Raw genomic sequence first — 55836 nt, forward strand, 5'->3', positions numbered from 1 at the left:
CGGGGTCGCTCTCGGTGAGCTTGCGCAGGCCGTTGTGGACGGAGTCGACCTCCTCGGCCTCGTAGAAGATGAAGGTCAGGTCGCGGTTGGGCTCGGCGAGGTCGGCGGCGACCTTGAGCATCACCGCGTCGCCGCCCTTCATGTCGCAGGTGCCCAGACCGTGCAGGACCCCGTCCTCGAGGCGCGAGGGCAGGTTGTCGTTGAGCGGCACGGTGTCGATGTGCCCGGCGAGCACGACGCGCTCGCCGCGCCCGAGGTCCGTACGCGCGACGATCGTGTGCCCTCGCCGGGTCACCTCGAGGTGCGGCAGCGTGCGCAGCGCCGCCTCGACCGCGTCGGCGATCTCCTGCTCCTCGTGGCTGACCGAGAAGATGTCGACGAGCTGCTGGGTGAGGGTGACGACGTCGGCGGAGAGATCGAGCTGCATGCCGTCCATACAACCAGTTGTCCCGGGAACAACCACGACGGCTCCACGGGCGTCATAGAGTCACCTGCGCGCCGGACCACCGGTGCTCATGACACGGGGGCACGACATGGCGCGACTCATCCGGCATCTCATCCTGCTCGTGACGACCGGCCTGGTGGGGGCGGCGCTCGTCGCACCCCCGGCCGGCGCGGCGCCGACCTGGCGGCCGCTGACCAACCTCTTCGCCGACCTGTCGGCGGCCGGCAGCTCGTCCTTCGCGCCCGCCATCGCTGCCGACTCCGCAGGCAACGCGACCGTGCTGTGGTCGCGCTGGAACGGCACGCAGTACGTCGTGCAGGCCTCCTACCGCCCGGTCGGCGGCACGTGGAGCGCTCCCGTCGACGTGGCCGGCGGGCGGCGCATCGTTGACCCCCAGGTCGTCGTCGACCAGGCGGGGAACGCCACTGCCGTCTGGCGGCGCATCGACACCGACCGCAGCGTCGTGCAGTCCGCGTCCCGGCCGCTGGGCGGCACGTGGAGCACCCCGGTCGATCTCTCCTTCGACCCGTCCTTCGACCCCAGCCAGCAACCCGACGTGCCGCAGCTCGCGGTCGACGCCGCCGGCACCGTCACGGTGACCTGGTCGCGCTTCGAGGCGCCCCCGGGCCAGCCGTGGCGGTTCACCGCCCAGTCGGCCACCCGAACGACGGACGGCACCTGGTCGACGCCGGTCGACCTGTCCCCCGCCGGCAGCCCCGCGAAGAGCACCGACGTCACCGTCGACCCGGCGGGCAACGCGACCGCCGTCTGGAGGTCCGCAGCGACGGTGCAGGCGGCCACCCGTCCCGCGGGCGGCACGTGGTCGGCGCCGATCGCGCTCACGACCACCGCCAGCGACCGCGCTCCGCGCGTCGTCGTCGACCCGTCCGGCACCGTGACCGCGGTCTGGCACAGCTTCGCCGGCGGTCAGTACGGCGTGCAGACAGCGACCCGTCCGCTCGGTGGAGCGTGGACCAGCCCGGTCGACCTCGCGCGCGGCGAGGTCTTCGACACCCCGGCGCTCGCCGTCGACCGCCAGGGGACCGTCACCGCGCTGTGGCAGCGGTACGACGCCGGGTGGATCGTCACCAGTGCGACCAGGAAGGCCGGCGGCGCGTGGAGCTCGCCGGTCTCGCTCTCCACGCCTGCGCGCGACTCGTGGGACCCGCAGATCGCGGTCGACCTGGCCGGCAACGCCACCGTGCTGTGGTCGCGCGCCGACGACGGCGGTCGCGTCGTCGAGGCCGCGAACCGTCCCGCCGGCGGTGAGTGGTCCGAGCCCGTCGACCTCTCCGCGCCCGGTGACGCCTGGAACCCCCAGGTCGCGGTCGACCCCGCCGGCAACGCCACCGCGGTGTGGGCGCGCAAGGACGGCGCCGGCTACGTCGTCCAGGCCCGCGGCCTCGACGCCGCCGGTCCGGTCGTCACCGAGATCACCGGCGAGACGCCCCGCACCGCCCGTGGCACCCGGGTCTACAGCGTGAAGGCCCACGACGTGTGGTCACGGGTTGCCTCCGCCCGCTGGACCTTCCCCGACGGCACCACCGAGACCGGCGCGTCGGTGTCGTACGCCGGCAGCCTCCCGGGTTCGGTCCGGGTGGTGCTCGCCGACAGCGTCGGCAACGCCACCGCCTGCACCTACACGGGCACCTTCACCTGCCGCCCGACCACCCGGATCGCCCCCGTCGTCGACCGAGTCCGCCTCAACACCAAGAAGATCCGTGCCGTCGGCTCGGACGCACGTGCGGCGACGAAGGCGAAAGCCACCATCAGGCTCGACACCGACGCTCGCGTGACGTTCACCTTCCGCAAGGCGGGCAGCAAGCCGGTGCGGTTGTCGAAGCGGCTCGACGCGGGTCGGAACGTGGTCGTCGTCCGCGCCCGGCTCCGCGCGGGCAAGGTGCTCGAGCCGGGTCGCTGGAAGGTCGTCGTCACTGCGAAGAACAAGGCTGGCACGAGCGCGAAGAAGAAATTGCGCCTGCGCGTCGTGCGCTGACCCGCTATCGCCGGAGGCGACCGGCGCCGGAACGCAGGGCCCCCAGCAGGTCGCGCTCGAGCGCGCCGTAGCCCGTACGGGTCCACGCGCCGAGGTCGAGACGGTAGTAGTGCACGGTGCGGTCGCCCTCGATGAAGTCGAGCACGTCGCGCGGCTCGCGGCCCTCGCGCACGTCCGCAGCGCACGCCGTGCAGGCAGGTACGTCGACCTGCCGCTCGTCGTCGCGCCAGACGACCTCACTGGTCGGGCCGTCGTGCAGCGGGTTGAACCAGCAGGACGGCTGCGGCGTCCACGCTGCCGGCTCCTTCCGCTCCGCCGTCGCGCGTGCGTCGTCACCGCGGCGGGCGAGCACCAGCGCACCGACGACGTCGGCCGGGGCTGCGGCCTGCTGGAGGATCGACCTCGCGGCGGCGTAGTGGTCGAGCGCCTGCTGCCAGGCGTCGAGGGAGCTCGCCGTGCCGCCGGGCTCGCCGCGGCCGATCGCCTCACCGAGGGCGAGGACCTTCGCATCGGCCTGCTGGCGCAACCGCCGGTCCTCCGCGCTGCGGATCGTGTGGAGCACGGTGGTCGGGAGGGTGAAGCCGGTCGGTCGGGCGCGGCGCCGGCGACGCGCGACCACGACCCCCGCGACCAGCGCGGCGAGCACGGCGACCACGCCGAGGCCGCCGAGCACCTCCGAGGCCTGCACGCCCTCGTCGGCGGTCCAGTAGTACTTCTCGTCGTCGGGGACCTCGTCCCACAGCCGGTCGGCGTTGCCGTCGTCGATGATCTCGGCGATCCGCACCACCTGGTCCGCGAGGTCGTCGGGCGCCTGGTGCGCGGCGACGTTGTCGACGTACGTCGTGTCGGGCTGGTCGCCGTAGGCGTCGACCTGGACCTCGGGCGCCCCGTACGCCTCCCAGCCGACGTAGGTCGCGTCACCGCCCCGGCCGTCGTGGATCCACGCGCTGAGGCTGCCGAAGCTGCCCTGAAAGCGCTCGTCGTCGGTGGACACCTCGACGAGGACGACGTTGAGGTCGGCCTGCTCCGTCTGGGCCACCGCCTCCTCGATGCGGGCCTCGTCGTCGGCGGAGATGCCCTGGCTCCGGGCGAACGCGGGGTCGATCCACACACCGTCGTCGTCGAGCTCCTGCTCGATCTCGGCGATCGTCTCGTCGGTGATCTCGTCGGTGCTCATCACTCAGGTGACCTTCCGTCGTCGGGATCCGACGTACCAGCGCAGCAGGGCGAACAGGGGCAGCACGACGAACGCGCCGACGAAGAGCAGCGCAGCCACGCCCCCGCCGGCACCCCAGTAGTCGTTCCTGCTCGGCTCGCGGGGCTCGCTGGGAAGCGGCTCGGCCCCCCAGGTCACCATCTCCTCGGCTACGCGCACCAGCGCCGGGCCGGGCCTTCCCTCGACGCGGGACTGCAGGTAGGGCGGCTCCAGCCCCACTGCCACGGTGTCTGCGAACCCGGTGTCCCAGAGCACCGTGTAGTGGCCCACCTCGCCGACGCCGGTGCTCCACTGCACGGGCGCACCGCTGTTGGTGTAGCCCTCGCGGGGGGTCCCGGGATAGGTGAGGTAGGCGATGCGGGCCGGTACGTCGGCGCCCTCGAGGATCGCCTCGGCGCGGCCCACGTCCTCCGTCGGCAGCCGGTCGGCCAGCAGCGGGTCGACGACGACCAGCGAGTCCTGCTCCAGCAGGGCGCGTACGGCGTCGCCCGGGGGCGGCACGACGTCGGTGCGTGCGAACTCCTCTGCGCGTCGCTCGATGTCGCGGGCCTCCCGGGACTCCTGCCAGCTCTGCGTCGAGATGCCGAGCAGCACCCCGACGACCACGCCGGCGACGGCTCCGACCAACCAGCCGGCACGACGGACGACGTGGCCGGGCCGGGCCTGGCCTTCGGCCGGGCGAGCGACCATCCGACTCTCGAGGCGACCCTTGAGTCGGCTCCCGCGGCCACGCCTGGGGTGGCCCTTGGGGCGACCCTTCGGGCGGCGCCCAGGACGGCGTGCCGCGCTCATCGCGCACGCTCCCGGTCCGCCAGCACGTCGCGGGCCAGGAAGTCCGTCGTGGCGCCGAAGCCCGTACGGGCCCACACGTCGCCGCGCTCCCAGTAGGGCTGGCTGTCGCGACCTGACGGGAGGCGGAGGTGGTCCGGGCTCCGGCCGCTGCGGACCGCGGTCGCGCACGCCTCGCAGCACGGCACCTCGACCTCGCCGTCCCCGAGCCGCCACCTCGCCTCGGCGCTCGCCTCGGGGTGTCGCGGGTCGAAGAAGCAGGTCCGCAGCGAGGTGCCGCGGCCCCGCGTGCCGCAGCTCAGGTCGCGCGAGCCGGCGCGCGCGACCACCTGGGCGCCCACCAGGTCCGCGACGTCGTCCGAGGCCAGCAACGGCTCGACCGCGTCGCGGGCGGTCAGCGCGCGACCGGCGGTGTCGCGGTCGTGCACCGCGGCCCAGTCCGTCGCGGCGAGGGCGGTGGTCAGGGCATCGACCTGCGCCCGCGCGATGCGTCGCTCGGCGTGCAGGTCCGGTGGCCGCGGGACCACCGGGGCAGCGACCTCCGGCGCCGGCTCGCGGCGTCGCGGCCAGCCGACCAGCGTCTGGCCGAGCAGCAGGGCGACCACGAGCCCCGACAGGCCGCCGACGAGGATCGAAGTCCCCGGGGAGGCGACGCGCACGTCGACGAACTCCTCGACCCGGGGGCGCCAGCTCGCAGCCGCGTCGAGCTCGACGGCGCGCTCGGCGAGCCGGTCGGCGTCGGACTGCTCCAGCGTCACGGGGCGCTCGCCGCTGGGCTCCTGCCGACCGACCTCGACGATTCCCTCAGCGGTGCGGACCGTGGCCTCGGCGAGGATCGTGGGGGGCAGGTAGACGTAGTCCTCGGTGTCGATCGGTCCGGCCAGGTCGGCCACCGTGTCCTCCAGCAGGTCGCCGTTGGCGTAGGCCGCGAGGCTGAGGCCGGCCGGGTCGGCGCCCAGCCCGTAGGACCACACGCGCTGGGAGCTGTCCGTGGTCTGGAGGACGTAGAGGCCGTCGCCGAGCCGCCGGTTGAGCAGCCCGGCCATCGCCTCGCTCGCGGCGGTCGCGTCGTCCGGCAACCCGTCGAGGTCCTCCACGAGGGCGACGTAGACCGGGAAGGGCGTCTCGCGCACGAGAGCGGCGATGCGGTCGTGGGCGTCCTGGGTCTCCCCGGTCCCCATCGCGCGCTCGATCACCACGCCGTCCTCGCGCAGCGCGTCCGCGAGCGCGTCGATGTCGCTGGGTGCATCCATGCCCGCGTGTCTCCCCGAGATCCCGTGGCGCGCGTCAGGCGCGGGTGACCTGCACGGCCACCTCGCTCGCCTCGGCGTAGGTCACGCTCGTCGCGAGGGTCTCCTCGGCGATCAGCGCCTCGTGCGTGCGCGCGGCCGCCAGCGTCTCCGCGGGTCCGGCGAGCGCGAGCGCGACGCGGTCGCTGACCTGGAGACCTGCGTCCTTGCGGGCCTGCTGCACCGCGCGCACCAGGTCGCGGGCGGTGCCCTCGGCCTCGAGCTCCGGTGTCACGGCGGTGTCGAGCACGACGAAGCCGCCCCGCGGCAGCATGCCGATCGCGGTGTCGTCGTCGGAGGTGCCGGCGACGGTCTCCAGGGCGTACTCCCCCTCGACGAGGACGAGCCCGCCGGCGGTGACGGTGCCGTCCTCGGCGACGGTCCAGTCGCCGGACTTGGAGCCCTTGATGGCGAGCTGGACGTCCTTGCCCAGGCGCGGGCCGGCGGCGCGCGCGTTGACGGTGAGGCGCTGCGAGACGCCGTACGACTCCGCCTCGGGCGCGTCGGCCGCGAGGAGCGTGACGGCCTTGAGGTTGAGCTCGTCGGCGACCAGTGACTCGAAGCCGGTGAGGTCGGCGTCGCTCACGACCGTCAGCCCGGACAGCGGCAGGCGGTTGCGGAGGTTGGCGGCCTTGCGCAGCGCCGAGCCCGCCGAGCAGACATCGCGGACGGCGTCCATGGAGGCGACGAGCGCGTCGTCGGCCGGCAGGTCGTCGGCGGACGGCCAGTCGGTGAGGTGCACCGAGCGCTCGCCGGTCAGGCCGCGCCAGACCTCCTCGGTCGTGAGCGGGAGCAGCGGGGCGGTGACGCGGCAGACCACCTCGAGCACGGTGTGGAGGGTGTCGAAGGCGTCGGCATCCTCGTCCCAGAAGCGCTCGCGCGAGCGCCGGATGTACCAGTTGGTCAGCACGTCGAGGAAGGTGCGCGTGGAGTCGCACGCGGCCGCGACCTCGTAGTTGTCGAGCTGGTCGGTCATGGCGGCGACGTGGTCGCGCAGCTTGGCCAGGATGTAGCGGTCCATCGGGTGGCTGCTGTCCGCGCGCCAGGTGGCGTCGTGGCCGGCGCCGCCCTTGGCCGCGTTGGCGTACAGGCTGAAGAAGGACCAGCTGTTCCACAGCGGGATCAGCACCTGCCGCACCGAGTCGCGGATGCCCTGCTCGGTGACGACGAGGTTGCCGCCGCGCAGGATCGGGCTCGACATGAGGAACCAGCGCATCGCGTCGGCACCGTCGCGGTCGAAGACCTCGCGCACGTCGGGGTAGTTGCGCAGCGACTTGGACATCTTCTGACCGTCGTTGCCCAGCACGATGCCGTGGCTCAGGCACGTCGAGAAGGCGGGACGGTCGAAGATCGCGCCGGCCAGGACGTGCATCGTGTAGAACCAGCCGCGCGTCTGGCCGATGTACTCGACGATGAAGTCGCCCGGGAAGTGGTGCTCGAACCAGTCCTTGTTCTCGAACGGGTAGTGCACCTGCGCGAAGCTCATCGAGCCTGAGTCGAACCACACGTCGAGGACGTCGGTGACGCGACGCATCGTGGACTTGCCAGTGGGGTCGTCGGGGTTGGGCCGGGTCAGCTCGTCGACGAACGGCCGGTGCAGGTCGGGGTTGCCGTCCTTGTCTCGCGGCAGCCGCCCGAAGTCGCGCTCGATCTCCTCGAACGAGCCGTAGACGTCGACGCGCGGGTAGTGCTCGTCGTCGGACTTCCACACCGGCACCGGGGAGCCCCAGAAGCGGTTGCGGGTGATCGACCAGTCGCGGGCGTTCTCCAGCCACTTGCCGAACTGGCCGTCCTTGATGTGGTCGGGGACCCAGCGGATCTCCTGGTTGAGCGCCATCAGGCGCTCCTTGACCTTGGTGACCTCGACGAACCAGGACGAGACGCCCTTGTAGATCAGCGGCTGCCGGCAGCGCCAGCAGTGGGGGTAGGAGTGGTCGTAGGTCTCGCGGCGCACGAGGACCGTGCCGGCGGTGACGCTTCCCGTCTCCCCCTCGCCGCGCGTGGCCGCCTTCAAGTGGTCGATGATCTGCAGGTTGGCGTCGAAGACCTGCATGCCCTCGTAGTCGGTGACCGGGAACGTGAAGCGCCCGTCCTTGCCGACCGGCATGACGGCCTCGATGCCCTCGCGGTCGGTGACGACCTTGTCGTCCTCACCGAAGGCGCCGGCGGTGTGCACGAGCCCGGTGCCGTCCGTGGTGGTCACGAACTCGGCGGGCACGAGGCGGAAGGCCCGCTCGTGGCCGGCGTAGTAGCTGAACGGCGGGGCGTACTCGAGGCCGACGAGGTCGGCGCCCTTTCCGCGCCAGGTGACCTCGGGGCTCTCGCCCAGCTCGCGGGCGTACGACGCCAGGCGGGCCTCGGCGACGAGGTAGCGCTCGGGGCTGCCGGTGGGGCCGTCGGAGGTGACCACGACGTAGTCGATGTCCTCGCCGACCATGACGGCGAGGTTGGAGGGCAGGGTCCAGGGCGTCGTCGTCCAGACGAGCACCTTGACGCCCTTGAACGGACCGTCGGTGGTCACGTCGTAGCCGACGGTGACGGCCGGGTCCTGGCGCATCTGGTAGACGTCGTCGTCCATGCGCAGCTCGTGGTTGGACAGCGGCGTCTCGTCCTGCCAGCAGTAGGGCAGCACGCGGAAGCCCTCGTACACCAGGCCCTTGTCGTGCAGCTGCTTGAAGGCCCAGATGACCGACTCCATGAACTCGGGGTTCATGGTGCGGTAGTCGTTGTCGAAGTCGACCCAGCGGGCCTGGCGGGTGACGTAGTCGCGCCACTCGCCGGTGTACTTCAGCACCGACTGGCGGCAGGCCTCGTTGAACTTCTCGATGCCGAGCTCGACGATCTCGTCGGTGGTCTTGATGCCGTTGAGGCGCATCGCCTCGAGCTCGGCGGGCAGGCCGTGGGTGTCCCAGCCGAAGCGACGCTCGACGCGCTTGCCGCGCATCGTCTGGTAGCGCGGGATGAGGTCCTTGACGTAGCCGGTGAGCAGGTGGCCGTAGTGCGGCAGGCCGTTGGCGAAGGGCGGGCCGTCGTAGAAGACGAACTCGTTGGCGCCGTCCTGCCCGGCGTCACGCTGCTCGACGCTCGCACGGAAGGTGTCGTCGGACTCCCAGTAGGCCAGCACCGCCTCCTCGATCGCGGGGAAGCGCGGGCTGCTGGCCACGGCGGTGGCGTCGGTGTGGCTGACCTTGGGGTAGGCCATCGGGCTGCTCCTCGCGGGTGCGTCGTACGTCTCGGTCTTCTGACACGAGGACGATCTGGCGACCGCGGTACCACCTCGCTTGGGGTCCGGGGACCCCCGCTTCGTTCCGGCTGTGTCGGGCCGTACCCGTCGGGGTCTAGTGAGGTGGCGGCCGGATCGCCGTACCCGTTCTTCCCGAGGCTCGCCGCTGATGACGGCTCAAGCGCCTGCGGCGATCGTACGGCTCCTGCGCGAGGCCGCGCCAATCGGTTCCGTGGACGCGCCGACCCGCGTCAGCCCTGACGACGGGCGACGAACTGCAGGGACATCGAGCAGGTGGGCGAGGTGTAGGCGAACGTCCCCCGGACGCGGTCGCGCTTGCGGGTGAGCAGCTGGGCCCCGAGCCAGCGGCTGCCGAGCTGGGTCACCGCAGCCGTCGCGCCGCTGCGCGGCAGGTGGATCTCGACGGGATAGACGGCCTTGGTGACGCTGGAGCCCTCGCAGAGCACTGCGGACGTGCGCAGCCGCACCACCCGGTTGTCCTCGGTGAGCCGGAACTCCACCGCGCCGTCGGTCGACTCGTAGCTGCCGGCGAGGGGCCGACGGGCGGCGATCCTCCGCGCCCGGATCTCCCACGACTGGTCGAAGGAGGTGCTGGCCAGGTCGTCACGCGCGGTGAGGGCGAGCTCGGAGTCGGCGATGCCGGGGGCGCGGATCTTCGCGACGACCGGGACGGTCCGGTCGGCGAGGACCGGGCCGAGCGCGAGGTCGCGCATGCGCACGCCGGGACCGGAGCCAGTGACGGCGACGTTGCTGGTGCCGCGAACGTGGGAGGTGACCATCAGCAGGACCGGCGTCGTCCGTCCGGCGGCGACCCGCAGCGGCGCAGCGGGGCGGGCCTGCGCGCCTGCCATCCAGGTGACGGACGCCATCTCGCCGACGAGCTCGTCACTGACGGCGTTCCTGGAGAACGTCGTCACCCGCAGGCAGCTCGGCTGCTCGGTGAGGAAGCCCTCCGGGAGCGGCCGCGTCACGGAGACCGTGTTCGCCGCATCGAGGGTGGTGACCGTCTCGGCCAGCTGGATGAGCGGCTCACAGCCCGCCGGGCGCTGGATGCCCGGGATCCAGCTCACCATCACGCTCTCGCCGGCCGGGACCGCACCTCCGAGCGTGGCGGATCCCTTCCACGTGTCGGCGCGCGAGTCGAGCTCAAGGCTGCCCCTGACGAGGATCCGCCAGGGCTCGCTGGCCGCCGGCATCCCCGGGGCGTGACCGGTGACGACTCCGTGCGAGCCCACGACCACCGGCTCGGCCTGTGCCTGGGTCGCAGGGAGCAGCGTCACGGCAGCAAGCAAGGACAGGACCATCCCCCGGTGCTTCATGCCCGGACCGTAGCAGCGCGTACGTCCGCGGGTGGTCGACTTGCCCGTCGCCGACACCGGCGGTTGGGTGATCCCATGGCGCACCCCGGGTACGACGGCATGTGGCTCCCGACCGACCAGGACCCGCGGATGCAGGCAGGTCCGACCCGCGGGGAGCGCGAGTGCCTCGTGGGCTACCTCGAGCACTACCGCCAGACCCTCGCGCTCAAGTGCGACGACCTCACCGCGGAACAGCTGGCGACGAGGGCCGTGCCGCCGTCCAACATCTCCCTGCTCGGCCTCGTGCGCCACATGGCGCGCGTCGAGCAGAGCTGGTTCCGCCGGGTGATCGAGGCGCGGATGGACATCCAGCGGCTCTTCCAGGACGAGGCCGAGGACGCGGGCTTCACCTTCCCCGATGCCGACGACGACCTCGTCCGCGCGAGCCACGCGCTGTGGCAGTCGGAGGTCGCGTACGCACGCGAGGTGCTCGAGCGCACCGACCTCGACGCGGTGGTCGACGTGCACGGGGAGCCGACCGAGGTGCGCGACATCGTGGTGCACATGATCGAGGAGTACGCCCGCCACTGCGGGCACGCCGACCTGGTGCGCGAGTGCATCGACGGCCGCACCGGGCAGTAGGGCGCCGCCCGGTCGGGTGGATCGGCCTCCGTACCCTTGCCCCGTGACTGCTGCTTCCGGACATGCCCTGCTGACCCTCCACGCCGGCTCGTCGGGCGACACCGTCCTCGACGCGTGGTTCCCCTCCCCCGTGCTCGGCGCGACTGACGGCGACGCCCCGGCGGAGCTGACCGCGCTGGAGGGCGACGACGGGGCCCGCGGCGTACGACGTGAGGTGCGGCTCGTCGAGATCGCCGACCTGGACGCGGCGCCGACGTCCACCGAGGACGTGTGGCTGCGACTCCACCTGCTCTCCACCCGCCTGGTCAAGCCCCACGGCCTCAACCTCGACGGGGTCTTCGGCCTGCTCACCAACGTCGTGTGGACCTCGGCCGGCCCGTGCGCCGTCGAAGGCTTCGAGGCGACCCGCGCCCGGATGCGCGCGAGCGGACAGCACGTCACGGTGTTCGGGATCGACAAGTTCCCGCGGATGGTCGACTACGTCGTGCCCAGCGGCGTACGGATCGGCGACGCCGACCGCGTCCGGCTCGGCGCCCACCTCGCGGAGGGCACGACCGTGATGCACGAGGGCTTCGTGAACTTCAACGCCGGCACCCTCGGCACCTCGATGGTCGAGGGCCGGATCTCCGGCGGCGTCGTGGTCGGGGACGGCTCCGACGTCGGCGGCGGCTCCTCGATCATGGGCACCCTGTCGGGCGGCGGCAAGGAGGTCATCTCCATCGGAGAGCGCTGCCTCCTCGGCGCCAACGCCGGCATCGGGATCTCCCTCGGCGACGACTGCGTGGTCGAGGCGGGCTGCTACGTCACCGCCGGCACCAAGGTGACCGTCTCCGACATGGACGGCAAGCCGCGCGTGGTGAAGGCGGCCACGCTCTCGGGCGTCGACAACATCCTGTTCCGCCGCAACTCGGTCAGCGGCGCCATCGAGGCCGTGCCGTGGAAGGGCGAGGGCATCGCCCTCAACGCGGCGCTGCACGCCAACTGACCGGACCCGCCGTGCCCTCCCTCCGTACGGTCGCCGTCGGCACCGTCGTGGCGCTCGGTGCCGTGGCGACCGGCCTCGTGCTGGTGGACCGCGGCGGCGTGCCGTCGATCCTGGACACCAGTGGGTGCACCGCGGAGGTCGACGGACACACGGTGGAGGTCGACCTCGAGCAGGCGGAGAACGCCGCCCTCATCACGGCGATCTCGATGGAGCGCGGGATGCCGGCGCGCGCGGCGAGCATCGCCCTCGCGACGGCCTACCAGGAGTCGAAGCTCTACAACATCGACTACGGCGACCGTGACTCCGTCGGGCTCTTCCAGCAGCGCCCCTCGCAGGGCTGGGGCACCGTCGAGCAGCTGACGGACCCGGTCTACGCGACCAACGCGTTCTTCGACGCGCTGCAGCAGGTCGAGGGCTACGACTCGATGGAGATCACCGTCGCGGCCCAGGAGGTGCAACGCTCGGCCTACCCCGACGCGTACGCCGACCACGAGAAGGACGGCCGCGTGCTCGCCTCGGCGCTGACCGGGAACTCACCGGGTGCGCTGTGGTGCGACGTGCCGGGCGACGCCGAGCAGGTGGACGCGCAGATCGACGAGACCGGCCTGGTCCCGCGAGCCACCGCTGTACGCCGCGACCTCGAGGCGCGCTTCGGCCAGCTGTCCCTCGGCGGCTTCGAGCCGGGCGGTGTGTCGAGCGGGCACATGGAGGGCTCGGCGCACTACGAAGGTCGGGCGGTCGACGTGTTCTTCCGGCCGGTCAACGCCGAGAACAAGAAGCGCGGCTGGGCGATGGCGTCCTACCTCGTCGCCAACGCCGACCGGCTGCACATCCGGACGATCATCTTCGACGACCGGATCTGGCGCGCAGGGTCGTGGGCGGGCGACGGCTGGCGCGACTACCGCGTGCCGTCGTCCTCGGGCGGCGACCGGGCGATCCTCGAGCACCGGGACCACGTGCACGTCGACGTCTTCGAGTGAGGTCGCGGGCGGCCGCGGTTTCCCCGCTCGAGCGGGGAATCTGGCTCCTGGAGGCCGTTGCAACCCCCTCGAGGAGTCAGGACACCCCGACAAGTACGGGGGTCAGCCCGCCAGCCGGTGCGCCGCGGCGGCGATCCGCTCGTCGGTGGCGGTGAACGCGACGCGCACGTGCCGGCGACCGGCGGCGCCGTAGAACTCGCCGGGCGCGACCAGGATCCCCTGCGCCGCGAGGTCGGCGACGGTCGTCCAGCAGTCCTCGCCACGGGTCGCCCAGAGGTAGAGCGACGCCTCGGAGTGGTCGATGGTGAAGCCCGCGGCCTCGAGCGCGCCGCGCAGGAGCGTACGCCGTGCGGCGTAGCGCGCGTGCTGCTCCTCGACGTGCGCGTCGTCGTCGAGGGCCGCGATCATCGCGCGCTGCTGCGGTCCGGGCATCTGCAGGCCGAGGTTCTTGCGGACCGCGAGCAGCTCGCCGACCAGCGCCGGGTCGCCGGCGAGGAAGGCGCAGCGGTAGCCCGCGAGGTTGGAGCGCTTGGACAGCGAGTGGACGGCGAGGACGCCGTCGAGCGAGCCGCCGTTGACCCGCGGGTCGAGGATCGACAGCGGCGCGTCGGCGGGGTCGTCGGACCAGGCGCACTCGATGTAGCACTCGTCGGAGACGAGGATCGTGCCACGCTCGCGGCACCAGTCCACGACCTTGCGCAGGTGCTCCAGCGGCAGCACGCGCCCGCTCGGGTTGGCCGGGCTGTTGAGCCAGAGCAGTCGCGGCGTGCGCGGTCCGAAGGCGGTGAGCGAGTCGGTCGCGAGGCTGTCGGCACCCGCGAGCGCGGCGCCGACCTCGTACGTCGGGTAGGCCAGCGCCGGGTAGCCGACCAGGTCGCCCGGGCCGATGCCCAGGTGCACCGCCATCGAGCCGATGAGCTCCTTGGACCCGATGACCGGCAGCACGCCGTCGAGCCCCAGCCCGGTCACGCCGTGGCGCCGGCCGAGCCAGTCGATCGCCGCCTGCCGCGTCTCCTCCAGCCCGATGGTCGTCGGGTAGCCCGGGGAGTCGGCCGCGGCCCGCAGTGCGTCCTGGACGACCGCGGGAGTCGGGTCGACGGGCGTGCCGACCGAGAGGTCACAGACCCCGTCGGCGTGGGCGCGCGCCGTCTCGGCGTACGTCGCGAGCTTGTCCCAGGGGAAGTCCGGGAGCCGCTGCGACACCTTCCGGTGGTCTCGGGAGGGTCGACGTACGACCCCCTCGGCCATCGGAAGGTCGGTCACTCGTCGTGCTCCTGCGGGGGCAGCGCGGCGACGAGCTCGTGGTCCTTGTCGATGACACCCATCTTGGCGGCGCCACCGGGCGAGCCGAGGTCGTCGAAGAAGTGGACGTTGGCGTCGTAGTAGCCCTTCCACTCCTCCGGGGTGTCGTCCTCGTAGAAGATCGCCTCGACCGGGCAGACCGGCTCGCACGCGCCGCAGTCGACGCACTCGTCGGGGTGGATGTAGAGCATCCGCTTGCCCTCGTAGATGCAGTCGACGGGGCACTCGTCGACGCACGCGCGGTCCTTGAGGTCGACGCACGGCTGGGCGATGACGTAGGTCACCAGGTCCTCCTGAAGGCGGGTCTGCACGGATGGGTGATGCGTGTCGGATCACTCTAGTATCCGGCGGGTGGCAGACACGTCAGAACCCCGCGCAGGCGAGACGGCGACCGGCCGCCACGCGCTCGGCCCGCACGTCGTGGGGCAGCGCGTCGTCGTGCGCCACCTGCTTCCCGACGGGCGCGCCAGCGACGTCCTCGGGGTCTGCACGTCGTGGGACGCGGACTCGCTGAGCGTCGACCGGGAGGGGCACGGGCCCGTGACCATCCCCCTGGCCGACGTGGTGACCGGCAAGCCGGTGCCGCCGCGCGCCTCCGTACGAGCGCGGGTGCGGGCCCGGACGGCCGAGGACCACGGGCTCGGCCTGTGGCCGGACACCGAACGGGTGGACCTCGGCGAGTGGGTGCTGCGCGCACGCCCCCCAGCACCCGGCGACCGTCCCCGCAAGCGCGCCAACTCGGCCCTCGCGATGGGCGACGCAGACATGCCCCTGACACACGCCACCAACGAGGTCCGCCGCTTCTACGAGGCGCGCGGGCAGGTGCCGACGGTGCAGGTCGAGCAGCGCTCGTCCTACGAGCGGTGGTTCCGCTCGCTGGGCTGGACGCCGGTGCCGGGCGGCGACTCGCACTTCCAGGTCGCGCCGACGTCGCGGGCCCTGCGGGCCGCCGGCCGTGGCCTCGACGGCACCGCGCTCACCGAGACCGGCTCCCGGTGCGTCGTCGAGCTGGTCGACGGAGAGCTCTTGGCCCGCGGCGAGGCGTACGTCGACGGCGACTGGGTCGGGCTGCACTCGGTGGAGGTGGCACCCGGGCGTCGACGTGAGGGACTCGGCACCGCCGTGGTCGCGGACCTGCTGGACTGGGGCGCCTCGCTCGGCGCGACGACCGCGTGGCTGCACGTCGAGGTCGACAACACCGCCGCGATCGCGACGTACGGGCGTCTCGGCTTCGTCACGCACCACTCCAACCGCTACCTCGCCGCACCGGGTTGAGCTCACCTGCCGTCCTGTTGGATGGCGGCGTGACGACCACCCAGAGCACCGCACCCGACACGACCGGAGCCGACCGCACGCGACAGGTGGTGGTCACGCTGGCGGAGGTGTTCTGCGTCTTCGGCACGCTGGTCGGCGTCGGGGTCATCGGCACCCGCGTCGAGGAGTCCTCCGGAGGGGCACTGGCTGCCGACGCGACGCTGTTGGCGCCGCTGGGGCCGGCCTTCTCGATCTGGTCGGTGATCTACGCCGGCTTGGCGGCCTACACCGTGTGGCAGTGGCTGCCGTCCTCGACGGCGGACCTGCGCGCCCGGCGTACGGGCTGGCCGGCTGCCGCGTCCATGGTGCTCAACGCGGCCTGGCTGCTCGTCACGCAGCAGGGGTGGCTGTGGGCCAGCGTCGTGGTGATCGTCGCCCTCGTCGTGGTGCTCGGCGTGCTCGTGCAGCGGCTGACCGACCTCGGTCCCGCTCCGTCGCTCGTGCAGCGGGTCGTGGTGGACGGCACCTTCGGCCTCTACCTCGGCTGGGTGGCCGTGGCGACGTGCGCCAACGTGACCGCGACCCTCGTGGAGGAGGGCGTCGAGACCTCCACGCTGGTGGGCGAGCTCGTCGCCGCGGCCGTCATCGCCGTGGTGGTCGCGGTCGCGGCCCTCGTCGTGGCCCGCACCGGCCCCCGCTGGACCTTCGCCGCGGCCGCGGCGTGGGGGCTGGCGTGGATCGCCGTCGGCCGGCTGACCGACGAGCCGGCCTCGACCCTGGTGGGTGCCGTCGCCGCGGTCGCGGCGGCGGCCGTCCTGGGCATCACCGCCCGCGCCGCCGTACGGCGCTGAGCAGCGCTACTCGTCGACGGCGTCGGGGTTGGTGCAGATGACCGTGTCGCTGGGGATGTAGGTGGTCGTGAAGACCTCGTCCTCGCGGGTCTCGGTGTTCTCCCCGACCGGCCGGAAGTAGCGCACCACGTCGATGTCGAAACCGCCGTAGCCCTCGTTGGGGTGGCAGGTGAGGTCGTCGATGCGCCGGGTCTTGGGCTTGGTCAGGTTGTAGCGCTCGCCGGTGGTGGTGGTGATGTCCCAGTACTTCGTCGAGTACATGGTCACGGTCACCGCGCCCGACGACGACGGCGTCGAGTCGGTGAACGAGGTGTCGATGAGCACGCCGTACGGGGTGTCGTTCTTGAAGCGCAGGTCGACCGCGCCCCACGCCACGGTGGCCTCGCGGCCCACCGGGTAGCGGTCGATGTAGAACGAGTGGGGCTTGTGCTCCACGTCCTCGAGACCGGCGAAGAACATCGCGTTGAACAGCGTGGTGGCCATCTGGGAGACGCCGCCGCCGAGGTCCTGCACCAGGATGCCGTCGTTGATGACGAAGCCCTTGGTGAACCCGTTGGCCTCCGTGCGCTCGCCGACCGTGTCGTTGAGCGAGAAGGTCTCCCCCGGCTTGAGCAGCGTGCCGTCGACGATGTCGGCGGCGCGGCCGATGTTGACGTTGCGGTACTCGGCGTAGGGGAAGTAGGTGGTGAAGGTCGAGACCCGCTCGCGGACCTGCAGCGCGCGGGCCTCCTTGGTCGTGAAGTCCGGCTTGGCGACCTTCGCGGAGAGCGTGAGCGTACGTTCCCCCTGCGGCGCGGCGACCACGCCGAGGAAGCCCGCCTCGAGCTCGGCGGCGTCGAACGTGACGCCCGGCTTGGCGGGCACCACCTGCGGGGCGCCGTCGACGAGCGCCACGGTCGCGTCGACCGGCGCACCCTGGGTCACCTTGCCGCCGACGACCTCGGTGAGCCGGGCGGAGTCCAGCGTCGGGACGAGCTCGCCGTCGACGGGCTCGAGCGACAGGGCCGCGGTGTAGTCCGCGGGGCGCAGGGCGACCTGCGAGCCCTCGAAGGCGAGGGTCACGGGCGCGGCCACGGCGGGCGAGGCGAAGGCGTCGAGCGCCTCCTGGACGTCGGTGGCGTCGATCGCGGGCTGGACCTCGGTCATCTCGAGGGCGACCACGTCGGGGTCCTCCTCGAGGAAGGCCGCCTCGAGCGCGTCGAGGGTGTCGCTGGGGTCGAGCGCCTGACCGGTGCGGGGCTGCCTCGTCGTGATCTTGTCGCCGTCGAAGCGGACCGCACCGTCGCGGGCGGTCGAGCCGTGCTGCTCGTCGAGACCGGCGAGGAAGGCGTTGTAGGTGGGCTCGTCCACCTCCACCTCCGCCTCGGTGGCCTCGCCGCCGGTGAAGTAGTTCCACAGCCGGACCGGGTCCCAGCTCCGCTCGCCGCCGGCCTCGGCGACCGACGCGTCGTAGTCGACCGACAGCCCCGCCTGGGCGGGGTCGATGGCGATCTCACTGCCCTCGACGGTCGTCGCGATGTCGCGGGCGACGCGATCGGCGAGCCCGGCTCGCAGGCGCTCGGCGGCTTCCTCCTGGGGGTGTCCGCCGATGCGGACGCCGGACACGGTGGTGTTGCGCGGGACCTTGTCACCGGCCACGTAGTGCGCGGCGACGTAGAGCCCGCCGAACAGCACCCCGAGCCCGAGGAGCAGCCACAGCACGACCTTGGCGCCCGCCTTCTCGCGGGGCTGCGTGGCACTGGTCTGGTTCGTCGGCACCCGGCGAGTTTAGGTGGCCGATCCCCGAAGTCCCGGATCGTCGGCGCGCCCCCGGGGCGTCGTACGCCGGCCGCGGACGGTCGCCACCGACGCGACGAGCAGCACCGCCGACCCGGCCAGCAGGGACCAGCCGGCGGCGTCGGCGGCGACCAGGAAGCCGCCTCCCGGGCCCTCGAGGACACCCCTCAGCACCGCGACGCACCACCCCAGCGCGAAGGCCACGCGCAGGCCGCCCGGCGGCAGCCAGCCGAGCACGACGACCGCCGTGGCCAGCGCCAGCGCCAGGCCCCACCAGTGGAGGTGGAGCAGGGTGCCGGCCACACCGGACACGACGCCGACGGACGCGGAGAGGGCACCGGCGAGCAGGCCGGCGAGGAGGGAGGGCGGCCTCACAGCCCCGCGAAGAGGTCGTCCTCGAACCCGTCGGCGTCGGTCGGGCCGGGGGTGCCCTTGACCAGGCGGTAGAACTCCTCGGACCACCACGAGTGGCCGCTCTCGGCGCCGGCGAAGAAGTGCCCGTCGGTCCGCACCTGGGTCTCGTGCTTGGCCAGCGCGTCCATCTTGCGCTGCACCGTCGTGGCCCCGTCGACGCGGGCGCTGATGAGCTCGTCGGGCGTCACGAAGGGCGGCAGCTTGCCGTCGGGCTCCATCCCGGCGAACGTCTCGGTGTCGCCGGCCTCGCGCAGCGCGCGCAGGCTGGCGCGCATCCGCGACTCGCTCATCGCGGTCCAGTAGATCTTGGCGATGTCGTGCGGCTCGCCGAGCTCGAGCTTGTACGACGGGGCGGCGGCGAGCTGCGCGGCGTACATCGCGACGCGGTGGGCCTGGATGTGGTCGGGGTGGCCGTAGCCGCCGAACTGGTCGTAGGTCACGAGCACCTGCGGGCGGACCTCGCGGATGACCTTGACCAGCTCGTCGGCGGCCTCGTTGAGGTCGGCGTGCCAGAACGCGTTGTCGGGGACGAACTCGCCTGCGACCGCGTGGCCGTCCTCGTGCCACGCCATGCCGGAGTCGTGGAATCGGCCGTAGCCACCCAGGAAGCGGTGGTCGGTGACGCCGAGGACCTTCATCGCCTGCTCGAGCTCGTCGCGCCGACGATCGCCGAGGCCGCCCTGCTCCTCGTAGGCGAGGTGGGACAGGTCGGGGACGAGCACCTCGCCCATCTCGCCGGCGGTGCAGGTGACGAGGGTGACGCCGACGCCGGCGTCGACGTAGCGCGCCATGGTGGCGCCGTTGTTGATGCACTCGTCGTCGGGGTGGGCGTGGACGAGCAGCAGGCGTCGCTCGGGGTTCTGCGTCATGTTCCTCAGCCTAGGTCGGGGCGCTTGATGCGCTTCGGCGCGGTCGGCAGGTGCAACGGCGGCGGAGGCGCGCCGTGTTCCGCACCGGCGCCCGGACCCTCCTCCGGCTCTTCATCGAGCCAGCCGTCGTGGGTGTCGACGAGCACCTCGAGCATGAAGGCCGGCGCATCGCTGAGCACCGCCCACGGGTGGTCCTCGTCGTCGTCCTCGCCGGAGAGCCGCTCGCGCTCCAGGCGTGCCTCGAAGCCGTCGGCGCGCAGCCGGGCGACGACCGCCCGTGCGTCGTCCTCGTCGAAGAAGATCGCCCTCACGAGGGTGATTCTGCCCCTCCACCGGCTGGCTAGGGTCGACCCCATGTCCACCGCGTCGGAGTCGCCGTACGTCCGGGGCGTGCACCTCGAGCGCACGGATGAGAACGTCCGCGAGATCGACGCCCTCGCCGGCCTCCTCGGCGAGCCGGCCGGCCTCGCAGGCCTGCTCACCGACCTCAAGTGGGAGCTGCGCCGCTCGCGGGTCCCGCGGCTGCTCGGGCGGGCGGTGCGCGAGGCGTACAGGTGGGACGCCCACGACGAGCGGGACGAGCAGTGGTACCCGCAGGGGATCTCCACCAGCGCCGACTCCTCCGAGACCGGGGACGTCGACGGGCGGCGGGTCGTCGTGACGACCTGGTACTCGACCGGCCGGGACGGCACCAAGCGCGGCTCACGGGTCACGTTCGTCGACCTCGACTCGGGCACCTACCGCCACGTCCTGCTGGTCTCGCCCGTGCTCGACGAGACCGGGGCCCTGACGCTGCGGCCGACGACCATCCACGCCGGGGGCGTCGTGTGGGCAGGGCCCTACCTCCACATCGCGGCCACCAGCCGCGGGTTCGTCACCGCCCGGGTCGACGACATCATGCGGGTGCCCGGCGACGACGACCACCCGGACCGGTTCGGCCTCGACGGCACCCGCGTGCACTCCTACGGCCACCGCTACGTGCTGCCGGTCCGGTTCACCTACCGCGCCCATGCCGAGGACGGCCACCAGAAGCTCCGCTACTCCTTCATGTCGCTCGACCGGGGCTCCGACCCGCCGGCCCTCGTCGCCGGCGAGTACGCCCTGGACCCCGACGCGACGACGCGGCTCGCGCGCTACGAGCTCGACCCGCACACCTGGCAGATCCCGGCCGGGGAGGACGGCTACTCCCGTCCCCTCGCGATCGACCACGGAGGCGTCCGGCAGATGCAGGGCGCGGTGATCGCGGGCGGGCGCTACCACGTGACGGTCTCGCACGGCCCCTGGATGCCCGGCAGCATGTACGCCGGCCGGCCGGGTGCCATGCGCGGGCGTCGCTGGGCCCTGCCGATGGGGCCCGAGGACCTGTCCTACTGGCCCTCCACCGACCGGCTGTGGTCGCTCACCGAGCACCCGCGACGACGCTGGATCGTCGCGATGGACCGCGCCTGGTTCGACTGACTTGCCCGTGAGTCGCTGAGAGACTCACAGCTCAGCGACCTCGCGACACGCCCGGGCTGCGCGTTGAGTCTCTGGGAGACTCAACGGCAATGGCGCAGGTCAGGCGCGCGGCTGCATCGCCAGCTGCCGGCTCTGGGCGACGAGGCGACCGGCGGAGTCCCAGACCTCGCAGTCCTCCTCGAACATGCCGCCGGCCACGTTGCGGGTGCGGTGCGAGACCCGGAGCCAGCCGGGCGCAGGCACGGCGCGGACGTGGACGGTCAGCTCGAGCGTCGGCGCCCAGCCGGGACGCCCGAGGTCGAAGGTGACCGGCGGCAGCGCGTCGCAGACCATGAGCAGGCCGACCGGGTCGACGTCGTGGCCGTCGGCCATCCGGAACCAGGCCTGGATGTGCCCGCGCCCGCTCGGCTCCCCGACCGCCCAGCCGACGCACGCGGGGTCGAAGCGCAGGTCGAAACGCTCCATCAGCGGGGCGACGCGGCGCGTCTCCTCGGGCGCGAGCGAGCCGGGCACGCACTCCTCGAGCGGGGGGATGGCCGGGGGCTCGGCGGTGGTGGCGACGTCGTCCGGCAGCGCGCCCAGGTCGCCGTACGTCGCCAGCACGGCGATGCGGGTGGCGCCCTCCTGGGCGAGCTCGGCCGAGACTGTGGTGACGGAGCCGCCCTCGCGCAGCAGCCGCGTGGACACCTGGGCCGGACCCGGCCGGGCAGCGGACAGGTAGTAGGCGCTGACCGACAGCGGGTGCGGCTTGGCCGGGATGGTCTCGGCGACGGCCCGGCCGACCACGCCGAGCAGGTAGCCGCCGTTGACGCCGCCGCCCACGACCCAGCCGGGGTCGAGCTCGGCGCCGAGGAGACCGTCGCCGGTCGCGGTCAGGGCGGTGTGGCTGTCCCACTCGGATGGCATGTGCCGAGCCTAGGTCTGCTGAGGCTCAGCGGGCCCGGAGCCAGCCGGTGACCTGCGGCACACCGTCCACCCAGCCCAGGCGCGCGGCGTACATCGCCCGGCGGCCGCGCTGACGCAGCTTGTGGTCCCACTTGCCGGAGCCGGCACACGGCTGCGTCGTGCCGCGGCAGGTCCACCCGTGGAAGAACGCCAGCACCCGGCCGCGCCGGTCCTCGACCAGGTCGGCGCCGCCGGGGCCGCAGAGCCCGGTGCTGTCCTTGTCGAGCAGCATCCCGCCGTCGGCGGCCGTCCAGTCGAGCAGGGACGCCGACCTCAGCCAGCGGGTGCGGTAGCCGCAGCGGGTCCAATCGCCTTCCGAGGCGAGCATCACGTAGCCCTCGGGGCGCCGGGTCAGCACCGGGTTCTCCACCACGCCCGTGGAGCGGAAGAGCTCGACGCTAGTCGCAGCGGGCTTCACCGACTGCCCGTCACGCGTCAGCGGCACGAGCCGCACGCTGGAGGGGATCCGGTCGGTCTTGTAGAGCAGGTAGGTCGCCCCGTCGGCGTCGCGGAACCACGACGGGTCGATGACGCCGGCGCGCGGGAGCGTACGGTCGCGCGGCAGCATCGGGTCCTGGGCGAGCGGCGTGCGGGCGTACGACGGGCACACGAGCGGCGCGCTGCCGACGGGCCGGAACGGCCCCCGCGCGGAGGTCGAGCGCGCGACACCGATGCAGCGCCCGTGCTCGCCCATGCCCCGCACCGGAGTGGCGTAGTAGAGCAGCCAGCGTCCACGCACGCGGGCCACGTCCACGGCCCACACCCCACCAGCGCGCGACCAGGACGGCTTGTGCGTCAGCAGGCCCGGGCCGCGGCGCCATGGCCCGTCGGCGGCTCGCGACCAGGCGTGCGGCACCCGGTCGCCCGTGGCGTACGCGACCAGGCCTCCGCCGGGCGTGACGACGACCGCGGGGTCGGGGAAGTCGAGGTTGAGCACCGGGCGCGGCACCGGCTCCTGCGCGGTCGCGGGAACGGCGACGGACAGCAGCCCGGCCACGATCATCAGCACGAGCAGGCGCGCTGCTCCCCGGTTCGGCACCGGGGGACCGTACCTGCTCGGACGCTCAGGGGCGCGGGGTTGCCGGGAGTGTCTCGAGGCTGCGCGAGCTCTCAGCTCCAGTGCGGGCACCCCGTGCGAGAGGTCCCGAGCCCGGTGCTGCCTAGGCTGGGAACCATGTGGCTCGTGGTCGACCTCCTCCTCGTCGGTGTCTTCGCGGTGGTCGGCCGGCTCAGCCACTACGGCACGCTGACCGCCGGAGGCTGGTGGTCCACCGCGTGGCCGTTCCTCGTGGGCACGCTGGCCGCCTGGGCGGTCCTCGTCGTGACCCGTCGGCCGCCCGCGGCGGTCTCCTCCGGGGTCGTGGTGTGGGTCGGCGCGCTCGCCGTCGGCATGCTGCTGCGACAGGTCAGCGGCCAGGGCACCGCCACGCCCTTCGTCGTCGTCGCGACCCTCGTCCTCGGCGCGCTCCTCGTGCTGCCGAGGCTCGGCGCGAGGTTCGCGCGTGACTGACGCCGACGCCCGCACCGGACGTACGGTGCGCACCCCCGCGCTCGCCTTCGGGATCCTCCTCGCCGCCGTGGCGCTCGTCTCGGTCAACCTGCGCCCGGGCGCCTCCTCCGTGGGTCCCGTGCTCGAGGAGGTACGCCTCGGCCTGGGCATGAGCGCCGGCGTCGCGGGAGCGGTGACCGGCCTGCCCGGCCTCGTGTTCGGCCTGGCGGGAGCCGTCGCCGTGGCCTTCGCCCGCAGGGTCGGGATGACCGTCGGCATCGCGATCGGGCTCGTCGCCGTGGTCGTCGGCCTGCTCGTGCGCGTGACCACCGACAGCGTCCCGGTGTTCCTGCTCCTCACCGTCGTCGCACTGGCTGGCATGGCCGTCGGCAACGTGCTGGTCCCCGCGTGGATCAAGGCCCACGGGCACACGGTGGCGCTGATGACCGTCTATGGCACCGGCCTCCTCGTGGGGGGCACCATCGGTCCCCTGATGACCGCACCCGCGAGCGAGGTCGGCGGCTCGTGGCGGGTGGGTCTCGGTATGTGGGGCCTGCTCGCGCTGTCCACCCTCCCGCTGTGGGCGTGGCTGGCCGTTCGCGAGCACCGGTCGCCGGCGGAGCACGCCGTCTCGGGGGACGCCCCGCCCAGTGGCCGGGTGGTCCACTCGCCGACCGCGGTGGCGCTGACCGTCCTGTTCGGCGTGCAGTCGATGCACGCCTACGTCCAGTTCGGCTGGCTGCCGCAGGTCTACCGCGACGCCGGCATGTCGGCGTCCTCGGCCGGCGCGCTCCAGGCGCTGCTGTCGAGCGTCGGCATCCTCGGCGCGCTGGCGATGCCCACCGTGATCGCCCGCGGACGCGGCCTGCGGGCCCTGGCCGTGTCCTTCGGCGTCGCCCTCGCCCTCGGCTACGTCGGGCTGCTCCTCGCACCGGCCACCCTCCCGTGGGCGTGGGCCCTGCTGCTGGGCTTCGCGGGCCTCGCCTTCCCCACGGCCATCGCCCTGATCACCGCCCGCACCCGGCACCCGTCGGTCACCGCCCAGCTCTCCGGGTTCGTCCAGCCGGTGGGCTACGCGCTGGCCGCGATCGGGCCCTTCCTCGTCGGCGTGCTGCACGAGGCGACGGGCGGCTGGACGCTCGTCCTCGCGCTGCTCGCGCTCACGTCGGTGCCGCTGACCCTCGCGGGCCTGCGGGTCGCCCGGCCCACGTACGTCGACGACGAGATCTGACGCGCGCCCGTCGTCGCTCTGTCAGGATCTGCGCGTGAGGCAGTGGGTGGTGGTCGTCGGCGGGACCAACATGGACGTCGTGGCGCGCACGTCGGCGCCGCTGGTCCCGGCGACCAGCAATCCCGGGCACACCCGCATCTCCCCCGGTGGGGTCGGCCGCAACATCGCAGCGTGCCTCGGCCTGCTGGGCGCCCCCGTACGCCTCGTGTCTGCGGTCGGCGACGACGCCTTCGGCGAGGAGGCGCTGCGCGTGACGGCCGAGTGCGGCGCCGACGTGGCGGCCGTACGCCGGGTGCCGGGAGCGACCGGCACCTACACCGCCGTCCTCGACGACCGCGGCGAGCTGGTGGCGGCGGTCTCCGACATGGCGGTCGTCGACCACCTCGAGCTCGACACGGTCCACCTCACCGACGCCGCGCTGGTGGTGCTCGACGGCAACCTCGCGCACGAGCAGGCCGCCCGGGTCGTCGCCTCGGCCGCCGCGGCGGGCGTGCCGGTGGCCTTCGAGCCGGTGTCGGTGGCCAAGGCGGCGCGGCTGGCCGACCTCGTGCGCGAGCTGTTCCTCGTGACGCCCAACGCCGACGAGATCGCCGCCCTGACCGGTCGGTCCGCGGCGGACTGGCGGGCGTCCATCGCCGACCTGCACGACCGCGGCGTCGAGCACGTCTGGCTGCGGCAGGGCGCTGACGGGTCCTGGATGTGCAGCCGCGGCGCCGAGCCGGTCCACCTGCCCGCCGTGCCCGCGGAGGTCGTCGACGTCACCGGTGCCGGCGACGCCATGCTGGCCGCCTGGGTCGCGGCCTGGCTGCGGGGCGCCGACCCGGTCGCGGCGGCCCAAGAGGGGCACCTGGCCGCGGCCGCCACGATCGCGAGCCCGCACACCGTCCGGCCGGACCTGGCCGACTTCCTGGGGAGGGACCACTGATGCTGACCGTCACCGACGAGGTCCGCGACGCGCTCGCCTCCGGGCGGCCCGTGGTCGCGCTGGAGAGCACGATCATCAGCCACGGCATGCCCTACCCGCAGAACGTCGAGATGGCCCGCGCCGTCGAGGGCATCGTCCGCGAGGGCGGGGCCGTCCCGGCGACCATCGCGGTGCTCCACGGGAAGCCGACGATCGGCCTGTCCGCCGACGACCTCGAGCTGCTCGCCTCGGACGAGTCGGTGCTCAAGGTGTCGATCCGCGACCTGCCCTACGTCGTCTCACGCGGCCTGCACGGCGCGACGACCGTGGCCTCGACGATGCGCCTGGCCGCCCTCGCCGGGATCGGCGTGTTCGTGACCGGCGGGCTCGGCGGCGTGCACCGCGGCGCGGAGACGTCGTACGACGTGTCGGCCGACCTGACCGAGCTCACGACCACCTCGGTCGCGGTCGTGTGCGCGGGCGTCAAGAGCATCCTCGACATCGGCCTGACGCTGGAGAAGCTGGAGACCCTCGGCGTCCCCGTGCTCGGCTTCGGCACCGACGAGTTCCCCTCGTTCTTCTCCCGGTCCTCCGGCTTCGCCGCACCGATGCGCCTCGACTCCCCCGCCGAGATCGCCGGGCTGATGCGCGCGAAGTGGGACCTCGGGCTCGCCGGCGGTGTCGTCGTGGCCAACCCGATCCCCGCCGAGGCGGAGATCCCCGCCGAGGAGATCGGCGTGATCATCGAGCAGGCGCTCGGCGACATGGACGCGCTCGGCATCCGCGGCAAGGACGCGACCCCCTACCTCCTCGGGCGCATCGTCGAGATCACCTCCGGCGAGTCGCTCCGGGCCAACATCGCCCTCGTGGAGCACAACGCCCGCCTCGGGGCCGCGATCGCGACGGCGTACGTCGCCCTCCACGCGCTCGACTGAGCGTCGCCACTGGCGGACCGGCCACCGGGACACGCCGACACAAGATGTGGTCCCCCACTTCTCCTCACGACCTACATACGGTGGCCGACGCAGCTGGTTCGGCGCGTCAGCCAGACGTGTCGAGGCAAGAGGGAACCCGGTGTGAGTCCGGGACTGCCCCGCAGCGGTGAGTGGGAACGACCGCCGTCACACAGCACTGGATCACCTGATCTGGGAAGCGACGGCCAGTAGGAGCCCTTCGAGACGGTCCTGCGCAACCTCCTCAGGAACCGTCGAGAAGAAGCGCCCACGAGTCCGAAGACCTGCCAGCGCACCGCACCCGACCGGGTGCGGTGGTCCGAGGCCTCGTGGGAAGGCCGGTGGGCACCGACGACGCCGCGCCCGCGTGCGCTTCGTACGGCCCTCTCCTCCCGCGGCCCCGGACAACGTCCGTCTCGCGAGGAGAGAGAAGTGACCATCACCGAGTCACCGGTGCGCACGACCATGCAGGTGCGCAAGAGGAACGGCGACGGCGAGCCCGTCGACGTCAACAAGATCGTCCGCGCCGTCGACCGGGTCAGCGACGACCTGGCCGACGTCGACCCGATGCGGGTCGCGACCCGCACCATCAGCGGGCTCTACGACGGCGCCACCACCGCCGAGCTCGACCGGCTGTCGATCCAGACGGCCGCGGAGATGATCGGCGAGGAGCCGCAGTACAGCAGGCTGGCCGCCCGCCTGCTGGCGGGCTACATCGACAAGGAGGTCCGCAACCAGGGCGTCATGTCGTTCAGCCAGTCGGTGGCGCTCGGGCACGCCGAGGGGCTGATCGGCGACGACACGGCCGCCTTCGTCAAGGACAACGCCCGCAAGCTCGACTTCGCCGTCGACCCGGACGGGGACCGGCGCTTCGAGTACTTCGGGCTGCGCACGGTCTACGACCGCTACCTGCTGCGTCACCCCTCGAGCCGCCTCGTCGTGGAGACCCCGCAGTACTTCCTGCTCCGGGTCGCGTGCGGCCTGGCCCAGGCCCCGGGCGAGGCGATCGAGTTCTACCGGCTGATGTCGTCGCTGGCCTACCTGCCGTCCTCACCGACGCTCTTCAACTCCGGCACCCGGCACACCCAGATGTCGTCGTGCTACCTCGTCGACAGCCCCCGCGACGACCTCGACTCGATCTACTCCCGCTACGCGCAGGTCGCGAAGCTGTCGAAGTTCGCCGGCGGCATCGGCATCGGCTTCTCCCGGGTCCGCTCGCGCGGGGCGCTGATCCGTGGGACCAACGGCCAGTCCAACGGCATCGTGCCGTTCCTGCGCACCCTCGACGCGTCGGTGTCCGCCGTCAACCAGGGCGGACGCCGCAAGGGCGCGGCGTGCGTCTACCTCGAGCCGTGGCACCCCGACGTCGAGGAGTTCCTCGAGCTGCGCGACAACACCGGCGAGGACGCCCGCCGCACCCACAACCTCAACCTCGCGCACTGGGTGCCCGACGAGTTCATGCGCCGCGTGGAGGCGGATGCCGAGTGGTCGCTCATCGATCCCGACCAGGCCCCGGAGCTCCCCGACCTGTGGGGCCAGGCCTTCGACGAGGCCTACCGGCGCGCGGAGGCAGAAGGGCGCTACGTACGCCGGGTGCGGGCGCGCGACCTCTACGGCCGGATGATGCGCACCCTCGCCCAGACCGGCAACGGGTGGATGACCTTCAAGGACGCCAGCAACCGCACCTGCAACCAGACCCGGGACACCCCGGGCGGGCCCGTGGTGCACCTGTCCAACCTGTGCACGGAGATCATCGAGGTGTCCTCCGACGACGAGACCGCGGTGTGCAACCTCGGCTCGGTGAACCTCGCTCAGCACCTCACCCAGCCGCTGGTCGAGGAAGACGCCCTCGCGCCTGTCACGAGACCGCAGATCGACTGGGACAGGCTGCGCGCCACGGTGCGCACAGCGGTGCCGCTGCTCGACCGGGTCGTCGACGTCAACTACTACCCCAGTGACGAGGCGGCCGCGTCGAACCCGCGCTGGCGTCCGGTCGGCCTGGGACTGATGGGCCTGCAGGACGTGTTCTTCGCGTTGCGGCTGCCCTTCGACTCCCCCGAGGCCCGCGAGCTCTCCACCCGGGTGCAGGAGGAGATCCTCCTGACGGCGCTCGAGGTGTCCGTCGACCTCGCTCGGCGCCACGGACCGCACCCGGCGTACGCCGAGACGCGAGCCGCGGGCGGGGTGCTCCAGCCCGACCTGTGGGGCGTGGTCCCCACCCAGACCGAGCGGTGGGAGCGACTGCGCGCGGACATCGCCGAGCACGGCCTGCGCAACTCGCTCCTCGTCGCGATCGCGCCGACGGCGACCATCGCCTCGATCGCAGGCTGCTACGAGTGCATCGAGCCGCAGGTGTCCAACCTGTTCAAGCGCGAGACGCTGTCGGGAGAGTTCCTGCAGGTCAATGCCGCCCTGACCCGCGAGCTCAAGGCGCGCGGCCTGTGGACATCGGAGGTGCGCGAGGCGATCAAGCGGGCCGAGGGGTCGGTGCAGGGCATCGCCCAGCTGCCCGACGACGTGCGCGAGCTCTTCCGTACGGCATGGGAGCTGCCGCAGCGCGCGCTCATCGACATGGCCGCGGACCGCTCGCCCTACATCGACCAGAGCCAGTCGTTGAACCTCTTCATCGCGGGTCCGTCGATCGGGAAGCTCTCCTCGATGTACCTCCACGCGTGGAAGGCCGGACTCAAGACGACCTACTACCTCCGCTCGCGCCCCGCGACGCGGATCCAGCAGACGACCGTCTCCACCCTCCCCACACCCGCTCCCCCGACCACCCTCTCCGACGACGAGGCGCTCGCCTGCTCGCTGGAGAACCCCGAGAACTGCGAGGCCTGCCAGTGACGCTCACCCACGACTCCACCACCGACCAGCAGCGGATGCTCCTCGACCCCGGGATGAACCTCACCCTGCGACCGATGCGCTACCCGCACTTCTACGACCGCTACCGCGACGCCATCAAGAACACCTGGACGGTCGAGGAGGTCGACCTGCACTCCGACCTCAAGGACCTCCAGCGGCTCAGCGACGCCGAGCGCCACCTGGTCTCCCGACTGGTGGCCTTCTTCGCCACCGGCGACACGATCGTGGCCAACAACCTGGTGCTCAACCTCTACCAGCACATCAACTCCCCCGAGGGCCGGCTGTACCTGTCGCGCCAGCTCTTCGAGGAGGCGGTGCACGTGCAGTTCTACCTGACCCTGCTCGACACCTACGTCCCCGACGAGACCGAGCGCCACGAGGCCTTCGCCGCCGTCGACAACATCCCCTCGATCAAGGCCAAGGCCGACTTCTGCTTCCGGTGGATCGACTCGGTCTTCGACCTCGACGCGCTCGAGACCCGCGAGCACCGGCGGAGGTTCCTGCTCAACCTCATCTGCTTCGCCGCGGTCATCGAGGGGTTGTTCTTCTACGGCGCGTTCGCCTACGTCTACTTCCTGCGCTCGCGCGGGTTCCTCAACGGCCTGGCCTCCGGCACCAACTGGGTCTTCCGTGACGAGTCGATGCACATGGCCTTCGCCTTCGACGTGGTCGACACGGTGCGCGAGGAGGAGCCGGAGCTCTTCGACGACGAGATGGCGGCGCAGGTGCGGCAGATGCTCGTCGACGGCGTGGACGCCGAGGCGCAGTTCGCCGAGGACCTGCTCGGCGGCGGCGTCGCCGGGCTGTCCACCGCCGACATGCGCGCCTACCTCGAGTACGTCGCCGACCGCCGCATGGAGCGTCTCGGCCTGCCCGCCATCTACGGCTCGGCGAACCCGCTCGCGTTCATGGAGCTGCAGGACGTGCAGGAGCTGTCCAACTTCTTCGAGCGCAAGGTGTCGGCCTACCAGGTCGGCGTGACGGGGGCGGTCGGGTTCGACGAGGACTTCTGAGCCCAGCCGCCGCGTCAGAGTGCCGCGAGCACCTGGCGCGGCGGCGGGTTGGTGTGCGGCACTGCGTCGATGACGACCGTGGGCACCACCTCGTTGCCGTCGTTGACGCTGCGGACGTACGCCGACGCCTCCGGGTCGGCCCAGACGTCGACCCAGACGACGTCGCGGACCTTCCTGCCCAGGCTCAGCCGCAGGCGGGCGCAGAACGGGCAGCCCGTGCGCCAGTAGACGACGACCCGGCCCTGCTCGGCCGCGCGGGCGCCCTCGGCGGCGGAGACGGAGTCGGGCTTCCGGGCGAACATGGCGACCAGTATGCCGCGACACCGATCACTGCTTGGATCGCTGCATGGCCTCACGACTGACCGAGATCTCCCTCGACTGCCACGACCCCGACCTGCTGGCGGACTTCTGGTGTGGGGCGCTGGACTGGGTGGTGCTCGACCGGGAGCCCGGGCTGGTGGAGATCGGCCCACCTCGTGAGAACGACCAGGCGCTGCTCGACGCCGTACGGTCCGGCCCGGTGCCGCCGACGATGTTCCTCGCGGCCGTGCCGGAGGACAAGGTCGTCAAGAACCGCATGCACCTCGACCTCTCCCCCGTCGACCGCTCGCGCGACGAGGAGGTCGAGCGCCTCGAGGCGCTCGGGGCGACGCGGGCCGACGTCGGCCAGAGCGGCGACGAGTCCTGGGTCGTCATGGCCGACCCGGAGGGCAACGAGTTCTGCGTCCTCCGCAGCCTCGCAGCGGGGCACTTCACGCTGTGAGCCGCACCCCCGACGAGCTCCTCGCGGCGTACGGCCGCAGCATGGCCTGGCAGGTGCCGGTCGCCGTCGGCCTGGTCCTCACGCTCTGGATCCTCGGCATCGAGCAGTGGCTCGTGGCCGGCCTCGGCGTCTTCGTCGTGATCAGCCCGGTGATGTGGCTGCGCTACGAGGCGTTCGGGCGAGGGCGCGACCGGCAGCTCGCGGTGCTGCTGGGGTTCGCACTGGTCTGGCTGGCAATCGGGACCGGCATCTTCGCGGTGCTGGTGAGCTGATCGGGCGCGTCGGACGACCACAACTACGCGCTGGAGCCTGGCTCCCGCGTGACCGGCGGAACGTCTCCCGACTTCTGGTCGTCCGGCGCGCCTGCCATGAACTCCCGCAGCACCCGCGCGAACCGGTCGGGGTCGTCGAGGTGCGGGAAGTGGCCGGCGCCCTCGAAGAGCTCGACCCGGCACTCGGGCAGGGCCCGCTGCGCGTTCAGCGCGTGCCACGCCGGGATCATCCGGTCCCTCGATCCCCACACCACCAGCGTCGGCGGGGGCGTCACAGCGCCGAGGTGGTCGTGGGCGCTGATGCTCTGGCCGCCGATGTCGATCACGGCCCGGGTGGTGGCGAGGAACGCGCGGCGGCTCTCGCGGTCGCCGAGCGAGGTGAAGCCGCGCCAGACCGCGCCGATGTCGGCCCCCGGCCGCCAGCCCAGCCGCTGCGCGCCCCGGCCCACCGCCTCCACCCGCTCGAGGACGGGGTCCGAGGCGACGAGGCCGAGCACCTGCTCGGCCAGGGGCAGCGTCGCAGCGCGCAGCACGAGGTTGACCTCGCGCCCGAGACCGCCGCTCGCGACGAGGACGAGCCGGTCCACCCGTTCGGGGAAGAGGTAGTAGAACTGCATCGCGATGCCGCCGCCGAGCGAGTGCCCGACGAGCGTGACCCGGTCGATCCCGAGGTGGTCGAGCAGGTCGCGCAGCGTCGCGGCGTGCGAGCCCAGCGAGTAGTCGTCGGTCGGCTTGGCCGAGTCGCCGTGCCCGAACAGGTCGGGCACCACCACGCGGTGGTCGTCGTCGACCTCGTCGACGAGGTGGGCCCACTGTCGCTGGGACCCGAGGATGCCGTGGATGAAGAGGGCGACGGGGCCCGAGCCGCTGTCGACGTACGAGAGCTCGTGGCCGTGGAGCACGACCGTGTGCGGAGCCAAGGGAGCCATCGTCCCTCCAGTGGTCGACGGTTGGTTACTCCACAGTAACCGCCCGTCGGCCGTTGCGGGCGGACTGGGTCGAAGATCACCCGCCCGGCGCGTTGGGCCTCACACGTTGAAGCGGAACTCCACCACGTCGCCGTCGGCCATCACGTAGTCCTTGCCCTCCATGCGCACCTTGCCGGCCTCCTTGGCCTTGAGCATGGAGCCGGCGGCCATCAGGTCGTCGAAGGAGACGACCTCGGCCTTGATGAAGCCCTTCTGGAAGTCGGTGTGGATGACACCGGCGGCCTCGGGAGCGGTCGCGCCCTTCCGGATCGTCCAGGCCCGCGTCTCCTTGGGGCCGGCGGTCAGGTAGGTCTGCAGGCTGAGGGTGTCGAAGCCGACGCGGGCGAGCTGGTCGAGGCCGGACTCGGTGATGCCCATCTCGGCGAGCATCTCGTGGGCCATCTCGTCGTCGTCCATCTCGGCGAGCTCCGCCTCGAACTTGGCATCGAGGAAGATCGCCTCGGCGGGCGCGATGATCTCGCGCATCCGGTCCTTGAGGGCCTCGTCGGCGAGCTCGTCGGCGTCGCAGTTGAAGACGTAGATGAACGGCTTGGCCGTCAGCAGCGACAGCTCCCGCAGCAGCGAGCGGTCGATGTCGGTGGCGATGATCGGCGTGCCCGACTCGAGCGCCTCCTTGGCGGCCTTGGCGGCCTCGAGGTTGGCGACGAGGTCCTTGACCTTGCGCGACTCCTTCTCCAGGCGCGCGATCGCCTTGTCGACCGTCTCGAGGTCGGCGAAGATCAGCTCGGTCTGGATGGTCGAGATGTCGTTGGCGGGGTTGACCTCGCCGTCGACGTGGGTGACGTCCTCGTCGCGGAAGACGCGCGTCACCTGGCAGATCGCGGCGGACTCGCGGATGTGGGCGAGGAACTTGTTGCCGAGGCCCTCGCCCTGCGAGGCGCCGCGGACGATGCCGGCGATGTCGACGAACTCGACCGTGGCAGGCAGGACCTTGGCCGACTCGAAGACCTCCGCGAGCCGGGGGAGCCGCTCGTCGGGGACCCCGACGACACCCACGTTGGGCTCGATCGTCGCGAACGGGTAGTTCGCCGCGAGCACGTCGTTCTTGGTCAGTGCGTTGAAGAGCGTCGACTTGCCCGCGTTGGGGAGACCGACGATGCCGATGGTGAGAGCCACGGGCGGGGAGTCTACGGCCGCGGCCGGTGGCCCGACGAAACCCGGCGAGGCACCTGCAAGACTCGAGGCATGAGTGACGAGGGGGCTGGGCCGGTCGGACGGGGGGCCGTGCTGCGCGCACCGGCCCACCGGGTCTCGCCGCAGGCGATCGGGTTCTGGACGGTGTCGGCGCTGATGGGTGACGCCGTCCTCGTGGGGGGCGCCGCCGTCGCGTGGCTGGTGGTCCCGGGCGCGCCCGGCTGGGTCGGGCTGGTCGTGCTGCTGCTCGCCGTGGTCGCGGTGGCCCACGTGGTGCTGATGCCGCGCATCCGCTACCGCGTCCACCGGTGGGAGGTCACCGACACCGCCGTCCACACCCGCGAGGGGTGGATCGGCCGGGAGACCCGGATCGCGCCGATCAGCCGGGTGCAGACCGTCGACTCCCGCCAGGGCGCGCTGATGCGCATGTTCGGCCTCGCCTCGATCACCGTGACCACCGCGTCCGCCGCCGGGCCCATCACGGTGGACTGCCTCGACGCCGAGACCGCGGCCCACGTGGTCGCCCGGCTGACCGCCATCACCGCGGCGACCGAGGGCGACGCGACGTGATCCCCGCCCCCGGCGACGGCTGGGTCCGGCTCAGCCCCCGCAAGCTCCTGCTCGACCCGGTGAAGGCCGTCGGCCAGGCCGTCGTGCCCGTCGTGGTGGCGCTCATCGGCATCAGCCAGAGCGACATGCGGTTCTGGCCCGCCGTGCTCCCCCTCGTGGTGCTGGGGCCGATCGTGCTCGGCGCGCTGCCGTGGCTCACCACCCACTACCGGGTGACCGACACCCAGATCCAGGTGCGCAGCGGCATCCTCAACAAGACCACGTCGACCGCTCCGCTCGACCGGGTCCGCAGCGTCGACCTCGAGGCGTCGCTGCTGCACCGCGTCCTGGGCCTGCAGAAGGTCCAGGTCGGCACCGGCGTCGACGACGACCGGATCACGCTCGACGCGCTCGCCGCCGCCGACGCCCACGCGCTCCGTACGTCCCTGCTCGGGCGGCGGGTCGCCGTGCCGGCCGCCGCTCCGCTGGATGGTGCCCCGCAGCCCGCCGACCCGCTCGCGGCCGGTCCGGCACCCGCGTACGCCGACGTCCCGGTGCCGCCGCCCGCGCCCGCGGTGCCGCTCGCGGCGATCGACTGGTCCTGGCTGCGGTTCGCGCCGTTCAGCCTGGGCCGGCTGGTGCTGCTCGTGGGCGGACTCGGGTTGCTGTCGCAGGTGGCCGACGAGCTCCCCATCTGGAACGAGGACACGGCGACCTCCGCGTGGGAGTGGCTCACCCAGTTCGCCGTGGTCGCCATCGTGCTGACGCTCGCCGTCGGCGGACTGACGCTGTGGCTGGTGGTGTCGGTGGCCGGCTACGTCCTGCAGTGGTGGGGCTTCCGGCTCGCGCGCGAGCACGGGTCGCTGCACCTCACCTCGGGCCTGCTCACCACCCGCTCGATCACGGTGGAGGAGGCGAAGGTCCGCGGGGTGGAGGTCACCGAGCCGGTGCTGCTGCGGCTGGTCGGCGGCGCCGAGCTCTCGACGCTCGCCACCGGCGTCGAGGACGGCGTCACCCAGGTGCTGCCGCCGTGCCCGCGCACCGTGGCGGTCGGGGTCGGCGAGGCCGTTCTCGACCATCGCGGACCACTGACCGCCCCGCTCGTCGAGCACGGGCCGAAGGCGCGCCGTCGCGCATGGTTCCGCCAGCTGCGCAACGCCCTCGACGTCATCGTGCTGCTGGCCGTCGGCTGGTGGTGGTTCGAGCTCACGTGGTGGTGGCTCGTCGCCCTCGGCGGCGCACTGCTGGTGGCCGCGGTCGTCGTCGGCGAGGCGTCCTACCGCCACCTCGGCCACGCGCTGGCCGGTGAGCACCTCGTCGCGGGCAGCGGCACGCTGGCCCGGGTGCGTACGGTCCTGGAGACCGACGGCATCATCGGCTGGGTCGTGGCCCAGTCGTGGTGGCAGCGCCGGATCGGCCTCGCCGACCTGACCGCGACGACGGCCGCCGGGACCGAGCGCGTAGTGGTGCGCGACGTACGCCTCGAGGTCGCCGTGGCGCTGGCCGACGCCGCGACACCGGGCCTGCTGGGCGACTTCGTCGTGACGGAGCCGGCCCGAGAGCAGGTCTAGAACCAGGCGTCGCGCATCTCGAGCGTGGTGGTGTCGCCCGAGGCGAGCAGGTCGAGCATCGGGCCGACCTTGGGCAGCTCCCACCGGAAGAAGTAGCGGGCGGCCGCGCGCTTGCCGTCGTAGAAGTCGCCCTCCTCCTCCCCCACCGCGACGAGCTGCTCGAGCCACATCCACGCGACCACGACGTGGCCGGCCGCCTCGAGGAAGACGGTCGCGTTGGCCATGGTCCGCTCGGGGTCGCCGAGCCCGGCGAGCGCGAGGGTGACCTCGCCGAGCCGGTCGACCATCGCCTGCAGCGCCTCGGCGTACGCGGCGGGCTCGCCGCCGAGGTCGCGGGCCTGCGCCACGGTCTGCGCGACCCGTCCCGCCAGCGCGGCGAGCGAGGCACCGCCACCCCCGAGGACCTTGCGACCGAGGAGGTCGAGGGCCTGGATGCCGTGGGTGCCCTCGTGGATCGGGTTGAGCCGCTGGTCGCGCCAGTGCGCCTCGACGTCGTAGTCACGGGTGTAGCCCGCCCCGCCGAGGACCTGGATGGCCAGGCTGTTGCTCTCCTGACCCCACTGCGAGGGCCACGACTTCGCGATCGGCGTGAGCAGGTCGAGCAGCAGGACCGCCTCCGTACGCTCCGCGTCGTCGAGTGCGCTGGCCTGCACGTCGAGCAGGCGCGAGCACCAGAGGTTGAGGGCGAGGGCGCCCTCGACGTACGACTTCTGCGCCAGCAGCATGCGACGCACGTCGGCGTGCTCGATGATCGGCACCTGCGGGGTGGTCGGGTCGGCCGTGCCCAGCCGCCGGCCCTGCGGGCGCGAGCGGGCGTACTCGAGCGACTTGAGGTAGGCGGTGTACGCGGTGGTGGTAGCGGCCATCCCGACGCCGAGCCGGGCGGCGTTCATCATGTGGAACATGTAGGACAGCCCCTTGCCGGGCTCGCCGACCAGGTGGCCGACGGCTCCCGGCGCTCCGCCCGGGGTGAAGGCGCCGCCACCGAAGACCGGGGCGGTGTTGACGGTGCCGCGGTTGCCGAGCTTGTGGTTGATGCCGGCGAGGGCGACGTCGTTGCGCTCGCCGATGGAGCCGTCCGCGGCGACGAGGTGCTTGGGCACGACGAACAACGAGATCCCCCGGGTTCCGGGAGCCGCGTCGGGGAGCTTGGCGAGCACCAGGTGGACGATGTTGTCGCCCATCTCGTGGTCGCCGCCCGAGATCCACATCTTGCTGCCGAAGATCCGGTAGGTACCGTCGTCGGCGGGGACGGCACGGGTGAGCACGTCGCCGAGGCTCGACCCCGCGTGCGGCTCCGACAGCGTCATCGTGCCGAAGAACCGGCCCTCGAGCATTGGGCCGACGAAGCGCTCGACCTGGTCGGGCGTGCCGTGCTCGAGGAGCAGGGCGGCGTTGGCCATCGTGAGGAACGAGTAGGCCGCGGTGCCGATGTTGGCGGCGGTGAACCACGCCATGCAGGCAGCGGCGACCACGTGCGGCACCTGGTGCCCGCCCTGCTCCTCGTCGAGCGTGAGCCCGAGGAGGTCGGCCCGGGCGAAGGCCTCGAGGGCCGTGGCGACCTCGGGGATCAGGCGTACGCGCTCGCCGTCGAACTCCGGCTCCTCGACGTCGCTCTTGCGGTAGTGCGGTGCGAACTGGTCGGCGGCGAGCTCCGCGCAGAGCGCCAGCAGCGCCTCGTAGGACTCACGGTCGTGCTCGGCGTAGCGAGGACGCTCGCCCAGCGCCTCGACGTCGAGCCACTCGAAGAGCATGAACTCCAGATCGCGTGCGGAGAGGATCGTGGAGGCGGGGCCGGCGGCGGGAGTGGGCACGGGTCGACGCTACCTGCCGGTAGCCGCCCACGACCGCCGGGCATGACGGACGCCCCCTCCGCTCGGGACGAAGGGGGAGTCCGGGTCCGCTGTCAGGCCGGCCGGCCCGTGGAGGTCACGCCCCGTAGAGGGCAGCCGCTCCCTGACGGTCGGTGTCGGTCATGCTGAGGTTGTTCGAGGTGCCGTTGCACTGCGGGTAGTGCATGATCGACGCCGAGTCGTACGGCGTCAGCGGGCGCCAGTTGTTGTCCTCGAAGCAGGTGCCGGACTCGGGGCGCGTGTGCTCGTGACGGAAGCCCAGCGTGTGGCCGAGCTCGTGGCCCATGATGTTGGCCGGGGTCCAGGAGCCCGCGGTCCAGATCGAGTCGTCCACCAGCACGTTGCGCGAGCGCTTGGGCGAGCTGGGGAAGAACGCACGGGCGATGTACTGGGAGGTCTGCACCGGCTCGACCGAGAAGACCACGCTCCTGTTGCGGGTGGTGCAGCTGGCGTCCTGCGACGGGACGTGGACGTAGTCGATGGCCGACGACGCGTCCTCCCACAGCTGGGCTCCGGCGGCCATCGCCGCGACGACGTCGTTGTAGCGCGTCCCGAACTTGGTGCTCACGCAGTAGGTCAGGTTGCCGACCTGGCTGGTCGACCACTTGTCGTCCGCGCCGCCGACGGTGTTGACGACCAGGTTCGCGGTCATGCCCTCCTCGGCGGCCTCCTCCGCACCTTCGATCATCCGGTCGTAGTAGGCCCTGAGGTCGCCGGTCGTGGAGACCGGCTCGTCACCGTTGACGATGTACTGCTGGTCGGCGTCCTTGTAGGTGTCTGCGTGGAACTGCTGGAACGTCGGGATCTCCGAGTCCGTGGTCGCCAACGCCGGCGAGGCGAGGGCTGCGCCGAGGAGTGCTGCGCTGGTGAGGGCGATCGCCCCGAGTCGACTGCGCGTCATTGCTGGTTCTTCTCTCTCGATGGGTGTGGTCGCACACGCCGTCCCGGAGAGTCGAAGCGTCGCGTCGGACGAGGTCCGACACAGGTCCTGCAGTGCACGAGTTCCCGAGACAGGTGCGTGCCGAAGAACCTCCCCCATCCACCCGCGACCTGTAAAGGGTTTCCGGCCGACGGACTTCGCTGCCCCACGGCACGCCGCGCGAACCGCCCTCCTTAGGGTGGTCGGGTGCGCATCGCGACCTGGAACGTCAACTCGCTCCGCTCCCGCATCGACCGGGTCGAGGCGTTCGTCCAGCGCCACGAGGTCGACGTCCTGGCGCTGCAGGAGACCAAGGCACGCGAGGACCAGCTGCCGCTGATGGGCCTGCAGGCCCTTGGCTACGAGATCGCCGTCGCCGGGTTCAACCAGTGGAACGGCGTCGCCCTGCTCTCCCGCGTCGGGCTGGAGGACGTCGAGGTCGGCTTCGCCGACATGCCGTCGTACGGCGACCCGGCCGCCGAGGAGGCGCGCGCGATCGGCGCCACCTGCGCCGGCGTACGGATCTGGTCGCTCTACGTCCCCAACGGGCGCAAGCCCGACGACCCGCACTACGTCTACAAGCTCGACTGGCTGGCCCGGCTACGCGCCACCGCGAGCGCCTGGCTCGACGGCGAGACCGCCCTGGTCGGCGACTGGAACATCTGCCCGACCGACGACGACGTCTTCGACGTCAAGCAGTTCGCGAAGTCCACCCACGTCACGCCGCCCGAGCGGGCGGCCTTCCAGGGCTTCCTCGACGACGGGTACGCCGAGGTGACGCGTGCCCACGACCCGGGCTACACCTACTGGGACTACTACCGCCAGCGCTTCGAGCGCGACCGCGGGCTCAAGATCGACTTCGTCCTCGCCTCGCCGACGCTCGCCTCACGGGTGACCGGGGCGTTCGTCGACCGCGAGGAGCGCGACCCGGCCCGGTACGCCGGCGCGCCCTCCGACCACGCCCCGGTCGTGGTCGACCTCGTCTGAGGGTGGCCGACTCCCCCGGCGGTCGACACGTGCCGGACTACCGGACGGCAGTCACTCGGTCGAGTGATGATTCACGACTGACATCTCCGTGCGGTCGGCGGCATCCCGAGATCGACCGACCGATGGAGTCCCGACATGCGCAAGTCCGTGCTTCTCCCTGTCACCACCGCCATCGCCTCCGCCTGCTTCGCCGGCGCGGCACATGCCTCTCCCGACTTCGAGACCTTCGACGCCAACGACGCCGTGTGGGGATGCGCGGGCGACCCCGGCGTGATGCTGCCGCCCGACCACTGCATCAACCTGGAGTCTCAGGGCGACACGGGGGTCATCCACGTGTTCGCGCCCGACCCGCGGTGGCCCTCCGAGGGCATCAGCACCAACCCCGCGAGCGACACGCGGCCATGCCCTCACGACCCCGCCGCGACCGACGGCACCTGGTGGTCTCCGCTTCCCGGCGTCTGGGTGTGTCACCACCGCCCGTCCTGAGGCCGTCTCCCTGGCCTAGTCCAGTGAGCTCTGGCTGTGACATCCGCTCCGGGACGACCGCTTCTCACTGGACTACCCCGCCCGCACGGACGGCCCGCGGCCCACAGACCCACGCCGAGGCCGACTGTCGGTGGCCCCGGCCATGCTGGGGCCATGGACACCTTCCCCCTCCTGCTCACCCTGGCGGCCGTCCTCGCCGTCGGCCTGGCGCTCGGCGCGCTGATCGGCGTGCTGTGGTCGCGCAGCCGCCCCGCCGACGACCCCGCGATCGCGGCGCTCCAGCAGCGCGTCGCCGACCACGCGGTCGTGCGGGACGGCCTCGACCGGCTCCAGGACCAGCTGAGCGACCTCGCGCACGACCGGACCGCGTGGCAGGCCCAGCTCCACCAGCAGGTGGCCGACATGCGCCAGTCCACCGAGAGCCTTCGCCGGGAGACGACCACGCTCGCGACCGCGCTGCGCAAGCCGCAGGTGCGCGGGCAGTGGGGCGAGCTCCACCTGCGCCGGACCGTCGAGCTGGCCGGCCTCGTCGACCGCTGCGACTTCGCCGAGCAGACGCGCCTCGACGACGGCCGGCTGCGCCCGGACCTCGTGGTGTCGCTGGCGGGCGGTCGGACCATCGCGGTCGACGCCAAGGCGCCGCTCGCGGCCTTCCTCGACCTCACCGCCTCCGACGACCCGGCCGAGCACGACCGGGCGCTGGCCCGCCTCGGCGAGCACCTGCGCACCCACGTCGCCGACCTCGGCTCGCGCCGCTACTGGGAGGCGCTGGCCGCGACGCCGGAGTTCGTGGTGCTGTTCCTGCCGGGCGAGGCGATCCTCCAGGCCGCACTGCAGGCCGTGCCCGACCTCGTCGAGCAGGCCGCCGCGCGCAACGTCGTCCTCGCGACCCCGTCGACGCTGATCGCGCTCCTGCGCACCGTCGCGCAGGGCTGGCAGCACGAGGTGCTCAACGCGCAGGCGCAGGAGGTGCAGCGGCTCGGCCGGGAGCTGCACGCGCGCCTGGGGTCGATGGCGGGCCACCTCGACCGGGTGGGGCGCTCGCTCAACGCCAGCGTGGTCGCGTGGAACCAGGCGGTCGGCTCGCTGGAGGGCCGCGTGCTCGTCTCCGCCCGTCGCTTCAGCGAGCTCGGCGTCACCTCCGAGACGCTGGAGGGGCCACGCCAGGTCGAGTCCGTCGCGCGCTCGCTGGCGGCGCCCAAGCTGGGGGTCCTCGACGACCTGCCGGGTGGTTCGGGCGACCCCGTGCTCGACGACCTGATCGCCCGCGAGGAGTCCTCCGTTGCGGCGCGCCGCGCCGAGGGCGCCTGATGACCGTCCTAGGTTGAGGCCGTGGATCACGCCGCTGCGTCGTGGGAGGTCGGGCACGAGCCCGGCCCGCAGGTGGTGTCGCTCGGTGTCGCGCTCACCCTCACGGCCGTCAGCATCGACGTGCTGCTGGCCGGGCGGTTGACGCTGTTCTTCGACCTCTGCTTCGTCGCCCTGTCCCTCGGGCTCGCCGCGCTGGTGCGTCGCCGCGACTTCTACATGGTCGCGTTGCTGCCCCCGCTGCTGATGACGCTCGTCTTCGCCTTCGTCGCCCTCGTCGCCCGCTCCGCCGTGGCCGACCCGCGCGACAGCCTGCTCCAGGCGGTCATCTCGGGCGTCGCCACCCACGGTGTCGCCCTCTTCGCGGGCTACGCGCTCAGCCTCGGCTGGCTCGGCTGGCGGCTGCACCGCGAGAGCGAGGCCGGGGTGGCCGCCGAGCTCGAGCGCGAGCTCGGGCAGTCCGCCGGCTGACCCCGCTGACCCGTCCCGGGCGCGAGGAAGTGCCCGGTCAGTCCTCGAAGCGCGACACGTCGCCGGCGCCGAGCCGGATGATCACCGGCTCCGCGTCGGACCAGTCGATCACCGACGTCGGCTCGGCGGTGACCTCGCCCGACTCGACGACGACGTCCACGACGTGGTCGAGGTCCTCCTTGATCTCCCAGCCCATGGTCCGCGCCTCCGTCTCGCCGGGGAGGATCAGGGTGCTGGTGAGGATCGGCTCGCCGAGCTCCTCGAGCAACGCGCACACGAGCGTGTGGTCGGGGATGCGGACACCGACGGTGCGCTTCTTGGGGTGCATGAGCCGCTTGGGCACCTCGCCCGTCGCGGGCAGGACGAACGTGTACGGACCCGGCGTCAGGGCCTTGATCGCGCGGAACGCGTTGTTGTCGACATGGACGAACTGCCCGAGCTGGGAGAAGTCCTTGCACATCAGCGTGAAGTGGTGGCGGTCGTCGAGCTCGCGGATCCGCAGGATCCGGTCGCGACCCTCGCGGTTGCCGAGCTGCGCGCCGAGCGCATAGCCCGAGTCGGTCGGGTAGGCGATGAGCGCGTCGTCGCGGAGCGCCTCGACGACCTGCGCGACGAGCCGCGGCTGCGGGTTGTCGGGATGGATGTCGATGTAGCGCGCCACGACGTGCCTCAGGCCTTCTGCGCCGCGCGCAGGTCGCGCCTCAGCTCGGGCGGGAGCGCGAAGATCAGCGACTCCTCGGCGGAGTGCACCGCTCGGGCATCGGGGTAACCGCGCTCGGACAGGAAGGCCAGCACGCCCTCGACGAGGTCCTCGGGCACGGAGGCGCCGGAGGTCACCGACACGGTCTCGACGCCCTCGAGCCACCCCTCGTCGATCTCGGTGTGGTCGTCGACGAGGTAGGACGCCTTGGCGCCCGCCTCGAGGGCGACCTCCACGAGTCGTACGGAGTTGGACGAGTTGCGCGAGCCGACGACGATCACGAGGTCCGCGGCCCCGGAGATCTCCTTGACCGCGAGCTGCCGGTTCTGGGTGGCGTAGCAGATGTCGTCGCTGGGCGGGTCGAGCAGCAGGGGGAACTTCTCGCGGATCGCGGCCACCGTCTCGAGCGTCTCGTCCACGCTCAGGGTGGTCTGCGAGAGCCAGGCGACCTTGGCCGGGTCGCGGACGACGATGCCGGCCACGTCGGCGGGGCTCTGCACGAGCTGGATGTGCTCGGGCGCCTCACCCGCGGTGCCCTCGACCTCCTCGTGACCCTCGTGCCCGATCAGCAGGATGTCGTAGTCGTCGGCCGCGAAGCGGCGGGCCTCGTGGTGGACCTTGGTCACCAGCGGGCAGGTCGCGTCGATCGTCTTGAGGTTGCGCTCGGCCGCCTGGGCGTGGACGGCCGGGGAGACGCCGTGGGCGGAGAACACCACGGTCCGGCCCTCCGGGACCTCGTCGAGCTCCTCGACGAAGATCGCGCCGCGCGCCTCGAGGTTGGCCACCACGTGCTTGTTGTGCACGATCTGCTTGCGGACGTAGACCGGGGCGCCGTAGAGGTCGAGCGCCTTCTCGACCGTGATCACCGCCCGGTCGACCCCCGCGCAGTAGCCGCGGGGGGCGGCGAGCAGCACGTTCTTCGCGGTCTCCGGGTCGAGGACGGGCGGAAGGCCGAGGTCGGTGCTCATGGGCCCGAGTCTACGGGCCGCGCCAGCCCGCGTGCGGTCCCGTGTCCGACCCCTCCCCTATCCTCGCGGCGTGCCCACCCTCCGCGACGCCACGGCCGAGTCCCCGGCCCCTGTGCGGGCCGTCGCCAACGCCGTCTCGCAGTGGATCGACAAGCTCGGGGCCGTGTGGATCGAGGGGCAGATCGCCCAGGTCAACCGCCGCCCCGGCATGCAGACGGTCTTCATGACGCTGCGCGACACCGTCGCCGACATCTCGGTGACCCTCACCTGCCCCCGCTCCCTGGTCGACTCGATGAACCCGCCCCTCGTCGAGGGCGCGAGCGTCGTCGTCCACGCGCGGCCGAGCTTCTACGCCAACCGCGGCTCGTTCTCCCTGGCCGCTCGCGAGATCCGGATGGTCGGCCTCGGCGAGCTCCTCGCCCGGCTCGAGCGCCGGCGCCAGCTGCTCGCCGCCGAGGGGCTGTTCGCCGCCGAGCTCAAGCGCGACCTGCCGTTCCTGCCCGGACGGGTCGGCCTGGTGACGGCTCCCAACAGCGCCGCCGAGCGCGACGTCCTCGAGAACGCGCGCCGCCGCTGGCCTGCCGTGCGCTTCGAGGTCGCCTACGCCGCGATGCAGGGCACCCGGTCCGCCGCCGAGGTGATGGAGGCGCTCGACCGGCTCGAGCGCCACGTCGAGGTCGACGTCGTCGTCATCGCCCGCGGGGGCGGCTCGATCGAGGACCTGCTGCCGTTCTCCGACGAGGCCCTGGTCCGCGCGGTGCACGCCATGCGTACGCCCGTGGTGTCCGCCATCGGCCACGAGCCCGACCAGCCGCTGCTCGACCTCGTCGCCGACGTGCGCGCCTCGACCCCCACCGACGCCGCCAAGCTCGTCGTGCCCGACATGGCCGAGGAGCTGGCCGGCGTGACGTGGGCGCGCGAGCGACTGCGCCAGGTGATCACCCAGCGGGTGGCCCGCGAGCAGGAGTGGCTGGCGCAGGTCCGCTCGCGCCCCGCCATGGCCGACCCGCGCAACCTGCTCTCCGTCCGCTCCGACGAGCTCGACGACCTGCTCGCCCGCGCCCGGCGCACGCTCGGGCACCGCCTCGACCGCGCCGCCGACGACATCGGCCACCAGCGCGCCCGCGCCCAGGCGCTGTCGCCGCTCGCCACGCTGCGCCGCGGCTACGCCGTGCTCCAGGACGCCGACGGCCACGTGGTCACGTCGGTGGTCCAGACGAGCGCCGGTGCCGCGGTGTCCGTACGGGTCGCGGACGGCCGCATCCATGCCACCACCGACCGAGTCGAGACGGCCACCCTGGTCGAGGAGGACCCCGATGACTGACGCCACCCCTGACGTCGCCCCTGACGAGCTGACCTACGAGGAGGCCCGCGAGGAGCTCATCGAGGTCGTACGCACCCTCGAGGCCGGTGGGACGACCCTCGAGGAGTCCCTCGCGCTGTGGGAGCGAGGCGAGGCGCTGGCGAAGGTCTGCCAGCAGTGGCTCGACGGCGCCCGCAAGCGACTCGACGAGGCGATGGGCACCGAGTCCGACGACTGAGTGCTCCGTACGACCCCCGTCATCGGTGATCCACCCACAGTCCGCAGCCCCGGAAGGTGGGTCCACCGCCACGGCAGACGGACCGGCTCCGGCGTCCGACGATCAGCGAGTGAGCAGCCCCAGGAAGGTCTCGATGTCCTCGGCCGGGGCGGAGCCGTAGACGAGGAGGGCCTCGTCACCCAGCTCCGTCGAGTAGCCCCGGTCGCCGCCCTCGTCGCTCCACGTCTGCCAGGTGTCGCCGACCCCGGAGCTCACGGTCGCGTCCTCGCCGGCCTCGGCCTCCTCGTCGACGTAGACCTCGACCAGGTCGTCGACGGACGTGTCCTGCTGCCGGATGCCGACGAAGCGACCCTCGTCGGTGAGCACGCCCATGCCCCAGCGCGGGTCGTCGCCCGCGGACAGGTCGACGCTCGTGGCGATCCAGCCGGCGGGGAGCTCGCGCGGGTGGACCACCTCGAGGTCGGCCTGCTCGGCGAGCTCGACGCTCTCCTGCCAGTCGACCGCGACCGGGGTGTCGTCGACGTCGGTGCGGAAGAGCCCGCGCCACGTCACGAACGCCAGCACGACGATGACGGTGACGATGAGGGCGCCGGTCATCCCGCTGAACGAGCGCGTGTACCGGCCCGGCTGTCCCTGCGCACTCACGTGCCCCATCATCCCAGCCCACCCCCAGCGCTGTAACGCCGGGTTGGTGCTTGTTGCCGCCCCCATGCAACGGGGTGCCTACAAGCAGCAACCCGGCGTCACAGCGGCAGGACGCCCGGACCCGAAGAACCGCACGTGCGGACCAAACGAGGCTTGTCGACCGCAAGTGCGGCATACTCGCACCGTGATCACCTACCGACTGGCGGAGGCTGCCGAGATCCTGGCCGTCAGCGACGACACCGTACGCCGCTGGGTCGACGCCGGCCGCCTGCCGGCGCGGCGCACCGAGGGACGGGCGACGGTCACCGGCCCGGACCTGGCCGAGTTCGCCGAGCACCTGGTCGAGTCGGGCGAGGAGGCGGAGCGCGACCGCACCCGAGCCGGCACCGTCAGCGCCCGCAACCGGATGAGCGGCATCGTCACCCGGGTCAAGCGCGACCACGTGATGGCCCAGGTCGAGATGATCTGCGGTCCCTATCGCGTGGTGTCCCTGATGAGCAGCGACGCCGCCGACGAGCTCGGCCTCGAGCCCGGCGTACGGGCGATCGCCAGCGTGAAGTCCACCAACGTCGTGGTGGAGGTGCCGCGGTGAGGCGGCTCGCCGCACTCGCGCTCGTCCTGCCCCTCGCGGCCTGCGGAGGTGACGACGAGGAGCGGACCCTGACGGTGCTCGCCGCGGCCAGCCTGAGCGAGACCTTCACCGAGCTGGCCGCGGTCTTCGAGGAGGAGCACCCGGGGGTCGAGGTCGAGGTCGTCCTGGGCTCGTCGACCACGCTCGCCGAGCAGGCGGTCGACGGCGCGCCGGGCGACGTCCTGGCGACCGCCGACGAGACGTCCATGGCGCTCGCCGAGGACGGCAACGCCCTGGCGCAGGCCGCGGACGCCTTCGCCAGCAACCGGATCACCCTCGTCACACCTCCCGACAATCCCGCCGGGCTGCAGTCCTGGGCCGACCTCGACGACCCGGGCGTCGACTACGTCGTGTGCGCCGCCACCGCCCCGTGCGGCGCGGTCGCAGCCGCCGCCCTGACCGAGGAGGGCGTCACCGCCGCTCCGGCGAGCGAGGAGGTCGACGTCAAGGCCGTGCTGGCCCGCGTCGTCCAGGGCGAGGCCGACGCGGGCCTCGTCTACCGCACGGACGCGGTCGCGGTGGACGACGACGTCGAGCAGATCCCCGTCACGGACGAGGACGCGTCCGCCTACGCCACCACCTACTTCATCGCCCCTCTCGCCGGGGACGACGCGGAGCGCGCCGACCTGGCCGCGGAGTTCGTCACCCTCGTGCGCAGCGACGAGGCCCTCGAGATCTTCACCGAGGCCGGCTTCGGCGGGATCGTGCGCGAGTGACCGGGCCCCGCCTGGGCCGGGCACCCACGGTCCTGCTCGTGCCGGCGGCGATCGGCGTGGCGCTGCTGGTGGTCCCGCTGGCGACGCTGGTGCTCGACACGCCCTGGCGCACCCTGCCCGACCACCTCGGCTCTGAGGTCGTGCGCGAGGCGCTGGGCATCACCGCCCTCAGCAGCCTGCTCACCGTCGTCGGGTGCGTCGTCCTCGGGACCCCGCTCGCGTGGCTCCTGGCCCGCGTCGACTTCCGCGGTCGCGGTGTCGTGCGCGCGCTCGTGCTGGTCCCCCTCGTGCTGCCACCCGTCGTGGCCGGCGTCGCCCTCGTCACCGCGCTCGGACGCAGCGGCCTGGTCGGGCAGCACCTCCCGTTCTCGATCCCCTACACGCTGTCGGGCGTCGTGCTCGCGCACACCTTCGTCTCGCTGCCGTTCTACGTCCTGGCCGTCGAGGGCGCCCTGCGCACGCACGGCACAGCGTACGACGTCGTGGCCGCCACTCTGGGCGCCGACCGGTGGACCGCGTTCCGGCGCGTCACGCTGCCACTGGCCCTGCCGGGGATCCTGGCGGGCAGTGCCCTCGCCTGGGCGCGCAGCCTCGGCGAGTTCGGGGCGACCATCACCTTCGCCGGCAACTACCCGGGGACCACCCAGACCATGCCCAGCCTGATCTACGTCGCCCTCAACAGCGACCCCGCCGTCGCCCGGACCCTGAGCCTGCTCCTGCTCGTGCTCTCCGTCGCGGTGCTGGTGCTCCTCCGCGAGCGCTGGGCGGTCGCCCGGTGATGCACGTGGAGGCCGACCTGCCCGGCAGGGTCCGGGCGGGGCTGACGGCCGAGGCGGGCGAGGTGCTGGTCGTGATCGGCCCCAACGGGGCGGGCAAGTCGAGCCTGATGAGGGTCATCGCGGGGCTGGAGCCCGGCCGGGTCGTGGTGGACGGTCGCGACTGGTCCGACCTCGCGGTGCCGGAGCGCCGGGTCGGCTACGTCTTCCAGGACCAGAGCCTCTTCCCGCACCTCTCGGCGCTCGACAACGTCGCGTTCGGACCGCGCGCCCGCGGACGTGCCCGACGGGACGCCGACCGTACGGCACGCGAGTGGCTCGAGCGCTTCGGCATCGGCGACCTCGCCGAACGACGCCCCCGCGAGCTGTCGGGCGGCCAGGCCCAGCGGGTCGCGATCGCCCGCGCGCTGGCCACCGAGCCGGACGTGCTCCTGCTCGACGAGCCGTTCGCCGGGCTCGACGTGTCGGCGCAGATGGCGCTGCGGATCGAGCTCGGACGGCACCTGCGCGACTTCCCCGGCGTCGCGCTCCTCGTGACCCACGACGCCATCGACGCGCTCACCCTGGCCGACCGCGTGCTCGTCCTCGACGAGGGCCGGGTCGCGCAGGTCGGCCCGCCGGCCGAGGTCGCCGCCGAGCCGCGCACGCCCCACGTGGCGCGCCTCGTCGGCCTCAACCTCGTCGCCGTGGCCGAGGGCGAGCAGCTGATCGCCTTCCCCCCGGACGCGGTGGTGGTCTCGCTCCACGAGCCCGAGGGGTCGACGCGGCTGCGCTGGCACGGGCAGGTCGCGTCCCTCGCTCCGCACGGCGACGCCGTACGCCTGCTGGTCCACGCCTCCCCCGACCTGCTGGCCGACCTCACCCCCGCGGCTGCCACCGAGCTGGGCCTGGTGCCGGGCCGGGAGGTGTGGCTGTCGGCGAAGGCGACCGCGGTGAGCCGCTACGCGGCGCGCGGATAGCATGCGCGCCATGAGCGCCACCTCCTCCCAGCTCGCCCCGAAGCCCGAACGCAACCTCGCCCTCGAGCTCGTGCGTGTCACCGAGGCGGCCGCCATGGCTGCAGGCCGCTGGGTCGGGCGAGGCGACAAGAACGACGCGGACGGCGTGGCCGTGGAGGCCATGCGCGAGATGATCTCCACGGTCGAGATGCGCGGCACCGTGGTGATCGGCGAGGGCGAGAAGGACAACGCCCCGATGCTCTACAACGGCGAGGAGGTCGGCGACGGCACGGGCGCGGAGTGCGACGTGGCGGTCGACCCGATCGACGGCACCACGCTGACCGCCAAGGGCATGAGCAACGCCATCTCGGTGCTCGCGGTCGCGCCCCGCGGCGCCATGTACGACCCCAGCGCGGTGTTCTACATGGACAAGCTGGCCACCGGCCCCGAGGCCGCCGACGTCGTCGACATCCGGCTGCCGGCCAAGGAGAACATCGCCCGCGTCGCCCACGCCAAGGGCCTCTCGGTCCACGACGTCACGGTCGTGCTGCTCGACCGGCCGCGCCACGCGCGCCTCGTGGAGGAGATCCGCGAGACCGGCGCCCGCATCAAGTTCATCACCGACGGCGACGTCGCCGGCGCGATCATGGCGGCTCGTCCCGACACCGGCGTCGACCTGATGCTCGGCATCGGCGGCACGCCGGAGGGCATCATCACCGCGTGCGCGATGAAGTGCATCGGCGGCACGATCCAGGGCCAGCTGTGGCCGCAGGACGACGAGGAGCGCCAGCGCGCGCTGGACGCCGGCCACGACCTCGACCCGGACGTCGTGCTCGGCACCGACGACCTCGTGACCGGCGACGACGCGTTCTTCGTGGCCACCGGAATCACCGACGGCGAGCTCATGCGCGGCGTGCGCTACCACGGGGAGCGTGTCACGACCCACTCGCTCGTGATGCGCTCGCGCAGCGGCACGGTGCGCTCGATCACCGCCGACCACCGGCTCTCGAAGCTACGCGCTCTGTCCTCGATCGACTTCGACAGCTGAGGCGACAGGCCGCGGTCGCAGGGCCGCCGACACGGCGGTGATGACGGCCGGGTCGAACGCCATGCCCACGTGCGAGGAGCGCACCTCCACCGCGACGGCGGCGGGATCGATGCACGCGCGCCAGTCGACGATGCCGTCGCGCCGGGAGAAGATCGCGGTGAAGTCGACGTCGTCGGGCAGGACCGCCCGCGCCTGCTCGAAGCTCTCCTGCGCGCACTGCCCGGCGACGCAGTCCTCGGCCATCAGGCGCCGCATCCCGGCACGGTTGAGCCGCACCAGCAGGTCCACGCTGCGCGCCAGCGACGCGTGGTGCGCGCCAGGTGCGAGCATCGGGCTGCCCATCGTGACGATGCCGGCGACCAGGTCGGGACGCCGCGCGGCGACACCACGGGCCAGCATCCCGCCGAGGCTGTGGCCCACGATCCGCACCCGCGCGCCGCGTCGCTGCGCGATCTCCTCGAGCCGTTCCTCGAGCTGGGCCGCCGCGCCGAGGGTGCAGCCGACGTTGGCGCGGATGTCGGCGCGGTAGGTGCGGAAGCCCTGGTGGCGCAGGGACCGGCTCATCGGGGCGAGCGAGGAGTCGCCCGCCAGGAACCCCGGCACGAGCAGCACCGGCTCGCCCACCCGTACGGGTCGCGAGCCGAGCGGCGTACGGCGGCGCGCGCCGCGCGAGGTGAGGGCGTGCGCGGCGTAGCGTCCGGCCTCGGCGACCAGCGATCCCTCGCGCAGCACGGCCGACACCGCGGGCTGCGAGAAGCCCTCCGGGGTCAGGAATGCTGCCACTGTGCGCTGCGTCACAATCATCGAACATAGCCCAGAACCCGCGTGGAACGGGGGATGCGGCCCAGGTTGCGTGATTGTGGGGATGGTCGTCGTGTTCACTGGGGGCATGTCCCCACGCCGTGTCACGTCCGAGGCGCCTGCCGTCTCGGCGGAGCTGTTCGCCCCCGTCGGCAACGAGGTCGAGCTCTGCTACCAGACCTTCGGGGACCCCGATGGGGAGCCGCTGCTGCTCGTGATGGGCCTCAGCGGACCGATGACGTGGTGGGACCAGGCCTTCTGCGAGCAGCTCGCGTCGGCCGGCTTCCACGTCGTGCGCTACGACAACCGCGACACCGGCCGGTCCTCGCGCATCGCCGCACCGGCCCGTCCCGACCAGCTGGTCAAGGCCTTCGCGACCGGCCGGGCCAACGCGCCGTACTCGATGTCGGACCTGGCAGGCGACGCCGTCGCCCTGCTCGACCACCTCGGACTCCCCTCCGCACACCTCGTGGGGGTCTCGATGGGCGGGATGATCGCGCAGACCGTCGCCGTCGAGCACACCACCCGGGTGCGGTCGCTGACCAGCATCAGCTCCACGACGGGGCGCCGTACGGTCGGCTGGCAGCACCCCTCCCTGCTCCCCCGGCTGATCGCGCCCCGCAAGGCAGGGCGGGAGGCGTACGTCGAGACCAGCCTCGCCATGTGGTCGCTGATCGGCTCGGCGGCCTACGCCTCCGACCCCGACGCGCTCCGCACGCGCGCGGAGGCGACGTTCGACCGCGGGGTGAGCGCCAGCGGGGCGGTACGCCAGATGCTGGCCATCCTGACCCAGGACGACCGCACCCCGCGGCTGCGGAGCCTGCGCGTGCCCGCGCTGGTCATCCACGGGACGGCGGACAAGATGGTCCACGTCAGCGGTGGACGCTCGACCGCGGCCGCCATCCCCGGCGCCGAGCTCCTCACGGTCGACGGGATGGGCCACGACCTGCCGCCCGAGCTGTTCGGGACGTTCGTCGAGGCGATCGCGCGCACCGCCGACCGGGCGTCCTGAGCCGTCGCGATCCCCGGGTACCCGGGGATCCTCGAGCTTCCCCCGCGAGGTTTCGAGGGTGAGGCTTCAGTTTCCCCGGGTACCCGGGGAAACTGCGCGGGCGCCGGGCGCCGGAGCGGCGGTGAAGAGCGACGGCTCGCCGAAGCCGGCGTCGGCGAAAGCGGCGCGCACGGCGTCGCCGGCCGCGCCGACGGACTCGTCCGGCAGCAGGCCGATCACGCAGCCACCGAAGCCCCCGCCGGTCATCCGCGCACCCAGCGCGCCGGCCTCGTGGAGGGCGTCGACGGCCGTGTCGACCTCCGGCACGGTGATCCGGAAGTCGTCGCGCATCGAGACGTGCGAGGCGGTGAGGGCCGGGCCGATCTCCGGCAGACGTCCCTCGTCGAGGAGCCGCACGACCGACAGCACCCGCTCGTCCTCGGTGACGACGTGCCGCACGTAGCGGCGCAGCTCGTCGTCGTCGAGGCGGCGCAGGGCGTCGTCGAGGTCGCCGGCGGCGACGTCGCGCAGCGCGGGGACGCCGAGCAGTCGCGCCGCCTCCTCGCACCCGCGGCGACGCGCGCCGTACTCGCCGTCGGAGTGCTTGTGGGGCGCGCGCGTGTCGGTGACCAGCACCGTGAGCCCGTGGGCGGCCAGGTCGAGCGGCACCGAGCGGGTCTCGTGGCTGCGCATGTCGCAGAACAGGGCATGGCCTGCCTCCCCGCGCAGGCTGACGAGCTGGTCCATCCCTCCGGTCGGCGCGCCGACCGCGTCGTTCTCGACGTCGCGGGTCAGGGCGAACAGCGCGTCGTCGTCGAGGCCGAGGTCGAGGTGGTCGTCGAGGGCGCGGGCGACCGAGCACACGAGCGCGGCCGAGGACGACAGCCCCGCACCCGTCGGCACGTCGGAGTCCACGACGATGTCGAGCGCCGGGACGTCCACGCCCCGGTCGGTGAGCAGCCACAGGGCGCCGAGCACGTAGCGCGACCACTCGGGAACGTCCGGCGCCGACGACAGCCCGGAGCGGCGTACGACGACGGGCTCGGGCTGCTGCGCCGAGCGCACCGTCCAGCCGTCCGACCCCGCGGGCGCGGTGTCCACGACCGCGGTGCACCCCACCTCGAGCGCGAAGGGCAGCACGAAGCCGTCGTTGTAGTCGGTGTGCTCACCGACCAGGTTGATGCGCCCGGGGGCCCGCCAGACCGTCATCGAACCCCTTTTCGTGAACACCCGTTGGAATGGGATGAATGTTGCCAAACCCTGCGGGGGACCACTAGACCAGACAGACAAACTAGAGACGAGGAGGGGCGCGGATGTCACGAGCACCGTCGATCCGGCAACGAGGCCGGCCCAGAGGAGGACGGCGGCGGGTGGCACCGGTTGCCGCGCTCGCCCTCGCGAGCGGGTTGCTGGCCGCGTGCGGCGGCGACTCGGGCACGCCCGAGCTCGTCTGGTACATCAACCCCGACGCCGGAGGCCAGGACGCCGTCGCCGAGGACTGCTCCACCGACGACTACACGATCACGACGCAGGTGCTCCCCCAGGACGCCGGTCAGCAGCGCATCCAGCTGGCCCGCCGCCTGGCCGCGGGCGACGCCGGGATCGACCTGATGTCGCTCGACCCCCCGTTCACCGCCGAGTTCGCGGCGGCCGGATACCTCGCCGAGATCCCGCAGGACCTCCAGCAGAAGTTCAGCGAGCAGGCCTTCGAGAGCGCCGTGACCGCGGCGACGTGGGAGGACCAGCTGGTGGTGGCCCCGTTCTGGTCGAACACGCAGGTCCTCTGGTACCGCAAGTCCTTCGTCGACCAGACCGACCTCGACATGTCCCAGCCCGTCACGTGGGACCAGATCATCGAGGCCGCCGACCAGAACGACGGCAAGATCGGCGTCCAGGCCAACAAGTACGAGGGCTACAGCGTCTGGGTCAACGCGCTCATCACGGGCGCCGGAGGCCAGATCGCCGAGAACACCGAGGCCGGCAACGAGGCCGACATCACCATCGACTCCGAGGCCGGACAGGCCGCGGCCGAGGTGATCGAGAAGCTGGCCTCGTCAGAGGCCGCTCCTGCGGACATCTCGGTGTCCAACGAGGGCACCGCCGGCACCACCTTCGGCAGCGACGCCGGGTCCTTCCTCGTCAACTGGACCTACATCTGGGGCAACTACGGCGACGACCGGCTCGGCGACGACATCGGGTTCGCCCGCTACCCACGCACGGTCGAGGGCGAGGAGTCGCGCCCGCCCTACGGCGGCATCGGCATCGGCGTCAGCGCCTTCTCCGACGAGAAGGAACTCGCCGTCCAGGCGCTCGAGTGCCTGACGAGCCCGGAGAGCCAGGCCGTCAACGCGGAGAAGACGGGCAACATGCCCTCCAGCCCGGCCGGCTACGACCAGGAGGCGGTGAAGGAGCTCTTCCCGCCCGAGCTGATCGATCTCTTCCAGGAGAGCCTGGAAGCAGCCGCGCCACGCACGCTGTCGCCCTACTGGAGCGACATCTCCGGTGCCATCCAGAGCACCTGGCATCCACCGTCGAGCGTCGATGAGCAGACGCCCGAGCAGTCCGCGCAGTTCATCGAGGACGTGCTCCAGGGAAGGAGACTGCTGTGACGACCACCCTCTCCCGCCCTCCGGCGGACACCAAGGTCGCGGACAGGGCCTCGGACCGGTCCAAGGCAGAGAACCGCCTCGGGCAGAAGCTCGTCGCCCCGGCCGTGGTGCTGATGCTCCTGGTCACGGCGTGGCCGATGCTGCAGGCGCTCTACCTGTCGCTGTTCAACTACCGCCTCACCGCTCCCGACGACCGGGAGTTCGTCGGCCTCGCCAACTACTCCACGGTGCTGACCGACAGCCTGTTCTGGCAGGACATGTGGAACACGGTCCTGATCATGGTCGTCACCGTCGCGGTGGAGCTCGTGATCGGCTTCGCCTTCGCAATGGTGATGCACCGCGTGATCTTCGCGCGCGGGGTGATCCGGACCTCGATCCTGATCCCCTACGGCATCATCACCGTGGTCTCGGCCTTCGCTTGGCAGTTCGCCTTCAGCCTCAACAACGGCTTCGTGAACTCGTGGCTGCCGTTCGTCGAGGACAACTTCAACTGGTTCGGCGACCACTGGCCGGCGATGTTCGCGATCATGGTCTCCGAGATCTGGAAGACGACGCCGTTCATGGCGCTGCTCCTGCTCGCCGGTCTCTCCCAGGTCAGCGAGGACATGCTCGAGGCCGCCAAGGTCGACGGCGCCACCTGGTGGCAGCGCCTGTGGAAGGTGATCCTGCCCAACATGCGGGCCGCGATCATGGTCGCCGTCCTGTTCCGCGCGCTCGACGCCTACCGCATCTTCGACAACATCTTCGTGATGACGCGTGGAGCCCAGGAGACCGAGTCGGTCTCCTTCCTGACCTACCGCCAGGTCATCGAGCAGGTCCAGCTGGGAGTCGGCTCCGCGCTGTCGGTCCTGCTGTTCCTCAGCGTGCTGCTGCTGGCGTGGCTGATCGTGAAGCTGTTCCGGGTCGACCTGGCCCAGGCGAGGGGTGAAGGCTGATGAAGCAGCGCAACAACATCGGCACCTGGATCGGTTTCGTGCTGATCATGGTCTGGTGCCTCCTGCCCGTGGTCTGGATCATCTCGCTGTCCTTCAAGTCGGTGGAGGAGACGGCCGGCGGCAGCCCGCAGTTCCTCCCCAAGGACCCGACACTCGACAACTACCGCGACATCCTGTCCAACGGCGACTTCCTCGCCGCCCTGCGCAACTCCTTCGGGATCGCGCTCATCGCGACCTTCCTGGCCGTGGTGTTCGCCACCCTCGCGGCGTACGCCATCGCCCGGCTGGAGTTCAAGGGCAAGCGGCTGGTGCTCTCACTGGCGCTGGCCATCGCGATGTTCCCGGTGGTCTCGCTGGTCGGCCCGCTGTTCGACATGTGGCGCACGTTCGGGCTCTTCAACACCTGGCCCGGCCTGGTCATCCCCTACATGTCGTTCACGCTGCCGCTGGCGATCTGGACCCTGACGGCTTTCTTCCGGGAGATCCCGTGGGAGATGGAGCAGGCGGCCCAGGTCGACGGCGCCACGTCTTGGCAGGCGTTCCGCAAGGTGATCGTCCCGCTCGCCGCACCCGGTGTGTTCACCGCGGCGATCCTGACCTTCTTCTTCGCCTGGAACGAGTTCGTGCTCGCGATCTCGTTGACGTCGACCACGGGCTCTCGGACGGTGCCCGCCCAGCTGTCCTACTTCGTGGGGCCTGACCCGTTCAACCCGCCGTACGGACAGCTGGCGACCGCGTCCGTGGTCGTCACCGTCCCCATCATCGTCATTGTCCTGCTGTTCCAGCGCAAGATCGTCGCCGGCCTCACCTCCGGCGCAGTGAAGGGGTGAAGCCGACATGGCTGCCATCGAGATGAAGAACATCGTCAAGCAGTACGGCGACGGCTTCCCGGCCGTCAACGACGTGAGCATCGACGTGGAGGACGGCGAGTTCCTGATCCTCGTCGGGCCCTCGGGCTGCGGGAAGTCGACGCTGCTGCGCATGATCGTGGGACTGGAGGACATCACCGACGGCGACATGGTCATCGGCG

57 protein-coding genes, 1 pseudogene and 1 riboswitch (2 of these 59 running past the window's edge) are annotated in these 55836 nt (G+C 72.2%); of the genes and pseudogenes, 34 read left to right on the forward strand and 24 right to left on the reverse strand.

Features of this window, described 5'->3' with window-relative positions; genetic code table 11:
* Positions 1-427 carry the start of a succinyl-diaminopimelate desuccinylase gene (gene dapE / locus IE200_RS12390; protein ID WP_407940997.1) on the reverse strand. The gene continues 629 nt to the left of window position 1, outside the view, so only the first 427 of its 1056 coding nucleotides appear in the window; the start codon lies at positions 425-427; its stop codon lies beyond the left edge, outside the window.
* 106 nt (positions 428-533) lie between these two features.
* Here dapE and IE200_RS12395 point away from each other — a divergent pair, with 106 nt between their 5' ends.
* The gene (locus IE200_RS12395) at positions 534-2441 is read left to right on the forward strand and encodes a PKD domain-containing protein (protein WP_191279793.1); all 1908 of its coding nucleotides are present in this window, start codon (positions 534-536) and stop codon (positions 2439-2441) included.
* Positions 2442-2445: 4 nt separating this feature from the next.
* Here the strand turns inward: IE200_RS12395 and IE200_RS12400 are convergent, their stop codons facing one another.
* The 5 genes from IE200_RS12400 to IE200_RS12420 form a co-directional block, all read right to left on the reverse strand.
* Complete coding sequence (locus IE200_RS12400) at positions 2446-3618, reverse strand: hypothetical protein (protein ID WP_191279794.1); 1173 nt, start codon at positions 3616-3618, stop codon at positions 2446-2448.
* Between the two features lie 3 nt (positions 3619-3621).
* On the reverse strand, positions 3622-4347 hold the full coding sequence (locus tag IE200_RS12405) for a hypothetical protein (RefSeq protein ID WP_191279795.1): 726 nt from the start codon (positions 4345-4347) through the stop codon (positions 3622-3624).
* Between the two features lie 98 nt (positions 4348-4445).
* Positions 4446-5699 carry a hypothetical protein gene (locus IE200_RS12410; RefSeq protein ID WP_191279796.1) on the reverse strand — a complete coding sequence of 418 codons (1254 nt, stop codon included), beginning with the start codon at positions 5697-5699 and terminating at the stop codon, positions 4446-4448.
* Positions 5700-5733: 34 nt separating this feature from the next.
* Positions 5734-8937 (reverse strand): isoleucine--tRNA ligase, encoded by a 3204-nt coding sequence (gene ileS / locus IE200_RS12415; protein WP_191279797.1) that lies wholly within the window; start codon positions 8935-8937, stop codon positions 5734-5736.
* A gap of 272 nt (positions 8938-9209) precedes the next feature.
* Positions 9210-10298, reverse strand: coding sequence for a hypothetical protein (locus IE200_RS12420; RefSeq protein WP_191279798.1), 1089 nt, complete (start codon positions 10296-10298; stop codon positions 9210-9212).
* Positions 10299-10373: 75 nt separating this feature from the next.
* Here IE200_RS12420 and IE200_RS12425 point away from each other — a divergent pair, with 75 nt between their 5' ends.
* Genes IE200_RS12425 through IE200_RS12435 form a run of 3 tightly spaced genes read left to right on the forward strand, consistent with a single transcriptional unit; the run spans position 10374 to position 12884 of the window.
* Entirely contained in the window at positions 10374-10919 is a 546-nt protein-coding gene (locus tag IE200_RS12425; RefSeq protein ID WP_191279799.1) for a DinB family protein, read from the forward strand.
* A 43-nt stretch (positions 10920-10962) separates the two neighbouring features.
* Positions 10963-11904 carry a 2,3,4,5-tetrahydropyridine-2,6-dicarboxylate N-succinyltransferase gene (dapD, locus tag IE200_RS12430; protein ID WP_191279800.1) on the forward strand — a complete coding sequence of 314 codons (942 nt, stop codon included), beginning with the start codon at positions 10963-10965 and terminating at the stop codon, positions 11902-11904.
* A gap of 11 nt (positions 11905-11915) precedes the next feature.
* Positions 11916-12884, forward strand: coding sequence for a hypothetical protein (locus IE200_RS12435; RefSeq protein ID WP_191279801.1), 969 nt, complete (start codon positions 11916-11918; stop codon positions 12882-12884).
* 102 nt (positions 12885-12986) lie between these two features.
* Here the strand turns inward: IE200_RS12435 and dapC are convergent, their stop codons facing one another.
* Both dapC and fdxA read right to left on the reverse strand, forming a co-directional pair.
* A complete protein-coding gene (dapC, locus tag IE200_RS12440; protein WP_191279870.1) occupies positions 12987-14132 on the reverse strand; it encodes a succinyldiaminopimelate transaminase in 1146 nt (381 codons plus the stop codon).
* 11 nt (positions 14133-14143) lie between these two features.
* Entirely contained in the window at positions 14144-14470 is a 327-nt protein-coding gene (gene fdxA, locus IE200_RS12445; RefSeq protein WP_056604759.1) for a ferredoxin, read from the reverse strand.
* 67 nt (positions 14471-14537) lie between these two features.
* On the opposite strand from fdxA, the gene IE200_RS12450 reads away from it, so the two are divergent.
* Positions 14538-15461 carry a GNAT family N-acetyltransferase gene (locus tag IE200_RS12450; RefSeq protein WP_191279802.1) on the forward strand — a complete coding sequence of 308 codons (924 nt, stop codon included), beginning with the start codon at positions 14538-14540 and terminating at the stop codon, positions 15459-15461.
* A 29-nt stretch (positions 15462-15490) separates the two neighbouring features.
* Entirely contained in the window at positions 15491-16291 is an 801-nt protein-coding gene (locus tag IE200_RS12455) for a tryptophan-rich sensory protein (RefSeq protein WP_191279803.1), read from the forward strand.
* 6 nt (positions 16292-16297) lie between these two features.
* Here the strand turns inward: IE200_RS12455 and IE200_RS12460 are convergent, their stop codons facing one another.
* Genes IE200_RS12460 through IE200_RS12475 form a run of 4 tightly spaced genes read right to left on the reverse strand, consistent with a single transcriptional unit; the run spans position 16298 to position 19661 of the window.
* Positions 16298-18049: a VanW family protein gene (locus tag IE200_RS12460; RefSeq protein WP_191279804.1), complete on the reverse strand. Its 1752-nt coding sequence runs from the start codon at positions 18047-18049 to the stop codon at positions 16298-16300.
* Positions 18050-18058: 9 nt separating this feature from the next.
* Complete coding sequence (locus IE200_RS12465) at positions 18059-18442, reverse strand: hypothetical protein (RefSeq protein WP_191279805.1); 384 nt, start codon at positions 18440-18442, stop codon at positions 18059-18061.
* On the reverse strand, positions 18439-19350 hold the full coding sequence (mshB, locus tag IE200_RS12470; RefSeq protein ID WP_191279806.1) for an N-acetyl-1-D-myo-inositol-2-amino-2-deoxy-alpha-D-glucopyranoside deacetylase: 912 nt from the start codon (positions 19348-19350) through the stop codon (positions 18439-18441). Before mshB ends, IE200_RS12465 begins: the two co-directional genes overlap by 4 nt.
* Before the next feature lie 5 nt (positions 19351-19355).
* Positions 19356-19661 (reverse strand): hypothetical protein, encoded by a 306-nt coding sequence (locus IE200_RS12475; RefSeq protein ID WP_229856456.1) that lies wholly within the window; start codon positions 19659-19661, stop codon positions 19356-19358.
* 43 nt (positions 19662-19704) lie between these two features.
* Here IE200_RS12475 and IE200_RS12480 point away from each other — a divergent pair, with 43 nt between their 5' ends.
* The gene (locus IE200_RS12480; protein WP_191279808.1) at positions 19705-20808 is read left to right on the forward strand and encodes a hypothetical protein; all 1104 of its coding nucleotides are present in this window, start codon (positions 19705-19707) and stop codon (positions 20806-20808) included.
* Between the two features lie 99 nt (positions 20809-20907).
* On the opposite strand, the gene IE200_RS12485 is transcribed toward IE200_RS12480, so the two are convergent.
* Together IE200_RS12485 and IE200_RS12490 are read right to left on the reverse strand one after the other, a co-directional pair.
* Positions 20908-21714: a thioesterase family protein gene (locus IE200_RS12485; protein ID WP_191279809.1), complete on the reverse strand. Its 807-nt coding sequence runs from the start codon at positions 21712-21714 to the stop codon at positions 20908-20910.
* Between the two features lie 25 nt (positions 21715-21739).
* The gene (locus IE200_RS12490; RefSeq protein ID WP_191279810.1) at positions 21740-22792 is read right to left on the reverse strand and encodes a glycoside hydrolase family 43 protein; all 1053 of its coding nucleotides are present in this window, start codon (positions 22790-22792) and stop codon (positions 21740-21742) included.
* A gap of 135 nt (positions 22793-22927) precedes the next feature.
* Here IE200_RS12490 and IE200_RS12495 point away from each other — a divergent pair, with 135 nt between their 5' ends.
* The 6 genes from IE200_RS12495 (at position 22928) to IE200_RS12520 (ending at position 30205) form a co-directional block, all read left to right on the forward strand.
* On the forward strand, positions 22928-23263 hold the full coding sequence (locus IE200_RS12495) for a DUF3054 domain-containing protein (protein ID WP_191279811.1): 336 nt from the start codon (positions 22928-22930) through the stop codon (positions 23261-23263).
* The gene (locus IE200_RS12500; RefSeq protein WP_229856457.1) at positions 23256-24473 is read left to right on the forward strand and encodes an MFS transporter; all 1218 of its coding nucleotides are present in this window, start codon (positions 23256-23258) and stop codon (positions 24471-24473) included. The genes IE200_RS12495 and IE200_RS12500 overlap by 8 nt, the downstream gene beginning before the upstream one ends.
* Before the next feature lie 34 nt (positions 24474-24507).
* Positions 24508-25398, forward strand: coding sequence for a carbohydrate kinase family protein (locus IE200_RS12505; protein WP_229856458.1), 891 nt, complete (start codon positions 24508-24510; stop codon positions 25396-25398).
* Positions 25398-26312, forward strand: a complete 915-nt coding sequence (locus IE200_RS12510) for a pseudouridine-5'-phosphate glycosidase (protein ID WP_191279812.1) — start codon at positions 25398-25400, stop codon at positions 26310-26312. Before IE200_RS12505 ends, IE200_RS12510 begins: the two co-directional genes overlap by 1 nt.
* A 92-nt stretch (positions 26313-26404) precedes the next feature.
* Positions 26405-26622, forward strand: a riboswitch (cobalamin riboswitch).
* A gap of 140 nt (positions 26623-26762) precedes the next feature.
* Complete coding sequence (locus IE200_RS12515) at positions 26763-29174, forward strand: ribonucleoside-diphosphate reductase subunit alpha (protein ID WP_229856460.1); 2412 nt, start codon at positions 26763-26765, stop codon at positions 29172-29174.
* On the forward strand, positions 29171-30205 hold the full coding sequence (locus tag IE200_RS12520) for a ribonucleotide-diphosphate reductase subunit beta (protein ID WP_229856461.1): 1035 nt from the start codon (positions 29171-29173) through the stop codon (positions 30203-30205). The genes IE200_RS12515 and IE200_RS12520 overlap by 4 nt, the downstream gene beginning before the upstream one ends.
* Before the next feature lie 14 nt (positions 30206-30219).
* Here the strand turns inward: IE200_RS12520 and IE200_RS12525 are convergent, their stop codons facing one another.
* On the reverse strand, positions 30220-30507 hold the full coding sequence (locus IE200_RS12525; RefSeq protein ID WP_191279813.1) for a glutaredoxin domain-containing protein: 288 nt from the start codon (positions 30505-30507) through the stop codon (positions 30220-30222).
* Between the two features lie 44 nt (positions 30508-30551).
* Here IE200_RS12525 and IE200_RS12530 point away from each other — a divergent pair, with 44 nt between their 5' ends.
* Together IE200_RS12530 and IE200_RS12535 are read left to right on the forward strand one after the other, a co-directional pair.
* Positions 30552-30968, forward strand: coding sequence for a VOC family protein (locus IE200_RS12530; protein ID WP_191279814.1), 417 nt, complete (start codon positions 30552-30554; stop codon positions 30966-30968).
* The gene (locus tag IE200_RS12535) at positions 30965-31240 is read left to right on the forward strand and encodes a hypothetical protein (protein ID WP_191279815.1); all 276 of its coding nucleotides are present in this window, start codon (positions 30965-30967) and stop codon (positions 31238-31240) included. Before IE200_RS12530 ends, IE200_RS12535 begins: the two co-directional genes overlap by 4 nt.
* 23 nt (positions 31241-31263) lie before the next feature.
* On the opposite strand, the gene IE200_RS12540 is transcribed toward IE200_RS12535, so the two are convergent.
* Entirely contained in the window at positions 31264-32160 is an 897-nt protein-coding gene (locus IE200_RS12540; RefSeq protein ID WP_229856462.1) for an alpha/beta fold hydrolase, read from the reverse strand.
* A gap of 108 nt (positions 32161-32268) precedes the next feature.
* Positions 32269-33345, reverse strand: coding sequence for a redox-regulated ATPase YchF (gene ychF / locus IE200_RS12545; RefSeq protein ID WP_191279817.1), 1077 nt, complete (start codon positions 33343-33345; stop codon positions 32269-32271).
* Between the two features lie 69 nt (positions 33346-33414).
* Between ychF and IE200_RS12550 the strand changes: the two genes are divergently transcribed.
* On the forward strand, positions 33415-33933 hold the full coding sequence (locus IE200_RS12550; protein ID WP_191279818.1) for a PH domain-containing protein: 519 nt from the start codon (positions 33415-33417) through the stop codon (positions 33931-33933).
* Positions 33930-35483 carry a PH domain-containing protein gene (locus tag IE200_RS12555; protein ID WP_191279819.1) on the forward strand — a complete coding sequence of 518 codons (1554 nt, stop codon included), beginning with the start codon at positions 33930-33932 and terminating at the stop codon, positions 35481-35483. The genes IE200_RS12550 and IE200_RS12555 overlap by 4 nt, the downstream gene beginning before the upstream one ends.
* Here IE200_RS12555 and IE200_RS12560 read toward each other — a convergent pair.
* On the reverse strand, positions 35480-37297 hold the full coding sequence (locus IE200_RS12560) for an acyl-CoA dehydrogenase (protein ID WP_229856464.1): 1818 nt from the start codon (positions 37295-37297) through the stop codon (positions 35480-35482). The genes IE200_RS12555 and IE200_RS12560 overlap by 4 nt on opposite strands.
* Before the next feature lie 115 nt (positions 37298-37412).
* Positions 37413-38237: a matrixin family metalloprotease gene (locus IE200_RS12565; RefSeq protein ID WP_191279820.1), complete on the reverse strand. Its 825-nt coding sequence runs from the start codon at positions 38235-38237 to the stop codon at positions 37413-37415.
* 225 nt (positions 38238-38462) lie between these two features.
* Between IE200_RS12565 and IE200_RS12570 the strand changes: the two genes are divergently transcribed.
* The 4 genes from IE200_RS12570 to IE200_RS12585 all read left to right on the forward strand — a co-directional run bounded on the left by IE200_RS12570 (position 38463) and on the right by IE200_RS12585 (position 41507).
* Entirely contained in the window at positions 38463-39242 is a 780-nt protein-coding gene (locus IE200_RS12570) for an exodeoxyribonuclease III (RefSeq protein ID WP_191279821.1), read from the forward strand.
* Between the two features lie 135 nt (positions 39243-39377).
* Positions 39378-39728: a hypothetical protein gene (locus tag IE200_RS12575; RefSeq protein ID WP_191279822.1), complete on the forward strand. Its 351-nt coding sequence runs from the start codon at positions 39378-39380 to the stop codon at positions 39726-39728.
* Between the two features lie 153 nt (positions 39729-39881).
* Positions 39882-41039 carry a DNA recombination protein RmuC gene (locus IE200_RS12580; RefSeq protein WP_191279823.1) on the forward strand — a complete coding sequence of 386 codons (1158 nt, stop codon included), beginning with the start codon at positions 39882-39884 and terminating at the stop codon, positions 41037-41039.
* Between the two features lie 21 nt (positions 41040-41060).
* Positions 41061-41507, forward strand: a complete 447-nt coding sequence (locus tag IE200_RS12585; RefSeq protein WP_191279824.1) for a DUF6542 domain-containing protein — start codon at positions 41061-41063, stop codon at positions 41505-41507.
* A 37-nt stretch (positions 41508-41544) separates the two neighbouring features.
* Here IE200_RS12585 and IE200_RS12590 read toward each other — a convergent pair whose 3' ends face one another.
* Together IE200_RS12590 and IE200_RS12595 are read right to left on the reverse strand one after the other, a co-directional pair.
* On the reverse strand, positions 41545-42168 hold the full coding sequence (locus tag IE200_RS12590) for an L-threonylcarbamoyladenylate synthase (protein WP_191279825.1): 624 nt from the start codon (positions 42166-42168) through the stop codon (positions 41545-41547).
* Between the two features lie 8 nt (positions 42169-42176).
* Positions 42177-43175 (reverse strand): 4-hydroxy-3-methylbut-2-enyl diphosphate reductase, encoded by a 999-nt coding sequence (locus tag IE200_RS12595; RefSeq protein WP_191279826.1) that lies wholly within the window; start codon positions 43173-43175, stop codon positions 42177-42179.
* A gap of 70 nt (positions 43176-43245) precedes the next feature.
* Between IE200_RS12595 and xseA the strand changes: the two genes are divergently transcribed.
* Positions 43246-44499 carry an exodeoxyribonuclease VII large subunit gene (xseA, locus tag IE200_RS12600; RefSeq protein WP_229856465.1) on the forward strand — a complete coding sequence of 418 codons (1254 nt, stop codon included), beginning with the start codon at positions 43246-43248 and terminating at the stop codon, positions 44497-44499.
* Positions 44492-44716 (forward strand): exodeoxyribonuclease VII small subunit, encoded by a 225-nt coding sequence (locus IE200_RS12605; RefSeq protein WP_191279828.1) that lies wholly within the window; start codon positions 44492-44494, stop codon positions 44714-44716. The genes xseA and IE200_RS12605 overlap by 8 nt, the downstream gene beginning before the upstream one ends.
* Before the next feature lie 102 nt (positions 44717-44818).
* Here IE200_RS12605 and IE200_RS12610 read toward each other — a convergent pair whose 3' ends face one another.
* Positions 44819-45361, reverse strand: a complete 543-nt coding sequence (locus IE200_RS12610) for a DUF4245 domain-containing protein (RefSeq protein WP_191279829.1) — start codon at positions 45359-45361, stop codon at positions 44819-44821.
* A 184-nt stretch (positions 45362-45545) separates the two neighbouring features.
* Between IE200_RS12610 and IE200_RS12615 the strand changes: the two genes are divergently transcribed.
* The 6 genes and pseudogenes from IE200_RS12615 to glpX all read left to right on the forward strand — a co-directional run bounded on the left by IE200_RS12615 (position 45546) and on the right by glpX (position 49470).
* A complete protein-coding gene (locus tag IE200_RS12615) occupies positions 45546-45953 on the forward strand; it encodes a TOBE domain-containing protein (protein ID WP_229856466.1) in 408 nt (135 codons plus the stop codon).
* Positions 45950-46708 (forward strand): molybdate ABC transporter substrate-binding protein, encoded by a 759-nt coding sequence (gene modA / locus IE200_RS12620; RefSeq protein WP_191279831.1) that lies wholly within the window; start codon positions 45950-45952, stop codon positions 46706-46708. Before IE200_RS12615 ends, modA begins: the two co-directional genes overlap by 4 nt.
* Positions 46705-47487, forward strand: a complete 783-nt coding sequence (gene modB, locus IE200_RS12625) for a molybdate ABC transporter permease subunit (RefSeq protein ID WP_191279832.1) — start codon at positions 46705-46707, stop codon at positions 47485-47487. The genes modA and modB overlap by 4 nt, the downstream gene beginning before the upstream one ends.
* A gap of 41 nt (positions 47488-47528) precedes the next feature.
* Positions 47529-47924: pseudogene (locus IE200_RS21265) on the forward strand (ATP-binding cassette domain-containing protein); the annotation flags it as partial.
* 33 nt (positions 47925-47957) lie between these two features.
* Complete coding sequence (locus tag IE200_RS21270) at positions 47958-48443, forward strand: TOBE domain-containing protein (protein ID WP_456237856.1); 486 nt, start codon at positions 47958-47960, stop codon at positions 48441-48443.
* A 10-nt stretch (positions 48444-48453) separates the two neighbouring features.
* Positions 48454-49470, forward strand: a complete 1017-nt coding sequence (gene glpX / locus IE200_RS12635; protein WP_191279833.1) for a class II fructose-bisphosphatase — start codon at positions 48454-48456, stop codon at positions 49468-49470.
* Here glpX and IE200_RS12640 read toward each other — a convergent pair.
* Positions 49435-50268, reverse strand: coding sequence for an esterase/lipase family protein (locus IE200_RS12640; RefSeq protein ID WP_191279834.1), 834 nt, complete (start codon positions 50266-50268; stop codon positions 49435-49437). The genes glpX and IE200_RS12640 overlap by 36 nt on opposite strands.
* 91 nt (positions 50269-50359) lie before the next feature.
* Here IE200_RS12640 and IE200_RS12645 point away from each other — a divergent pair, with 91 nt between their 5' ends.
* Positions 50360-51283, forward strand: coding sequence for an alpha/beta fold hydrolase (locus IE200_RS12645; protein ID WP_191279835.1), 924 nt, complete (start codon positions 50360-50362; stop codon positions 51281-51283).
* Between the two features lie 66 nt (positions 51284-51349).
* Here IE200_RS12645 and galK read toward each other — a convergent pair whose 3' ends face one another.
* A complete protein-coding gene (galK, locus tag IE200_RS12650; protein WP_308433004.1) occupies positions 51350-52639 on the reverse strand; it encodes a galactokinase in 1290 nt (429 codons plus the stop codon).
* On the opposite strand from galK, the gene IE200_RS12655 reads away from it, so the two are divergent.
* The 4 genes in view from IE200_RS12655 to IE200_RS12670 are tightly spaced (at most 7 nt apart) and all read left to right on the forward strand, a layout consistent with a single transcriptional unit that may run on beyond the window.
* Positions 52633-53871, forward strand: a complete 1239-nt coding sequence (locus tag IE200_RS12655; protein WP_229856467.1) for an extracellular solute-binding protein — start codon at positions 52633-52635, stop codon at positions 53869-53871. The two genes, galK and IE200_RS12655, sit on opposite strands and share 7 nt — an antisense overlap.
* Complete coding sequence (locus IE200_RS12660) at positions 53868-54806, forward strand: carbohydrate ABC transporter permease (RefSeq protein ID WP_191279838.1); 939 nt, start codon at positions 53868-53870, stop codon at positions 54804-54806. The genes IE200_RS12655 and IE200_RS12660 overlap by 4 nt, the downstream gene beginning before the upstream one ends.
* Positions 54806-55636: a carbohydrate ABC transporter permease gene (locus IE200_RS12665; protein ID WP_191279839.1), complete on the forward strand. Its 831-nt coding sequence runs from the start codon at positions 54806-54808 to the stop codon at positions 55634-55636. The genes IE200_RS12660 and IE200_RS12665 overlap by 1 nt, the downstream gene beginning before the upstream one ends.
* A gap of 7 nt (positions 55637-55643) precedes the next feature.
* On the forward strand, positions 55644-55836 hold the beginning of the coding sequence (locus IE200_RS12670; RefSeq protein ID WP_191279840.1) for an ABC transporter ATP-binding protein. The gene runs 1073 nt beyond the window's last position; the window shows 193 of its 1266 coding nt (coding positions 1-193); its start codon is at positions 55644-55646; its stop codon lies beyond the right edge, outside the window.

The organism is Nocardioides flavus (ex Wang et al. 2016) (assembly GCF_014653115.1).
Classification (GTDB): domain Bacteria; phylum Actinomycetota; class Actinomycetes; order Propionibacteriales; family Nocardioidaceae; genus Nocardioides; species Nocardioides flavus.

What these genes read in the sequence shown, in the direction of transcription:
- IE200_RS12395 (WP_191279793.1), top strand. Translation starts at nt 534, where the DNA reads ATGGCGCGACTCATCCGGCATCTCATCCTGCTCGTGACGACCGGCCTG.
- IE200_RS12400 (WP_191279794.1), bottom strand. Translation starts at nt 3,618, where the DNA reads ATGAGCACCGACGAGATCACCGACGAGACGATCGCCGAGATCGAGCAG.
- IE200_RS12405 (WP_191279795.1), bottom strand. Translation starts at nt 4,347, where the DNA reads ATGGTCGCTCGCCCGGCCGAAGGCCAGGCCCGGCCCGGCCACGTCGTC.
- IE200_RS12410 (WP_191279796.1), bottom strand. Translation starts at nt 5,699, where the DNA reads ATGGATGCACCCAGCGACATCGACGCGCTCGCGGACGCGCTGCGCGAG.
- ileS (WP_191279797.1), bottom strand. Translation starts at nt 8,937, where the DNA reads ATGGCCTACCCCAAGGTCAGCCACACCGACGCCACCGCCGTGGCCAGC.
- IE200_RS12420 (WP_191279798.1), bottom strand. Translation starts at nt 10,298, where the DNA reads ATGAAGCACCGGGGGATGGTCCTGTCCTTGCTTGCTGCCGTGACGCTG.
- IE200_RS12425 (WP_191279799.1), top strand. Translation starts at nt 10,374, where the DNA reads ATGGCGCACCCCGGGTACGACGGCATGTGGCTCCCGACCGACCAGGAC.
- dapC (WP_191279870.1), bottom strand. Translation starts at nt 14,132, where the DNA reads ATGGCCGAGGGGGTCGTACGTCGACCCTCCCGAGACCACCGGAAGGTG.
- mshB (WP_191279806.1), bottom strand. Translation starts at nt 19,350, where the DNA reads ATGACGCAGAACCCCGAGCGACGCCTGCTGCTCGTCCACGCCCACCCC.
- IE200_RS12480 (WP_191279808.1), top strand. Translation starts at nt 19,705, where the DNA reads ATGTCCACCGCGTCGGAGTCGCCGTACGTCCGGGGCGTGCACCTCGAG.
- IE200_RS12485 (WP_191279809.1), bottom strand. Translation starts at nt 21,714, where the DNA reads ATGCCATCCGAGTGGGACAGCCACACCGCCCTGACCGCGACCGGCGAC.
- IE200_RS12495 (WP_191279811.1), top strand. Translation starts at nt 22,928, where the DNA reads ATGTGGCTCGTGGTCGACCTCCTCCTCGTCGGTGTCTTCGCGGTGGTC.
- IE200_RS12510 (WP_191279812.1), top strand. Translation starts at nt 25,398, where the DNA reads ATGCTGACCGTCACCGACGAGGTCCGCGACGCGCTCGCCTCCGGGCGG.
- IE200_RS12525 (WP_191279813.1), bottom strand. Translation starts at nt 30,507, where the DNA reads ATGTTCGCCCGGAAGCCCGACTCCGTCTCCGCCGCCGAGGGCGCCCGC.
- IE200_RS12530 (WP_191279814.1), top strand. Translation starts at nt 30,552, where the DNA reads ATGGCCTCACGACTGACCGAGATCTCCCTCGACTGCCACGACCCCGAC.
- IE200_RS12550 (WP_191279818.1), top strand. Translation starts at nt 33,415, where the DNA reads ATGAGTGACGAGGGGGCTGGGCCGGTCGGACGGGGGGCCGTGCTGCGC.
- IE200_RS12565 (WP_191279820.1), bottom strand. Translation starts at nt 38,237, where the DNA reads ATGACGCGCAGTCGACTCGGGGCGATCGCCCTCACCAGCGCAGCACTC.
- IE200_RS12575 (WP_191279822.1), top strand. Translation starts at nt 39,378, where the DNA reads ATGCGCAAGTCCGTGCTTCTCCCTGTCACCACCGCCATCGCCTCCGCC.
- IE200_RS12580 (WP_191279823.1), top strand. Translation starts at nt 39,882, where the DNA reads ATGGACACCTTCCCCCTCCTGCTCACCCTGGCGGCCGTCCTCGCCGTC.
- IE200_RS12595 (WP_191279826.1), bottom strand. Translation starts at nt 43,175, where the DNA reads ATGAGCACCGACCTCGGCCTTCCGCCCGTCCTCGACCCGGAGACCGCG.
- IE200_RS12605 (WP_191279828.1), top strand. Translation starts at nt 44,492, where the DNA reads ATGACTGACGCCACCCCTGACGTCGCCCCTGACGAGCTGACCTACGAG.
- IE200_RS21270 (WP_456237856.1), top strand. Translation starts at nt 47,958, where the DNA reads ATGGCGCTGCGGATCGAGCTCGGACGGCACCTGCGCGACTTCCCCGGC.
- glpX (WP_191279833.1), top strand. Translation starts at nt 48,454, where the DNA reads ATGAGCGCCACCTCCTCCCAGCTCGCCCCGAAGCCCGAACGCAACCTC.
- IE200_RS12645 (WP_191279835.1), top strand. Translation starts at nt 50,360, where the DNA reads ATGTCCCCACGCCGTGTCACGTCCGAGGCGCCTGCCGTCTCGGCGGAG.
- IE200_RS12665 (WP_191279839.1), top strand. Translation starts at nt 54,806, where the DNA reads ATGAAGCAGCGCAACAACATCGGCACCTGGATCGGTTTCGTGCTGATC.